Raw genomic sequence first — 57,671 nt, forward strand, 5'->3', positions numbered from 1 at the left:
GCGGTCGAGAAGATCGCCGGCGGTTCGCCGCACCAGATGGACAAAGCCAACATCCCCGGCTGCACCTATTCGCGTCCGCAGGTTGCGTCGGTCGGCATGACCGAGGCGAAGGCGAAGGAAGCGGGTTACGAGCTGAAGGTCGGCAAGTTCCCCTTCATCGGCAACGGCAAGGCGATCGCGCTGGGCGAGGCCGAGGGCTTCGTGAAGACGGTGTTCGACGCGAAGACCGGCGAACTGCTCGGCGCACACATGGTCGGCGCGGAAGTGACCGAGTTGATCCAGGGCTATGTCGTCGCGCGCCAGCTCGAGACGACCGAGGCCGAGCTGATGGAAACGGTGTTCGCGCATCCGACGCTGTCCGAGATGATGCACGAGAGCGTGCTCGCTGCGTACGGTCGCGCGATCCACTACTGAAAGTGATCGATCCTCCCCCGCAAGGGGGAGGTGGCAGGCGTTAGCCTGACGGAGGGGGAGGTAAGAGACACAGCTGTTCCGTGCCCTCCCCCTCCGCCGCCTTCGGCGCCACCTCCCCCTGGCGGGGAGGATTAGGGTTTGGCCAACTTCTCCCGTCGGCCGTCCTCCTGATGATTTTGGAGCCCGCGGGTAGCAAACCTTGTTTCCCCGCGAAGGCGGGGATCCAGACTGGACTCCCGCCTTCGCGGGAGAACATGGCAGTAGTCGAGCCCACGGCGGACCACTGTTTCAGTTCCCCAGCCGACCGATCAGGTCGGGCAAACCGTCTTGTTTCGGTCCTATCTCGCTTGACCTATGCTCGTGTCCCATCGAAGGGCGGGTCGGTCGCGAAGTCTAGCGTTTGGGATTTCGCGGACCGAAGCAATCGGTACAGGATCCGAGAATGTCGATCGAACCCGTACCATTCGCGACCGCCCGCACCGCCATTATCGCCATAGCCGCAGCCGCGCTGTGCATCGCATCGCTAGCGCTATTCTGGCCGGGCACGGCGATGTACGATACCGTCGCGCAATACCGGCAGGTCCTGTCGGGCGTGTACGACGACTGGCATCCGCCGGCGATGGCGCGCGTCTGGGCGCTGCTCGCGGCGTTCGGCCCCGGTGCGACGCCGATGCTGGTCCTGCAACTCGGCACTTATTGGCTGGGCCTTGGCATGATCGCAGCTGCGTTAGGCCGGGCCGGGCGTTCCCGCAGCGCTGTGGCAATCCTCGCGATCGGCCTCCTCCCGCCCTTCCTCGGCTGGCAGGGCGTCGTTCTCAAGGACGCGCAACTCGCGGGTGCGCTGCTCGCGGCGGTCGGGATCATTGGCTGGTGGCGTCTCGCGCGTCGCCCACTGCCCGGTGCAATGTGGATCGTGGTGACGCTGCTGCTCGTCTATGCCGTGCTCGTTCGCGCCAACGCCGTCTTCATCGTAGTTCCCCTGCTCGTCACTCTCGCCCCACGCCGGACTCACCCTGTGGCAAAGCTTGCAACCGGCCTCATTGCGGTGATGCTCGTGCTCGGCGTCGCGCCTGTCGTGAACCACCGCCTGCTCCGCGCGCAACCCAGCGGCGTCGAGGCGACCCAGGCGATCTACGACCTCGCTGGCATAGCCGCGCGTGTCCCGACCAGCGACACCACCGGCCTCACGCAGTCAGAGGCTGCGACCGTTATCGCCCGCGGTTGCGCGAAACCGTTCTTTTGGGATCCGCTCGGCGACGAGGCGCATTGCGGGACGACGATGGCGCGGCTGCGCGCGTTGCCGACCGCGACGCTGTACGTCACGCTGGCGTCGGCGGCGCTGCATCATCCGATCGCCTATGCCGGACACCGCCTCGCGCACCTGAACTCGACCGACCGCTGGTTGGTCCCGTTCCACTGGCCGAGCGCAGCACCGCCTGCCGCGTCCGAGCCGAACACGCTCGGGCTCGCCAATCCCGGCGCCGGCGCGCGCGCGTGGGAGGCGCTGACCGCGGCCGTCGTCGAGACGCCGCTCGGCTGGCCGATCGCCTGGATCGTCGTCGCGATCGCCGCGCTTGCCGCCAGCCTGTCGCGTCCGCACGATCCGGTCCGCGATCTCGGTACCGCGCTACTCGTGTCCGCGCTGTGGCTCGAGGCGAGCTTCGCGGTCCTGAGCATCGCGTCGGACCTGCGCTATCACCTGTGGCCGATGATCTCGACCGCGGTGGCGGTCGTGCTGCTCGCCGATCGCGCGCCGCCGCGACGAATACTCGCGGTCGGCGCAGGCGCCCTCATTCTGGTCGTCGGCTGCGGGATCGCCGCACGCGTCCTGCTGCCCCAACCGCCGCAGACTTATGCGGGCATGCTCGGCTGAGTTACCGGCGGCGGCGCAGCTTTTTCCGCGGATATGGCACCGTGTCGTAATATTCGGTCGTGGTGGTGGTCGTCGTCACCGGCACGGACTGCACGACCACCGTCGTCGAACCGGCCGGGTACGCTTGGCCGCTGGTTGTCGTCACCGTGGTGAGACCATCCGGCGATGTCCAGCTGCCCCCTGGTGCCACAACATGGCTACGGGGTTGCGGGTACCCAGCGTCATAGGAGGGCGGCGGCGGCGGCGAGTAGTCGGTCACGTAGGACGGAGCTGCATAGCCGGCGCCATATCCTCGAACCGGCGGCGGGGGTGCCGGACGACCGCGACCCTCGGCCTTGTCGATCGCATAGCCGGCAGCGGCTCCTAGACCCGTCCCGATCAACGTCCCGCCAAGCCGATTGCCACGACCGCCGATGACGTTGCCGGCGACGCCGCCTGCGACCGCGCCAATCGCGGCGCCACCCAGACCGGTGTCGCGGCGGGGTGCTGGGCGATCTGCGTTGGGCTGGACGTAGCCGCGGTCGCTCGGACTCGCATAGTCATTGTCGTTGCGCGCATAGGCGCGTGAGTCAGCTGCGACAAAGCCGCCACCGCCGGTCCGATCCCAGTCGATGTCGCTTGTCGTATCGTAGACCGATCCGCGCGCGTCGATCAGCACTGCATCGTCGTAGTAACGCGCCCAGTTATAGCCCTGCGGCGGCTGCGTGAGGCCGTAGTTCGACCAGTCGCCGACGTGGAAGCGCGGTGCATTCCAATAGGCTGGCACGGCCCAGCCGCGATGCGGGCGGCGATAGCCCGCCCAACCGCCGGGGGCGTTGGCACCCGCCCACCAGCGCCCGCCGATCTTGCTGCCCCAGCGCGAGGACCGCGGCGCAGCGACCGGCCGTGTCGGCGCCTGCACGACGGGCATCTGCGCGGCGATCGGACCGGGGCGGCCGGGACGGGCCATCGGCGCCTGCATCGCAGTGTCAGGGGCGGTCCTGGGCGCGGGATAACTTGCGCCGGGACGTTGCGCGTCCGCGACACCGCTTGCCAACACCAGCCCCGCGCTCGCGATCAAAAGCCTCCGCATGTCCGTCTCCCTGGTTTGCCACCCGATCCAGCGCAAACGCCGGATATCTTAACGCGTTGCTTACCAAGTGTGCGGGGGAGTCGCCAGAAGGCGTGCTGTCCCGAAACGGGGCGCGTCGGACCGGTCTTAGATCAGCCGCTCGGCGAGCAATGCCGCCAGCGCCTCGCACCCTGCCGCGTCCTCGGCATCGAACCGCGCGGGTTCGGGGCTGTCGAGGTCGAGCACTGCGATCAGTGTGCCGTCTTTCGTCACCGGCACCACCAGTTCGGAGCGGCTCGCGGCATCGCAGGCGATGTGGCCGGGGAAGGCATGGACGTCCTCGACCAGTTGCGTCGTCAGCGTCGCGGCGGCGGCCCCGCAGACGCCCTTGCCGACCGGGATGCGGATGCACGCGACCTTGCCCTGAAACGGGCCGAGCACGAGCTCACCTTCCACCAGCCGATAGAACCCCGCCCAGTTGAGATCCGGGAGATACTCCCACACGAGCGCGGCGGCGTTGGCCATGTTGGCGATCGGGTCGGTCTCGTCCGTCGTCAGCGCGTCGAGTGCGGCGAGGAGGTCGCGGTAGAGATCGGCCTTGGTGCCGGCGGCGATATCGAACTGGTACATGGTGTCTTCCTTGATTGAGAGGCAGCTAACGCTCCCCCAAATCCGTCACTCAGCAAAAGCTGGGGTGACGCAGCGGCAATGTGGCGATCCTCCCCCGCCAGGGGGAGGTGGCGCCGCAGGCGACGGAGGGGGAGGACACGGAACATCCGACATCGCGTGCCTCCCCCTCCGTCTGGCTAGCGCCGGCCACCCCCCCCTGGCGGGGGAGGATTGCGAGGTTAACGAGACGCCCATAGGCATGGCGCGCTCAATCGTCACGGACCTTGCCCCGCCCCGCCTTGACCCCGCTCCGCACTTTCTTCGTATCGACCCGCCTTGCCTTCGCCGCCTTGGACGGCTTGGTCGCACGGCGTGCTTTCGGGACGATCGTCGCTTCCTTGATCAGCGCGACGAGGCGTTCGCGGACTTCCTGGCGGTTGAGCAATTGCGACCGCGATCCCTCGCTGCGCAGAACGAGGACGCCGTCGCGCGTGAGGCGCGATCCGGCCAGCACGGCGATGCGATTCTTCACCGCCAGCGGCAGGCCGGGCGAGAGGCCGACGTCGAAGCGCAGGATCACCGCGCTGTCGGTGGTGTTGACGTGCTGACCGCCGGGACCGCCCGAGCGCGTCGTGCTCTCGATCAGTTCGCTGTCATCGATCGAGATCGATCGGGTGATCGGGATCGCGACCATTAGCCCGTGCCCTCAGCCCGCTCAGTCGTCGGCGGAGTCGGGCGTCGTTGCCGCATCGGCAGCCGGAGCGACGTTGGTAACCGGAGCCGCCTCGTCGGCAAAACCTGCCTTGGCGAACCGCTCGGGGAGCGGCGCTTCGGCGAGCACGTCGGGCTTGCCCGGGCGCGGGACGATCAGCCGCTGAGCGTGGAGCATCATGCCGAGCCCGTCCGCCTTGCCGTACACGCCGTCGCCGACCACCGGCGCACCGAGGCCGCTCGCAGCATGCACGCGAATCTGGTGCGTGCGGCCGGTCTCGGGCAGGAACTCGACCAGCGAGCGGCCGTCCTTGATTTCCAGCACGCGCCAGTTGGTGCGTGACTTCTTGCCGTTCGGGTCCTCGACCATCCGCCAGCCGGTCTCGGCGGTGCTCACCTTGCCGAGCGCCATCTCGATCAGGCCGGACGTCCCCTCGACCACGCCGTCGAGCAGCGCGACGTAGCGCTTCGAGACGAGGCCCTGCTCGAATGCCTGCTGCAACCGGGCATGCGCCTTCGGGTTGCGCGACAGGAGCAGGCAACCGCTCGTGTCGCGGTCGAGCCGGTGCACCGCCTTCGGCCAGCGCTGGAAGCCGAACTTCAGGCTTTCGAGATGATTTTCGAGGCTCAGCGAGCCATCGCGGGGCGGATCGACCGGCAGCCCTGCGGGCTTGTCGATCACCAGGGCCTCGCCGTCGAGGAAGAGTACGCGTTCACCATGCATGCCGCCGCCCTTGCCATCATTAGCGCCTGCGTGCCAGAGCCCGCGTCGATGTTGCACCGCACACTGGCTCTCACGCTCTTGTTCGCCCCCACGATCGCGGAAGCACAATTGTGCGAGGGACAGAGCGCCGCGATCGCGCCGGACGGTCGTGCGTTCGGGCATTTGCCGTACGGCGATGCGCCCGAAACCGAGCTGGTCACGCTGCCGTCGGCGTATTCGGTGGGCAATCCTTGCATGGTGCGCGCCGACATATTGCCTGACCTGTTGCGGCTGTTCGCGGCGGCTCAGGGCGATCCTTCGGTGATGGGCCAACTGCGCGCGCTCTCGTGCCAACGGTCGATCGCGCGCCAACGCAGCGTCTTCTGTCGCGGCGAGACGAGCAGCCCGGCGGACCGCGCGATCTCGGTCGCCCCGCCGGGGTATAGCGAGCACTCCACCGGCTATGCGCTGGATTTCGCTGTGCGACCGGCGAACGGGTGTCCCGATGCGGAGGCATGCATGGCGGCTACGCCTGCTGCGCGCTGGCTGCGGCTGAACGCCCCGCGGTTCGGGTTCGAGCAGAGCTTTCCCGGTGGGAACAAGCAGCATGTGAAGTGGGAGCCGTGGCACTGGCGCTGGGTCGGCGCGAGCGAGAGTGCGCCTGGGGCGGCGAAGGCCCGGTTCGTGTTTGCGCGGGCTCGGCGGGAGTATCCGGCGGATCCGGGGGTGTTGCCGTTGGTGGTGAAGGTTACGGTTCAGCCGCCGGTGCCGGTGGCGCCGGTGATGGTCGTGCCTTCGAAGAAGAAGCGGCGGTAGGCGATGTCAACGTTTCGCTAGCGACGCACATTGCCCGCGACGGCACCACCCCGGCGAAGGCCGGGGCCCAATTGGGGGACGTCGATGACGTAGCGCGGTGCTTCATTACTACCACCTTACCAATTGGGCCCCGGCCTTCGCCGGGGTGGTAGTTTAGGGGAATGTGGGCAACCATCCCATTAGCCGCCCTTACCGCAACTCAGTGCAGCACCAGCCCACCCGGGCGCACGACGCCATCACGCAGCGCATGATCGTACAGCAGTTCCGTCTCCAGCTTCACCTGATGCGACAATCGATCGAGCATCGATTCCGCCTGTCCGCCGAACGTAGCCCAGTCGTTGGGCGAGATCGTCGGCAACCAGCGGCCGATGAACGCCTTCCAGTCCGAGCGTAGGATGTCGAGATCCTCCTCCATCATCGCTATCGTGTCGGGCGAGCAATGCGCCTCCATCGCCACGACGGTTCGATCGATGACTTCGTCCTCGACGCCGAGGTGGTCGGCAACTGTAACGGCAAGTTCGATCAGCTTGCGCGAGGCGATCGCGCTTTGCGTCCTGGGCTGTCGCGACAGGGTGACGAGGTCAGCGCACTGCCCGGCGATCTTCTCGTGATCGTCGATCAGCCTGGTCCAGTTCGCGCGATCCTGGTCGGATACTGTCCGCACTGCGATCCTGTCGTTCATGACGCCGCCTACTCCTTGCGAGGGCCACCTGGTGATACTGGAAATACGCGTTACATCGTGTCAGGGATGCAGATAGCGTCGGCCAGCGTCTAGTAGCTATAGTATTTCCGGCAGTGCGACCGTGTCGAAACGACCGTTTGACCCGGGCCCCTTTGACATCACGCCGTGCCACGCCTATATCCGCATCTCACCACAGCATCCGGGAAATGACATGCCGTCGCGCAGCGTGTCGATCGTATTGGATACCGAGGTTTCATACGCTGAGAGCCGCCGCACCTGATGCGCGCGGCCTTTTTGCGTGAACGTGCGTCCCGCTCGGGGGTTCCCAAGCACGAAATTACGACTGATCCGTCAGTTTTTATAGGGCGAAACAAAACCTATGGCTTCCAAGGCGATCGAACACGGCACTGCAAAGCGCCGTATCCGCAAGGTTTTCGGCAACATCCACGAAGTCGTGCAGATGCCGAACCTGATCGAAGTCCAGCGCGAGAGCTACGAGCAGTTCCTCCGCTCCGACAAGTCGATCGGCCACGTCTCGGGTCTCGAGAAGACGCTGCGCAGCGTGTTCCCGATCCAGGATTTCGCCGGCACCGCCTATCTCGATTTCGACGACTACGTTCTTGAGCCGCCGAAGTTCGACGTCGAGGAATGCCGCCAGCGCGGCATCACCTACGCCGCGCCGATGCGCGTCACGCTGCGCCTGACTGCGTTCGAGGTCGATCCGGATACCGAGGCCAAGTCGGTCATCGATATCAAGGAGCAGGACGTGTACATGGGCGACATGCCGCTCATGACCGAGAACGGCACGTTCTTCATCAACGGCACCGAGCGCGTCATCGTCAGCCAGATGCACCGTTCGCCGGGCGTCCTGTTCGATCACGATCGCGGTAAGACGCACGCATCGGGCAAGTACCTGTTCGCGGCGCGCGTGATCCCATATCGCGGTTCGTGGCTCGATTTCGAGTTCGACGCGAAGGACATCGTCAACGTTCGCATCGATCGCAAGCGCAAGCTGCCCGTCACAGCGCTGCTGTACGCGCTCGGCATGACGTCGGAAGAGATCCTCAACTATTTCTACAACCGCGTGACGTTCGTTCGCGGTCAGGGTGGCTGGATCGTTCCGTTCCAGGTCGAGAACTGGCGTGGCCAGAAGCCGATGTTCGACATCGTCGATGCCAAGACCGGCGAAGTCGTGTTCCCGAACGGCCAGAAGATCAGCCCCCGCGCTGCGAACAAGGCGTTCAAGGACGGCCTGACCGACCTGCTGATCCCCACCGAGGAAATCTTCGGCCGCTATTCCGCATACGACCTGATCGACGAGTCGACCGGCCGCATCTACATCGAAGCCGGTGACGAAGTTACGTCCGAGAACCTCGAACTGCTCGACCAGGCAGGCATCGAGCGTCTCGACCTGCTCGACATCGATCACGTCGCGACCGGTCCTTGGATCCGCAACACGCTCAAGGTCGACAAGGCCGAGGAGCGCGAGCAGGCCCTTAGCGACATCTACCGCGTGATGCGCCCCGGCGAGCCGCCGACGCTGGAGACCGCCGAGGCACTGTTCTCGGGTCTGTTCTTCGATCCGGATCGCTACGACCTGTCGGCCGTCGGCCGCGTGAAGCTCAACATGCGTCTCGACCTCGACGTCGAAGACACCGTGACGACGCTGCGCACCGAGGACATTCTCGAGGTCATCAAGACGCTCGTGAACCTCAAGGACGGCAAGGGCGAAATCGACGATATCGACAACCTCGGCAACCGTCGTGTCCGTTCGGTCGGCGAGCTGCTCGAGAACCAGTACCGCGTCGGCCTGCTCCGCATGGAGCGCGCCGTGAAGGAGCGCATGTCGTCGGTCGACGTCTCGACCGTCATGCCGAACGACCTGATCAACGCGAAGCCTGCGGTTGCCGCGGTCCGCGAATTCTTCGGCTCCTCGCAGCTGTCGCAGTTCATGGATCAGACCAACCCGCTGTCGGAAGTCACCCACAAGCGTCGCGTGTCGGCACTTGGACCAGGTGGTCTGACGCGTGAGCGCGCCGGCTTCGAAGTCCGCGACGTTCACCCGACGCACTATGGCCGCATCTGCCCGATCGAGACGCCGGAAGGCCCGAACATCGGCCTGATCAACTCGCTCGCCAGCTTCTCGCGGGTGAACAAGTACGGCTTCATCGAGACCCCGTACCGCAAGGTCGTCGACCACAAGGTCACCGACGACGTCGTCTACCTGTCGGCGATGGAAGAGGCCAAGCACACGATCGCGCAGGCCAACGCCGAGCTCGATTCGTCGAACGGCTTCGTCGAGGAGCTGGTGTCGTCGCGTCAGGCTGGCGAATTCCTGATGGCGCTGCCGGACAACATCACGTTGATGGATGTCAGCCCCAAGCAGCTCGTCTCGGTTGCCGCATCGCTCATTCCGTTCCTGGAAAACGATGACGCCAACCGCGCGCTGATGGGCTCGAACATGCAGCGTCAGGCCGTGCCGCTCGTCCAGGCCGAGGCGCCGTTCGTCGGCACCGGCATGGAAGAGACCGTGGCACGTGACTCTGGCGCCGCGATCTCGGCAAAGCGTGCGGGCATCGTCGACCAGGTCGACGCGGCGCGTATCGTGATCCGGGCGACCGGCGAGATCGATGCCGGCAAGTCGGGCGTCGACATCTACACGCTGATGAAGTTCCAGCGCTCGAACCAGTCGACCTGCATCAACCAGCGTCCGCTGGTGAAGGTAGGCGATGCGGTCCGTGCCGGCGACGTTCTCGCCGACGGTCCGTCGACCGAGTTCGGCGAGCTGGCGCTGGGTCGCAACAGCCTCGTCGCGTTCATGCCTTGGAACGGCTACAACTACGAGGATTCGATCCTGATCTCCGAGCGGATCGTGAAGGACGACGTGTTCACGTCGATCCATATCGACGAGTTCGAGGTGATGGCTCGTGACACGAAGCTTGGGCCTGAGGACATCACGCGCGACATCCCGAACGTCGGCGAGGAAGCGCTTCGCAACCTCGACGAAGCGGGCATCGTCTACATCGGTGCAGAGGTCGAGCCGGGCGATATCCTCGCCGGCAAGATCACGCCGAAGGGTGAATCGCCGATGACGCCGGAGGAGAAGCTTCTCCGCGCGATCTTCGGCGAGAAGGCCAGCGACGTGCGCGATACGTCGCTTCGCCTGCCGCCCGGCGTGTCGGGTACGGTCGTCGACGTTCGCGTCTTCAACCGTCACGGCATCGACAAGGACGAGCGCGCGATGGCGATCGAGCGCGAGGAGATCGAGCGCTTGAAGAAGGATTCGGACGACGAGCGTTCGATCCTGAACCGGGCGACCTGGTCGCGTCTTCGCGAGATGCTGCTCGACCAGACCGCCACCTCGGCGCCGAAGGGCGTCAAGAAGGGCGTCGTGATCGACATGGATTTGCTCGACAGCGTCGACCGCCACGAGTGGTGGAAGTTCGCGGTCGCCGACGACAAGGTCCAGAGCGATCTGGAAGCGGTCAAGATCCAGTATGACGATGCAGCCAAGCTGATCACGGACAAGTTCCATGATCGTCGCGAGAAGCTGGAGCGTGGTGACGAGCTGTCGCCGGGCGTGCTGAAGATGGTCAAGGTGTTCGTGGCGGTGAAGCGCAAGCTGCAGCCGGGCGACAAGATGGCCGGCCGTCACGGCAACAAGGGCGTTATCAGCCGCATCCTGCCGGCGGAGGACATGCCGTTCCTCGCCGACGGTACGCCGGTCGATATCGTGCTCAACCCGCTGGGCGTGCCGTCGCGTATGAACGTCGGTCAGATCTTCGAGACGCATCTGGGCTGGGCCGCACGTGGCCTGGGTCAGTCGATCACTGCGGCTCTCGAGACGTGGCGCGAAGAGAATCCGGACGCCAAGCCGGGTGCGATGCCCGAGGCGGTCCGCGATCGCCTCAAGACGGTGTACGGCGAGCAGTATCACGCCGAGATCGACGCCCGCACGGGTGACGAGATCGTCGAGCTCGCCAAGAACCTGAAGGGCGGCGTGCCGATGGCGACGCCGGTGTTCGATGGTGCCCGCGAAGCCGATGTGTCGGCGATGCTGGCGCTGGCGGGCCTCGACACGTCAGGTCAGTCGGACCTGTTCGACGGCCGCACCGGCGATCAGTTCGATCGCAAGGTGACGGTGGGCTACATCTACATGCTGAAGCTCCACCATCTGGTCGACGACAAGATCCACGCACGGTCGATCGGGCCGTACTCGCTCGTCACGCAGCAGCCGCTGGGTGGTAAGGCGCAGTTCGGTGGGCAGCGCTTCGGCGAGATGGAGGTCTGGGCACTCCAGGCCTACGGCGCGGCGTACACCTTGCAGGAAATGCTGACGGTGAAGTCGGACGACGTGGTCGGACGCACCAAGGTCTACGAGGCGATCGTCAAGGGCGACGACACGTTCGAGGCCGGCATCCCGGAGAGCTTCAACGTGCTCGTCAAGGAAATGCGCTCGCTCGGCCTGAATGTGGACCTGAAGCAGTCGGAGCCCGGCTTCGACAGCGACGGCATCCAGATCGCGGCGGAGTAAGCCTCAACTCCTCCCCTCCCGCTTGCGGGAGGGGTCGGGGGAGGGCCTGTCCCCGCAGGCACCACCCCGAGAGGCTACGACATCCCCTCCCCTAGCCCCTCCCGCCATGCGGGAGGGGAATGGAGAATAAAATGAACGAGATGACCCCCTTCGCCAATCCGGTCGCCAAGACCGAGACGTTCGACCAGATCCAGATCGGCATCGCGTCCCCGGACAAGATTCGTTCGTGGTCGTTCGGCGAGATCAAGAAGCCCGAAACCATCAACTACCGCACGTTCAAGCCCGAGCGTGACGGCTTGTTCTGCGCGCGCATCTTCGGTCCGATCAAGGATTACGAGTGCCTGTGCGGCAAGTACAAGCGCATGAAGTACAAGGGCATCGTCTGCGAGAAGTGCGGCGTCGAGGTTACCGTCTCGAAGGTTCGCCGCGAGCGGATGGGCCATATCGAGCTCGCCGCCCCGGTCGCGCACATCTGGTTCCTGAAGTCGCTGCCGTCGCGCATCGGCCTGCTGCTCGACATGCAGCTGAAGCAGCTCGAGCGCGTGCTGTACTTCGAGGCGTACATCGTGATCGAGCCGGGCCTGACCCCGCTCGAGAAGTATCAGCTGATGACCGAGGACGAGCTCCTCGACGCGCAGGACCAGTATGGCGAGGACGCGTTCTCGGCCGGTATCGGTGCCGAAGCGGTCCGCATCATGCTCGAATCGCTCGATCTCGTCGGCGAGCGTACCGCGCTGCTCGAAGAGCTTGCGGTCACCAAGTCCGAGCTGAAGCCCAAGAAGATCATCAAGCGCCTGAAGGTCGTCGAGAGCTTCATCGATTCGGGTAACCGCCCCGAGTGGATGATCCTCGAGGTCGTTCCGGTCATCCCGCCCGAGCTGCGCCCGCTGGTGCCGCTGGACGGTGGTCGCTTCGCGACGTCGGATCTGAACGATCTGTATCGCCGCGTGATCAACCGCAACAACCGCCTGAAGCGCCTGATGGAGCTTCGTGCGCCGGACATCATCGTCCGCAACGAGAAGCGCATGCTCCAGGAGGCGGTCGACGCATTGTTCGACAACGGTCGCCGCGGTCGGACGATCACGGGTGCGAACAAGCGTCCGCTGAAGTCGCTGTCCGACATGCTCAAGGGCAAGCAGGGCCGCTTCCGCCAGAATCTGCTCGGCAAGCGCGTCGATTATTCGGGTCGTTCGGTCATCGTGACCGGGCCTGAGCTGAAGCTGCACCAGTGTGGCCTGCCGAAGAAGATGGCGCTCGAGCTGTTCAAGCCGTTCATCTACGCCCGTCTCGATGCGAAGGGTCTGTCGATGACTCTGAAGCAGGCGAAGAAGTGGGTCGAGAAGGAGCGCAAGGAAGTCTGGGATATCCTGGACGAGGTGATCCGCGAGCACCCGGTCATGCTGAACCGTGCGCCGACGCTTCACCGTCTCGGCATCCAGGCGTTCGAGCCGGTTCTGATCGAGGGCAAGGCGATCCAGCTTCACCCGCTGGTCTGCTCCGCGTTCAACGCCGATTTCGACGGCGATCAGATGGCCGTGCACGTCCCGCTGTCGCTCGAAGCGCAGTTGGAAGCGCGCGTGTTGATGATGTCGACGAACAACATCCTGTCGCCCGCCAACGGCAAGCCGATCATCGTTCCGTCGCAGGACATGGTCCTCGGTCTCTATTATCTGTCGATGATGAAGGAGAACGAGCCGGGCCAGGGGATGCTGCTCGGTGACATGGCCGAAGTGCACCAGGCGTTGAACGCTCAGGCGGTCACGCTGCACACCAAGGTCATCAGCCGCGTTCCGCAGACCGACGAGAAGGGCAAGCAGTACCTCAAGCGGTACGAGACGACCCCGGGCCGCATGCTGCTGGGCGAGTGCCTGCCGCACAGCCACAAGGTGCCGTTCGACACCGTCAACCGCCTCCTCACCAAGAAGGACGTGGGCGACGTGATCGACGAGGTCTATCGTCACACCGGCCAGAAGGAGACCGTGCTGTTCGCCGACGCGATCATGTCACTCGGCTTCCGTCACGCGTTCCGCGCCGGCATCTCGTTCGGCAAGGACGACATGATCATTCCGGACGCCAAGGTTGGTCTGGTCGACGACACCAAGGCACTCGTGAAGGACTTCGAGCAGCAGTATCAGGACGGCTTGATCACGCAGCAGGAGAAGTACAACAAGGTTATCGACGCCTGGAGCCGTTGCGGTGACCAGGTCGCGAACGCCATGATGGACGAGATCCGTGCGGTGAAGGTCGACGAGGAGACCGGCCGTGAAAAGCCGATCAACTCGATCTACATGATGGCCCATTCGGGTGCTCGTGGTTCGCAGGCGCAGATCAAGCAGCTTGCGGGTATGCGTGGCCTCATGGCGAAACCTTCCGGTGAAATCATCGAGACGCCGATCATCTCGAACTTCAAGGAGGGCCTGACCGTCCTTGAGTACTTCAACTCGACCCACGGCGCTCGCAAGGGCCTCGCGGATACGGCGTTGAAGACGGCGAACTCGGGCTACCTGACGCGTCGTCTGGTCGACGTGTCGCAGGACTGCGTCATCATCGAACCGGATTGCGGCACGACCCGCGCGCTGGAGATGAAGGCCATTCTCCAGGGTGGTTCGACCATCGCAAGCCTCGGCGAGCGCATCCTCGGTCGTACGACCGCGGAAGACATCGTCGATCCGAAGACCGGCAAGGTCGTCATCCCGTCGGGCACGCTGCTCGACGAGCCGATGATCACGACGATCGAGGGCCTGGGTACGCAGTCGTGCAAGATCCGCAGCCCGCTGGTCTGCGAATCGAAGATCGGCGTCTGCGGCAAGTGCTACGGGCGCGATCTCGCCCGCGGTACGCCGGTCAACATCGGTGAAGCTGTCGGCGTCATCGCCGCGCAGTCGATCGGTGAGCCGGGCACGCAGCTGACGATGCGTACGTTCCACATCGGTGGTGCGGCGCAGCTCAACGAAACGTCGAACCTTGAGGCGCATGCCGACGGTACGGTGCAGTTCCGCGATCTGCGTATCATCGTCGACCAGCGTGGCCGTCGCGTGGTGCTCAGCCGCTCGGGCGAAATCGCGATCGTCGACATGGACGGCCGCGAGCTCTCGGTCGATCGCATCCCGTACGGTGCGTACGTGCTGTTCGACGATGGTCACATCGTGTCGCGCGGCGATCGGATGGCCGAGTGGGATCCGTTCACCATGCCGGTGATCACGGAGAACCCGGGCACGATCAAGTATGTCGACCTGATCGAGGGCAAGACGCTCACCGAGCAGACCGACGAAGCCACGGGCATCGCCCAGCGCGTCGTGATCGAATATCGTGCGGCGACCAAGTCGAAGGAGGATCTGCGTCCGCGCATGACCCTGCTCGACGAGACGTCGGGCGAGACCGGCCGCTACATGCTGGCGATCGGCGCGACGCTGTCGGTCGAGGATGGCGCACAGGTGTTCGGCGGCGACGTCGTGGCCCGCGTCAGCCGCGAAAGCGCCAAGACGCGCGACATCACCGGTGGTCTGCCGCGTGTTGCCGAGCTGTTCGAGGCACGTATCCCCAAGGACTCGGCGATCATCGCCAAGATCTCGGGCCGCGTCGTGTTCGGCAAGGACTACAAGGCGAAGCGCAAGATCGGCATCCAGCCCGAGGATGGCGGCGACGTCGTCGAGTATCTGGTGCCGAAGTCGAAGGTCATCGACGTTCAGGAAGGCGATTACGTCAAGCGCGGCGATAACCTGATCGGCGGCTCGCCCGATCCGCACGACATCCTCGAGACGATGGGCATCGAACCCCTCGCCGAGTATCTCGTGTCGGAAATCCAGGAGGTCTATCGTCTCCAGGGCGTGAAGATCAACGACAAGCACATCGAGACGATCGTTCGTCAGATGCTGCAGAAGGTCGAGATCACCGACGGCGGCGACACCACGCTGCTGAAGGGCGAGCAGGTCGATCGCGAGGAAATGGACGCGACCAACGAGAAGCTCGAGAAGAAGCAGACCCGCGCACAGGGCAAGCCTATCCTGCTCGGCATCACCAAGGCGTCGCTGCAGACCCGCAGCTTCATCTCGGCGGCATCATTCCAGGAGACCACCCGCGTCCTCACCGAGGCAGCGGTCCAGGGTAAGCAGGACATGCTGATGGGCCTGAAGGAGAACGTGATCGTCGGCCGGCTCATCCCGGCAGGCACCGGTGCAGGCCTCAACCGCCTGCGTGTCGTGGCCAACAGCCGCGATGCCGCGATGCGCGTCCAGCAGCGCAAGATGGCGGAGGTGTCGATCGTGGCACCGATGTCGGCTGCAGACGAGCACGCTGCCGAACTGGCACGTTCGCCGCGCGATGCAGGCGGCGCAGGCGAGGATCCGCTCGCAGCGGTCGTCACCTCGGGCACCGGCACCGATGCGGATGCCGGCGAGTATCTGAACGAAGCCGAGTAATCGGTTTCTTCAGACGCCTCGGCGCTGACTAAGGAAAAGGCCGCCGTCCGGGATACCGGGCGGCGGCCTTTTGGTTTTAGGGCGCAAATGCAGAGAAGGGCTGATCGACCTTCGGAGTTTTGCAGAGCTTAATCTAAACCCGGTCGGCTCAGGCGAGATCGATGGGTACAGCTGTCAGGCAAGCTGTTTCCCCGCGAAGGCGGGGATCCAGACTGGGCTCCCGCCTTCGCGGGAGAACAAGAGTGTGCCGCCGTCAAATTGCAAGTCGCCCTACTCAAGAGGGATATTGACGCGATCCGGCGTCCCCCGTTCTACAAGACACGTCTTTCGATTTGCGCTCCGTGGACGCCGCAACTTGTCCGGCATGACGGGGAAAATGCCGATCTGGCGGTCCGCGCTGACAGTAGATCGGCCCCCCTAGCGCGCGTGGCTTCATGCCGTGCACCACGGCATCGACAATTTCTCCGCAACAAAGCAGTCGCATTCCCGCTGTACGGCTGCGGCGGGTGCTGTCGAAATTAGCGGCCGGGAAGGACAACACAGAGCCGATGCGAAAGATCGTCCTCGCCACGATCGGCTCGCTCGGCGACCTGCATCCCTTCATCGCGATTGGCCTTGCGCTGAAGGCTAGAGGGTTCGCGGTCGTGATGGCGGTACCTGCCGATCACGTCGCCAAGGTCGAAGCCGCAGGCCTCACCGGCGTCGCTATCGTCGGTGGGTTCGACGCGCTGACCGAGACGTTGGGCATGCCGCCCGACCAGGTCGCAAAGCGGATCATGTCGGATCAGACCTATCTGATAAACCGAATCCTGATGCCGTGGCTGGCCGACAGCACGACGGCGCTCGACGACGCGATTGAGGGGGCAGTCGCGCTGGTCGCCTCACTGTTCGTGTTCGCCGCGCCGATCGTCGCGGAAGCGCGGGGCGTGCCGCTGGTCAACGTTCTGCTCCAGCCGATGGCGACGTTCTCCGCCTATGCGCGCCCCCGCACGCCCGACTTCGCGATGATGGCCCACGCACCTACCGGGCCGATCGGTCGTGCCTGGAACCGGTCGGTGTACCGGATCATGCGCGGCGTCCTGCGACATCGGTATGGACGCCCCGTCGATGCGGTTCGCAAGACAACCGGCCTGCCGCCGTCACGCCAGGCGTTGCTGCTCGAGACGCCCGCGAGCGCCGACCTGACCTTGTGCTGCTATTCGCCGGCCATCGCGCCGCGCCAGCCTGACCTCCCCGACAATGCGCGCGTCACTGGCTTTGCGATCTTCGACAGCGATACCGGCGCCCCCGAAACACTCGATCCCGCGCTCGAGACGTTCCTTCCGCCGGTCCACCGCCGCTGGTCTTCACACTGGGATCCTTTGCGACGTTTGCGCCTGGCGACTTCTACAACGCTGCAGCCTCGACCGCGCGAACGCTCGGGCTGCGCGCGGTACTGCTGACCGGTAGCGACGATCTGGCAGCAGCGAGCGAACACGTCCATGTCTGCCGCTATGCGCCGCACTCGCTGCTGTTCCCGCTAGCCTGCGCGATCGTCCATCACGGCGGCGCGGGCTCGACCGGGCAAGCGCTACGCGCCGGCAAACCGCAACTCGTCGTCCCGCACATGGGCGATACGACAACGGGCACCGCATTCAATCGATCGGCGTCGGCAAGACGCTGTCGTCGAAACACTTCACGACCGCGCGTGCTGGTGCCGCGATCACCGCCATCCTGACCGACCAAATGCGCGAGAAGGCCGCGCAGGTCGGCGCGCAGGTTGCGCTGGAGAACGGCGCAGAGGCTGCTGCGGACGCGATCGCAGCGCTCGTCGTTGAGCGCGGCTGACTTGGTCGACAGTTTTCAGGGATCATGGTGACAAAAAGATCATCGACGCCGGGCGTTGCCGTCGCGCCTTGGCGGGGCTAGGCGGACTGCCGATGCGGTCGGCGTACCATCCTTCGTCGATCGAGACGCGCGGTTCGACCCGTCGGCGGAGCGGCGCGTTCGTACTGACCGTCATCGCGCATGTCCTTATTCTCCTGCTGCTGTTGCGACTGGCGCCCTCGGTTACCTCGAAGCCCGAGGAGCGGCGCGAGCCGGTCACGTTCCAGATTGCCCCGGATCAGACTGCCCCCACGCCCGAAAAGCGCACGCCGTCGCCGACCAGGCAAAAGCGTGCGAGCGGCGGTTCGCCGCAGCGTGCCGCACCCAGGGTCCCCGCGGCACAGGCGCCTCCTGCCCCGCCGAAGTCGCCACCACCGCTGCCGATCAAGATGCTCGGCGGGATGGAAATGTTCGATGCGGCCGATATCTCGAAAATGCCGTCGCATCCCGACGATCAGCTTGCCGGCGGTGACGGTGGCAGCGGGGCGGGCAAGGGCAAGGACAGCGGGTCCGCCTATGGCCCCGGCGAAGGCCCGGGTGGCGAGCGGCTGTACAAGGTCGAATGGTATCGCCGACCGACCGACGCCGAACTCAACGGTTACCTGAAGAGCGCCCCGCCGCCGAACAGCTGGGCGAAGATCGCGTGCCGGATGATCGCGAATTACCAGGTCGAAAACTGCCGTGCGCTGAGCGAGTCGCCGGTCGGCTCGGGGCTGGCGCGGGCGATGCGGCAGGCCGCGTGGCAGTTCCGGGTTCGGCCGCCGCGGGTGGGTGGGAAGCAGATCCTCGGCGGCTGGGTCGAGATCGATATCGAGTTCAATTCCGGGAGAGCGCCGGACTAGGTAAGCTTCTGATCCTCCCCGCCAGGGGGAGGTGGCACCAAAGGTGACGGAGGGGGAGGACACGGAACAGCGGTCGGCGCTTACCGCCCCCTCCGTCTGGCAAGCGCCAGCCACCTCCCCCTGGCGGGGGAGGATCGGAGCCTCAGTCAGATCTCACTCGTGATGGAGTGCTTGGCCTCGGGGGACAACGTCCGTGCAAGCGTCTCGAACTGCCCACCCTCGACGCGGATCTCGTTGAACGCCGGGGGACTGCCGCGCGTGCGTTTCGACAGCGTGCCGGCACCGATCATGCGGATGATCCGGCCTGCGCGCTCGACGGGGACGTCGAACGGGTCGTGGACGTGACCCGACAACACCGCGTGCGCGCCCGCCTCGGCCAGCGCGGTCAGGGCCTCGTCGCCGTTACGCGTCTTGGCGGTTCCGGTGGTGCCGCCCTCGATCAGCGGATGATGCGCGCCGATGAAGATCAGATTGCCCTTCGGCACGTCCGCGATCATTGCCAGCGCGCGCTTGAGCGAACCGGGGCTCACACGCCCCTTCGACCAGTTCCACCTCCACTGCGCTCGCGCCGTCGTCTTCAGCGGGACGACGGTGACGCCGGGAAGCTCCAACGGCTTCTCAATCATCTGCTCGACGGCCGCGTAGCGCTGGTACGGCGCGAGCAGCCGGCGGAACGGGTCCCAATAATAGGGGATGTCATGATTGCCGACTTCCAGCGTCACCGGCACGCCGAGCGAACGCAGCCAGTCGCCGCCCTGCTGGAACTCGTCCTTGGTGGCGCGCATCGTCAGGTCGCCGGTCATGATGACCGCGTCCGGCTTCTCCTCGGCGACACGCTCGGAAAACCAGGCGATTGCCGCCGGGTCCTCCGCGCCGAAATGTACGTCGCTGACGTGGAACAGTTTCAGCGTGCGGGCCTCAGGCAATTTCGGACAGCTTCGTCGGCTCGTGCATCGGGCAGCCGTTGAACTTGCCACGGAAGTTCGCCGACTGCTTGTACGTTTCGTTGCGGGCGCGATTGACGCCGCCGAGCGGCTGGTGGGCAGTGATGCCGTGCCAGATGCTGTACGACAGCGCATCGTCGGTATGATCGGTGACGCCCTGCTCCCAAGAAAGCTGCGGCGGAATTTCAAGCGTCGCTACGGTCACGAACGGACTCTCTTTCTCGTCCCACACCGCCGAGGCATCCTCGATCGGCATTTTTTCGAGATCGGTGTTTAGCTGCACGCGGAATTCCCAGGTGCCGCCATGCTCGATCATCTCGTCGCGTACGACCTCGCGCAACGCATCCGGGCGCGCGGTGATATCGACGGTATCGTCGGTGAGCCGGGTAAGGCCCGGCGAGACCGGGAACAGTGCGACCTTCGCGATATAGTCGCCGTGACGAAAGGGCGTTTGCGAATAATAGGTCTCGCCGAGCGGGTGGACGGGCTTGGCACCACCGAGCGTCTGCAACGTGGCGGACTGGCCACCGACTGCTTCCAGCGCGGATTCGACGACGCGGAACGTAGCGGACATCGCCTTCTTCACGCCCTCGAACCGGTCGGTCGTCTTGGCCAGCAACTTGAGGTTCTTCGAGAACGCCTTGGCGTCGGGCGCCGAGAAGGCCGGGCCGTTGACCATGATGAAGTCCTGCGTCGTGTCGCCTTCCGAGCCCGGCAGGCGTGCGCCTTCAACGTCCAGGATCTTGAGCGCTAGGCCACGTGGCAGGCTGATGCTGTCGTCGAGGATGTCGCCGGCGTTGGTAGAGATGCGGATCACCGCTTCATGCGTACCCGGCCGGGCGAAAATGCCCTGGGCGAGTTCGGCGGGGAGGTTGTCGGCTACCGTGAACGTCCCGCGCGCGATGCCGTGAGCCTTGGCATGGACCGAGCGTACCGCATGACCATAATCCTGCGACGTCGTCTCCAGAATTTCCTGGAAGGACCCCTCCAGCGTCTTCAGCGTCTCCTGCTCGTCGGGCGCGATCGTTTCGACCGAGGGATCGAAACGGACGGGTTGTTTGCTGGGCATGGGGGATATCTCCTCTGGGTACCTAGCCGTAACCGCTTGAGCGGAAAGACGTTCCGCTCCCGTTGCAAACCCAGTGCGTTGCAAACCGAACGCGTGCGGCCGAAGGAGAACGGCGAAGGAGCCATCATGCACATCCCACACGTCACCGCGCCGACAGTCGCCATCGCCGGCACGACCGACCGCTTCCCCGTCCGCCGGATCTTCTGCGTCGGCCAGAACTATGCCGACCACGCCCGCGAGATGGGCTCCGATCCCGACCGGCAGGAGCCGTTCTTCTTTTCCAAGCCCGCCGACGCGGTTGTCGCAAACGCCACCACGCTCCCCTTCCCGCTCAAGACAGAAGACCTGCATCACGAAGTCGAACTCGTGATCGCGCTCGGCGCGGGCGGCAAGGATATCGCGGTCGAGTATGCCGCTGCGACGATCTTCGGCGCAGGCGTTGGCATCGACCTGACGCGCCGCGATCTCCAGGCGGCGGCAAAGAAGGCCGGGCGCCCGTGGGACATGGCGAAAGGCTTCGATCGCTCCGCCCCCGTCGGCGCGCTCACGTTAGGTGTGCCCGCGACCAAGGGCAGCATCGCGCTCGCGATCGACGGCGAGACACGCCAGTCCGGCGACCTGTCGATGATGATCTGGAGCGTGCCCGAAATCATCGCGACGTTGTCGACCTTCGTCGAACTGGCGCCGGGCGACCTGATCTTCACCGGCACCCCCGCCGGCGTCGGCCCGATCCGGCGCGGACAGATCGTGCACGCGACGATCGACGGGTTCGAAACACTGGAGGTGACATTCGCCGCATGATCGCCCATCATCCAGCACATAAACAAAACTAAACAGGGGGTTGCATGCCGGACACGAGAGACCTGGGCACGGAAGGCTTTCTCAGCCGGGCCCGGACAGTCGCCGCACCGGGTTTCAACCGCTGGCTGGTGCCCCCCTGCGCGCTCGCGATCCACCTGTGCATCGGCATGGCGTACGGGTTCAGCGTGTTCTGGTTGCCGCTGTCGCGCGCGATCGGGATCACGGATCCGGTCGCCTGCCCGAACCTCTCGCTGCTCGGCGCGCTGACCACCACGACCTGCGACTGGCGGGTCAGCGACCTCGTCTGGACGTACACGCTGTTCTTCGTCGTGCTGGGTGCCGCCGCCGCGATCTGGGGCGGCTGGCTCGAGCGCGCCGGCCCGCGGAAAGCCGGCGTCGTCGCCGCATTCTGCTGGTGCGGCGGCATGGGTATCGCCGCGATCGGCATTTCCACGCACCAGCTCTGGCTGATCTGGCTGGGGTCGGGCGTGATCGGCGGGATCGGGCTCGGGCTCGGCTATATCTCGCCCGTCTCGACGCTGATCAAATGGTTTCCCGATCGGCGCGGGATGGCGACCGGCATGGCGATCATGGGCTTTGGCGGCGGCGCGATGATCGGCGGACCGCTCGCCGACCTGTTGATGAAGCATTTCGCTAGCCCGACTGGCGTCGGCGTCTGGCAGACGTTCCTGGTCCTCGCCTGCGTTTATTTCGTGTTCATGATGGCCGGCGCGATCGGCTACCGCGTGCCTGCCGAGGGTTGGGCGCCCGCAGGCTGGACTGCGCCGACCAGCGCAAAGGCATCGATCAGTCGCTTCAACGTCGCCTTGTCGGACGCTCACCGCACGCCGCAATTCTGGCTGGTGTGGCTGGTGCTGTTCTTCAACGTCTCCGCCTCGATCGGGATCATCGGCATCGCCTCGCCGATGTTGCAGGAGCTGTTCGGCGGACGCCTGATCGACGCGCCGAGCGTGTTGTTCACCGCGTTCGACGACGACCAGAAGAAGGCGGCGGCCGCGGTCGGCGCAGGGTTCGTCGGCGCGATCAGCCTGTTCAACATCGGCGGGCGCTTCTTCTGGGCCTGGCTGTCCGATCGGATCGGGCGCAAACCCCTGTTCGCGACGATCCTCGCGGCAGGCGCGGTGCTCTACGGTTTCGCGGCACCGGCACTCGCTGGCACCACACTGGGCCTGTTCATCCTGGTCTTCTGCATTCTCGCCTCGATGTACGGCGGCGGGTTCGCGACTGCGCCGGCGTATCTCGCCGATCTGTTCGGGACCAAGTATGTCGGCGCGATCCACGGCCGGTTGCTGACCGCCTGGTCGACCGCGGGCGTGGTCGGACCGCTGCTCGTAGCCAACATGCGTGACCGAGCGATCGCGGCGGGTGTGCCTCGCAGCGATATCTATCCGCCGATCTTCCTCGTGCTGGCGGCGATGCTCGTCGCCGGGTTTGTCGCGAACCTGTTCGTCCGGCCGGTCGCGGCCAAGTTCCACATGGCGGCGGACGACCGTCCCATCGCTGTCGACACGGTGGCCGGCGGTACGGCAGTGGCGACAACCGGCACCTCGCCGATCGTCGTCTTCGCGTGGCTTGCAGTCGGGCTGCCGATCCTCTGGGGGATCTACATGACGCTGTCGAAGGCGTTGATCCTGCTCAAATAGAACGCAACCTATCCGCGCAGACATGGGTTGCCCCTGCTCAATCTTCACAGGAGCAACCCATGGCCGACCGCCTCACCATGCAGGATCCCCGCACGCAGTATCCGCAGCCCCCCTTCCCGCAGCAGCCGCAGGAAGCGCCGGGCATCGCGTCGAAGATGGACCCGAAGCCCGATCACGGGGAGACCAGCTACAAGGGCTCGGGCAAGCTGGACGGGCGCAAGGCGCTCATCACCGGCGGCGACAGCGGCATCGGCCGCGCCGCCGCGATCGCCTATGCGCGTGAAGGGGCCGATGTCGCGATCGTCTACCTCCCTGCCGAAGAGGCCGATGCGAAGGAAGTCGTCGCGCTGATCGAGGCCGAGGGGCGCAAGGCCCTAGCGCTGCCGGGCGATGTGAAGAACGAGTCGTTCTGTCGCGCCGCAGTCCAGCAGACGGTCGATGCGTTCGGCGGCCTCGACGTGCTGGTCGTCAACGCCGGACGTCAGCAGACCCGGCCGACCGTCGCCGATATCTCGACCGACGATTTCGATCAGACGATGAAGACCAACGTCTATGCGCTGCACTGGTTCGTGCAGGCCGCCGTCCCGCATCTGCCGGTCGGCGCGGCGGTGGTCACGACCGCTTCCGTGCAGGGCTATGATCCGTCGGACAATCTGCTCGACTATGCGACCACCAAGGCAGCGATCGTCGCGTATACCAAGGGTCTCGCCAAGCAGCTGATCGAGAAGGGCATACGCGCCAATGTCGTCGCGCCGGGCCCGTTCTGGACGGTGCTTCAGCCCAGCGGCGGCCAGCCACAAGCATCGGTCGAGACGTTCGGGTCGAAGAGCCAGTTCGGCCGTCCGGGCCAGCCCGTCGAGATCGCGCCGGTATATGTCCTACTCGCCTCGCAGGAGGGCAGCTACATCACGGGCGAAGTCTACGGCGTCACCGGCGGCGCCGGCGTAGCCTGACCCCCTAATCCTCCCCCGCAAGGGGAGGTGGCACCGCAGGTGACGGAGGGGGAGGAACGCGCAACAGCGGTTACCCTTTCCCCCCCCTCCGTCTGGCAAGCGCTAGCCACCTCCCCTGGCGGGGGAGGATCAGTTGACGGAGCCCGCGCTAACGTCGCTATTGCACATCGTTATCAAATCTGTACCTGTGTGGCGGTGCGCGCCCGACAGATCATACCCCTCATCGAAACCGCTCCCCGCGCATGACACGCGGCACGATCAAGACATGGTATCTCGTCCACAAATGGACGAGCCTGATCTGCACCGCGTTCCTGCTGATGCTCTGCGTGACCGGCCTGCCGCTGATCTTCGACGAGGAAATCGACGGCTGGCTCGACCCGCCCGCGCCGATGGCGACGCTGCCAGCCAACACACCGTCGCTGTCGCTCGACGCCATTCTCGGCCGCGCTGCGAAGGCCGCCCCCGGCGAAATTCCTCTCTACATCAGCTTCGACGACGAGCGCCCGATCGTCTACGTGACGACCGGCCCGACGCCCGACGCAGCCCCCGCAGCGATGCACTTCCTCGCGTTCGACGCGCGCACCGGTGCTAAGATGCCCCCTTATGTCCCTGGCGTGATGGCGTTCATCCTGAAGCTCCACACCGATATGTTCCTCGGCTTCTGGGCGGAAATCTTCCTGGGCGTAATGGGCCTGCTATTCTTCGCCGCGATCGTATCGGGCGTCGTGCTCTACGCCCCGTTCATGGCCAAGCTCGACTTCGGCACGTTGCGTCGCGGGCGCAGCAAGCGGCTCGGCTGGCTCGATCGCCACAACCTTCTCGGGATCGTCACGCTCGCCTGGGCGAGCGTCGTCGGCGTGACGGGGACGATCAACACTTTCGTCGTGCCGATCACTGCTATCTGGAAGTCGAACGGCCTCGCCGAGATCAGCGCCAGCGAGACGCGCACGCCGCTCGGGCCCCAGCGCGCCTCGGTTCAGGCCGCGCTCGACGAGGTGCAGCGCGAGGCGCCCGAGATGAAGCCGCAGTTCATCGCCTTCCCCGGCGTCGTCTTCAGCAGCCACCATCACTACGCTGTCTTCCTCAAGGGCGCGACGCCGCTGACGTCGAAGATGTTGCTGCCCGGCTTCGTCGATGCCGCGACCGGACGGCTAGACGCGGTCGTGCCGATGCCGTGGTACATGCAGGCGATGCTGCTCGCACAGCCGCTGCATTTCGGGAACTACGGCGGCCTCGCGATGAAGATCATTTGGGCGCTCTTCGACATATTGACGATCATCGTGCTCGGCAGCGGGCTGTATCTTTGGCTGCGTCGTCGCGGCGGTCCGAGCGACCAGCGCGTCCGCGAAGTCGTGATGGCGGGAGAAATCGCATGACTCACAAGACCAACGGCCAGATCTTTGCGCTGCCGATCCTGCTCGGCGTGTCGACCGTCGCGGGGCTCGGCGCAGGTCTGATCGGCGACGGCGTCTGGGATGTCGGCGCAGGCCTGCTGCTCGCGCTGCCCCTGGTCGTGACCGGCCGCTACTGGGTCCGCTCGCCCGAACCGGTGCTGCGCCGTCAACAGCTCCAGCCCGCACCAATACGACGATAACGCGGAACCGGCATGATACCGGCCCCGCGCTAGTGTCAGATCGCCGTGGTGCGGCGAACGGCGTCAGGTCGCCGCATTAGCCTGTCGGGCTGGCGCGCTTGGGAGCGCACCGACGGGAGCAGCACCCGGCGCGGGAGCGAGAGCACCCGGAGCGATCGGCGGCGGCGGTGCCACGCCCGCTGGCGGCGGAGGAGCCATACCGGCTGGCGGCGGCGGGGGAGCCCCCGGACCGCCCGGACCGCCCGGGCCACCGGGGCCGTCACGACCAGGGCCACCGGGACCATGCGGGCCACGCGGCGGGCCGCCGACCGGGCCCAGTGCCGTTACCTTGCCGCCGGGCGCGACCAGGAACGAGGCGTGGACGAAGCCATCCTCGAACCGACCCTGGATCGTCACCGGCTGGCCGGCCGCGACCAGATTGCTGCCATCGCCTTCACGACCGAGATCGACAAGCGCGCGGCCGGTGCGGTCGGCCATCACGAACTTGTTGCCGTATGTCTCCGCGACCGTGCCGCGGATCGTGACGATGCCGTCCGACTGAAGCGAACGGATCGCGGTTGGCGTGGCGGGCGCCATCGTCACGCTCGGGCGGGTCGCGGCGACGGTGACGGCGCCGGCTGCCCCGCCGACGACGAGCAGGCCGGCCGCGGCGAGTGCCAGGCGGTTGCGGCGGAGATTGAAGCGCTTGTTCGGCGCGCCGTGGGAATGTTCGGTCATTGCGTCGTTCCTCTCATTGGTTGACGAATCACTGTCTAGGCGCGCGCCGCCGACGCACGCTGAACCAAGCCGTTCAGATTCCGTTGGGGTCTCGAACATAGGGACATGCGCATGCGGGTATTATTGGTCGAGGACGATGCGGCGATCGCCGAAGGGCTGGCGCGGGCATTGCGCGCGGAGCATTTCGCGGTCGACGTCGCGAGCAACGGCGAGGATGGCGGGCATCTCGGCGCCACCGAATTGTATGACGCAGCGGTTCTGGATCTCGGCCTGCCCAAGCGCGACGGCCTGTCGCTCTTGCGCGACTGGCGCGCCGCGGGACGCGACCTGCCCGTACTGATCCTAACAGCGCGCGACGGCTGGTCGGAAAAGGTCGAGGGCTTCAAGGCCGGCGCCGACGATTATGTCGTGAAGCCGTTCCGCGTCGAGGAGGTCGTGATGCGATTACGCGCGCTGGTCCGTCGCGCGGCCGGTCACGCCGCATCGCGCGTCACGTGCGGACCGCTGACGTTCGACGCGCAACTCGGCACGTTCGAGCGTGACGGCCTGCCATTGAAGCTGACCGCGTTCGAATGGCGCGTGCTGTCGGCACTGATGCTCCGCCGTGAAGTGGTGATCGAACGCGCCGACCTGACCGAGCGCGTCTACGAGGGCGATGCGGATGTCGACTCGAACTCGATCGAGGTGATCATCGGCCGGTTGCGGCGGAAGATCGGCGCCCAGATGATCGAGACGGTCCGCGGCCGCGGGTATCGGCTGACGGCGGATGGATCGTGATGGCGAAGACGCAAACCCATCATCAGCACCACAGCACCACCCCGGCGAAGGCCGGGGCCCAATTGGGGAAGAACAGTAATGGCGCGTCGTCCATCATAATCGAAACCTCTCCAATTGGGCCCCGGCCTTCGCCGGGGTGGTATGTGACGGGCCGTTCGCTCGACACCAGCGCGCGAAGCCGGCGATGACCCGCCTCCGCCTCATCCCCCGCTCCCTCTTCGGCCGCATGCTCGCGATCGCCGCGCTGTCGACCGGAATCGCGCTCCTGTTCGCCGGCGTCACGATCGGCCACGTCCTCGAACGCTTCGTCACCCGCGGACTCGACGAGCGCCTCGACGCGCAGGTCGCGGTGCTCGCGCGCGGGGTCCGCCCCGATGCCACGCTTGACCGCACGCGCGCGATCGACCTGCCCGAGTTCGGCGAACCCGGGTCCGACTGGTCATGGCAGGTCGAAGGTCCCGCCGGTCGCTTCGATAGCGGCACTACCCCGCCCCCAACCGTTTCAAAGCCAGCCCCAACCATTCCACCGCCACCGCCCGGTCGACCTCGCAATGACGAGCGCCCACTTCCACCCGGCCCCGGCGGGCACGAAGACCGTCAAATCCACCCTGGCGAAGCACGCGACCGGAGCGGCGAGCGGCTCCACTTGCGAACCATGGAGGTCGCCACGCCGCGCGGCACGGTGACGATCACAGCGATCGGCCCGCGCCGGATCGTCGAGGAACCGTTGCGCGAGGCGATGATCCCGCTGCTCGGCTCGCTCGCCTTGCTTGGCGTCGGTCTTGCGCTGGCGACGCTGGTGCAGTTGCGCTTCGGCCTGCGCCCCCTGCGCGATCTCCGCACCTCGCTCGCCGCCGTTCGCGCCGGCACCGAGCGCCACGTCCCCGACGACCAGCCCGGGGAATTGCAACCGCTCGTCGCGGAACTCAATGCACTGATCGACCAGAACGCGGCCGGGCTGGCGCACGCCCGTCAACACGTCGCCAACCTTGCGCACGGGCTGAAGACCCCCCTCGCCGCGCTTTCGCTCAAGCTCGCCGAAGCGAACGCCGACGCAGACGTCCGCGACATGGTCGACCAGATCGATCGGCGAGTCCGCCATCACCTCGGTCGCGCTCGCGCGGATGTGACCGGCGGCGCGCGCACCCGGACGCCGATCGCACCCGCCGTTGCCGATCTCGTCGGGGTGTTGCGTCGCATCCACGCCGATCGCCCGATGACGGTCGACATCACGATTCCCGACAACCTTGCCGTCGCAATCGATCCGCAGGATCTCGACGAGATGGTCGGCAACCTCCTCGACAACGCCTGGCGTCACGCGCGCGCTGCGGTTTCGATCACTGCGAACCCAATCGACGGCACCGTCACGCTTGAGATTGCCGACGACGGTCAAGGTCTCGACGACACGGCAATGGCGCAAGCGGTCCTGCCCGGCCGTCGTCTCGACGAACGCGGCGACGGTCACGGCTTCGGACTGTCGATCACGCGCGAACTCGCCGAACTGAACGGGGGCACGGTGACGCTCGACCGTTCCCCCGTCCTCGGCGGCCTGCTAGTCCGTCTGACACTGCCCCAGCGCGGCTGATTTCACAGCGTGCGGACGACGACCGGCGACGCCGCCGCCTTGGCCAGCGTGTTGCGGAGCGGCAGCGTGAACGGCGCCGCCTCGATCTCGAACACATCGCCCTCCTGCGTTGTCACGCCTTCGCTGAACGACAACGTCGCCGTCCCGAAGAAATGGACGTGGACGTCGCCGGGCCGGCGAAATAGGTCGTATTTGAAGTGATGCGCCTCGAGATTAGCAATCGTGTGCGACATGTTCGCCTCCCCCGAGAGAAACGGCTTTTCCCAAAGCAACGCATCGTCGCGGTGGATGCGGCTCATGCCCTCGACATGGTCGGGAATTGGGCCGGTCAGCAATTCCGGACCCAGCGCCGCCTGACGCAGCTTAGAATGCGCGAGCCAGAGGTAATTATGCCGCTCGGTCACGTGATCGCTGAACTCGTTGGCGAGACAGAGGCCAAGGCGGAACGGCGTACCGTCCGGGCCGATCAGGTAGATGCCGGCGAGCTCGGGCTCCTCGCCGCCGTCTTGCGCGAACGCCGGGCTGGTAAGTGCGCCGCCGGGCCCGACGAGACCCGATCCGTCGCCCTTGAAGAACCATTCGGGCTGCTGACCCGTCTCGCCCGCCGCGGGCTTGCCGCCTGCAACGCCGTCGAGAAACATGCGCATCGAATCCGTCAGCGTTTCGGCCGCGGCCGCAGCGCGGTGCATCTTGTCGCGCCCTTCCGCAGAGCCGAGATGCGTCAGTCCGGTGCCGGTCATGATGAGATGTGCGGGATCGCCATGATCGATCGGCGACAGCAGGCGGCCGGCGGCAAGTTCGGCGGCGATGTCGACTGCCGCGCCGGTCCCGCAAGCCCGAACCGCCGTCGCAAGATCGGTGCCCGCCGCGATCGCGCGCGCTGCAAGTTCGCGGACGCTGTCCACGCCCGGGACGAGGCTTGCGCCCTTGTCGGTAGCGGCGATCACCGACCGCGTGCCGTCCGCTGCGCGATGCTGCAATAGGCGCAAACTGGTCACTTCTACTTCTCCTGCTGACGGGCGGAGGGCATACCCTATTACTCGGACTGATTACAGCCGCTAGCGATGCCGATCGTGCTACTTTCAACCTTGCTCAACTACGCAAGAGATCCCAATTGATCGGTTAATTGTCAGACCACGACGATCTGAAAGTTTTGGCAGATTAGCGCGCCGTTTGCTCCGGCAACGCATTGGTCGTCCGCGATCCCCACACCGCGTAGAACAACACGTAGAGTTCGCACGCCGCGGTCAGCAGGAACGAGTTCTGGAGACCGTAGGTATCTGCAAGCCAGCCCTGGACGATGACCAGCGCGCCGCCAGCGATCGCCATGATCAGCAGGCCCGACCCTTCCTCGGTCAACGGCCCAAGCCCCTTGATCCCGAGCGTAAAGATCGTCGGGAACATGATCGAGTGGAACAGACCGACGGAGATCAGCGCCCACATCGCGACGTGCCCTGTGGTGAAGGTCGCGATAAGCATCACGACGCAGGCACCGATGCTCGCAAACGCCAGCACGCGCTCGGCAGGGATCGTGCGCATCACGACGCTGCCGATCAGTCGGCCGACCATCATCCCGCCCCACAGGATGAACAGGTAATGCGATGCCTGTTCGTGCGTCAGGTTGCCGATGTTCGGCTGGCTGACGAAGTTGATGAACAGGTTGGCGACACCGATTTCGGCTATCAGATAAATGAAGATCGCCGGGATGCCGAAGACGAGGTTGCGATGCGACCAGAGCGACTGGCCCTTGCGATCCGCCTTCGCCGAACGCTGCGTCGAAGACCCCATCGCCGGCAGCGGGAAGCGCGCGATCACGATCGCCAGCACGACCAGCACGGCCGCGACGATTAGATAGGGCAGCACCACCGACTGCGCGTCGGCAATCCGCTCGGCCTGCGTCAGCACCGCGGTTGAACCGGCGGCGGCCGTGCCGGAGGTCGAACGACCCAGGATCAGATACCCGCCGAACAGCGGCGCGAGTGTCGCACCCGCCGAATTGAACGCCTGCACTAGGTTCAGCCGCGACGACGCGGTCTCAGGCGGACCGACGACGGCGACGTAGGGATTCGCCGCAACCTGCAGCAGCGTGATGCCACTAGCGATCACGAACAGCGCGACCAGCGTGACGCCGTAGGAGGGCAGCCGCGCGGCGGGCACCATCATCAATGCGCCGACCGCCATCAGGCCGAGCCCGAACACCATCGCGCGCTGATAGCCGACCCGCTCGATCAGCTTGGCCGACGGAATCGAGGCGAAGAAATAAGCGATGAACCAGACGCTCTCGATCAGCGTCGTCTGCGTATAGCTGAGGTCGAACACGCTGCGCAGGTGCGGCAGCAGCGTGTTGTTGATGACCGTGATGAAGCCCCACATGAAGAACAGGCTGGCGAGCAACGTGAGCGCGGATCGATAGCTCGGAGCGCCTCCCGCGTCATGCACCACTCCAGCGTCAACGGGCTTTTGCGTCTGTATCGGCATCGCCATAGTCGTTTCATCCTCCGTGCCCTGTCGGTGACTGCAACAGTCTTTTCCCGCAAGGCTTGCCCAGAAATATATTGTCCGACTATATAGCCATACAAGGCGCGTCAACGGCGTCGGACGAATAAGGAGGGGAACCGGAATGCGCGCAATCACAAAGTCGGGGATCATCGTGGCAACCTTGCTGGCAGCGCTTTCGGCGCACGCAGCCGACGCGGCAGAGGCGAAGCGCGCGCCTGCCGGTACGCTCAAGGACGGTACCGCGATCGAGGCCGTGACGCTCAGCAACGCACATGGCGTATCCGCACGCATCCTGTCGTACGGCGCCACGCTGCAATCGCTGATGGGCCCGGACCGCAACGGCAAGATCGCCGACGTGATGCTCGGCTATGACGATCTCGCCTCCTATGTCGATCATCCCAATTTTTTCGGCGTGACGGTCGGCCGTTTCGCCAATCGCATCGCCGGTGGCCGCTTCACGCTCGATGGCAAGGCGTACCAGTTGCCGCTCAACGACAAGGTCAATTCGCTGCACGGCGGCGGCAAGGGCTTCGACAAGGTCGCCTGGAAGATCGTCTCGGCGACGAACGGCCCGACCGCAACGCTCGTGCTGGGCTACCGCAGCTCGGACGGCGATTCCGGCTATCCCGGCAATCTGGACGTCACCGTCACCTATACGCTCGACGAAGCCGGCAATCTCGGCATCGCGTATGACGCGAAGACCGACAAGCCGACGATCGTGAACATGACCAATCACGCCATCTTCGATCTCGGCGGTGAAGGCTCGGCGATGGGCGCGTATGGCCACCGGCTGACGATCCCGGCCAAGGCGATCACGCCGGTCGACGACAAACTAATCCCGACCGGCGCGCTGCAACCCGTCGCCGGCACGGTGTTCGATTTCCGGAACGGCCGCATCGTCGGCGAGGGCATCCGCGACGGTCGCGACCAGCAGATCCGCTACGGCCATGGCTACGATCATAATTTCGCGCTCGACAAGGGGCTGACCGCCAAGCCCGAACTGGCCGCGCGGCTGGAGGATCCTGTTTCGGGCCGCGTGCTCGAAGTGCTGACGACCGAGCCCGGCGTGCAGTTCTATACGGGCAATTTCCTCGACGGCACGTTCATCGGCAAGAAGGGCCATCTGTACCGGATGGGCGACGGCATCGCGCTGGAGCCGCAGAAATTCCCCGATGCGCCCAACAAGCCGAACTTCGTCTCCGCACGCGTCGATCCGGGCAAGCCGTATCATCACGCGATGATCTACCGCCTTTCCGTCGCCCGCTGATATCCGATCTCCAGAAAGCTCCTCATGACCGACATGCCAAAGCTCCGCTCGCGCGCGTGGTTCGACAACCCCGAGAACATCGACATGACCGCGCTCTATCTGGAGCGCTATCTGAACTTCGGGCTGAGCCTCGAAGAACTGCGCTCGGGCAAGCCGATCATCGGCATCGCGCAGACCGGCAGCGACCTGTCGCCATGTAACCGCCACCACCTCGTTCTTGCCGAACGTCTGCGCGAGGGCATCCGTGAGGCGGGCGGCATCGCATTGGAATTCCCGGTCCACCCGATCCAGGAAACCGGCAAGCGCCCGACCGCCGGGCTCGACCGCAACCTCGCCTATCTGGCGCTGGTCGAGGTCCTCTACGGCTATCCGCTCGACGGCGTCGTGCTGACGATCGGCTGCGACAAGACCACGCCCGCCTGCCTGATGGCGGCGGCGACCGTCAATATCCCGGCGATCGCGTTATCGGTCGGGCCGATGCTCAACGGTTGGCACAAGGGCGAGCGGACCGGCTCGGGCACGATCGTCTGGAAGGCGCGCGAACTGCTCGCGACCGGCGCGATCGACGACGAGGGCTTTATCAAGCTCGTCGCGTCGTCGGCGCCGTCCACCGGTTATTGCAACACGATGGGCACCGCGACGACGATGAACTCGCTCGCCGAAGCACTCGGCATGCAGCTGCCCGGTTCGGCCGCGATCCCCGCGCCGTACCGTGACCGCCAGGAAGTCGCGTATCGCACCGGCAAGCGGATCGTCGACATGGTTTCGGAAGATCTGAAGCCATCGGACATTCTGACCAAGGAGGCGTTCCACAACGCGATCGTCGTCAATTCGGCGATCGGCGGCTCGACCAACGCACCGATCCATCTCGCCGCGATCGCGCGTCACATCGGCGTCGACCTGCCGATCGACGACTGGCAGACGCACGGCCACAAGGTGCCGCTGATGGTCAATCTCCAGCCCGCTGGCGAGTATCTCGGCGAAGATTATTATCATGCCGGCGGCGTCCCCGCGGTGGTCGCCGAGCTAATGAAGCAGGGCCTGATCCACGAGGACGCGATGACCGCGAACGGCAAGTCGATCGGCGACAATTGCCGGACCGCGACGATCGAGGACGAGCGCGTCATCCGCCCGTTCGCGACGCCGTTGCTTGAGGATGCTGGCTTCATCGTGTTGCGCGGCAACCTGTTCGATTCGGCGATCATGAAGACCAGCGTGATCTCGCCGGAGTTCCGCGAGCGCTATCTGTCGAGCCCGGACGATCTGGAGGCATTCGAGGGCCCCGCGGTCGTGTTCGACGGTCCCGAGGATTATCATCACCGGATCGACGATCCTTCGCTCGGGATCACCACCGACACGTTGCTGTTCATGCGTGGCGCGGGGCCGATCGGGTATCCGGGTGCGGCCGAGGTCGTGAACATGCGGCCGCCGGCGTATCTGATCCGTGAGGGCGTCCACGCCCTCCCCTGCATCGGTGATGGGCGGCAGTCGGGGACCTCCGGATCGCCCTCGATCCTCAACGCCTCGCCGGAAGCGGCGGCGATGGGTGGGCTTGCGTTGATCCGGACCGGCGACCGGGTTCGCATCGACCTCGCCAAGGGCAGCGCCAACGTGCTGATCTCGGACGAGGAACTGGCCGAGCGCCGCCGTGCGCTGACCGAGGCGGGCGGCTACGCCTATCCGCGTTCGCAGACGCCTTGGCAGGAAATCCAGCGCGCCACCGTCGGCCAGATGGAAACCGGTGCGATCCTCGAAGGTGCCGAGAAGTACCAGCGGATCGCGCAGACGATGGGCCTACCGCGCGACAATCACTGAGGGGGACTTGCGCGCCGCTCGATCAGGGCGGTGCGCAGGCATTGGCAGACGATCTCGTCGCGCTGGTTGATCAGCCGGTGCGTGAAGGTGACGATGCCCGCGTTGGGGCGCGACTTGCTCGACTTCAGCTCGGTAACTTCGGTCTGGCAGCGCATCGTGTCGCCGATGAACACGGGCTTCGGATGCACCAGCTTGTCGTAGCCGAGGTTCGCGACGAGCGTGCCGAGCGTCGTCTCGCCGACCGACAGCCCGACCATCAGCGCGAAGGTGAAGGTGCCGTTGACGAGGATCTGGCCGAACTCGCTCGCCTTCGCCGCCTCGATGTCGAGGTGGAGCGGCTGCGGGTTGTGCGTCATCGTCGAGAACAGGAGGTTGTCCGTCTCGGTCACCGTGCGGCGGATCTCGTGTTCGATCCGGTCGCCGATGCTCCAGTCGTCAAAATAGCGGCCGGCCATCAAGAATCCTTTTCGATGCGGACGAGCATGGTGCCCTCGGTCACCTGCCCGCCCTCGATTGCGTTGAGGTCCGCGACGATGCCGTCGAACGGTGCGGTCAGGGAGTGCTCCATCTTCATCGCCTCAAGCGTGACGAGCTTCTGGCCCTTGGCGACGGTATCGCCTGCTGCGACGTCGACGGCGATGATGCGGCCCGGCATTGGCGACAGGATCGCGCCGTCCGCTGCTCCGCCCGCAGCGACACCAGATGCGCGCCAAGGCTTGAGCTGCCAGGTCTGGCCGGCTTCGGAGATCAGGACGTCTTCGAATACCGACGCCGCTCCGGCGTGTCCGTCGAGTTCGACCTCGACCGGTTCACCGTCGAGCAGGAACGTCGCGCTACGGCGAGGCGCTGCGTTGAGGCGGAAGCCGGCGATCGGATCGGCGGATACGAGCGCGCCGCCCGCGTCGGCCAACGCCTCTTCGGTCGGGTGCGTCGGCGGCATGAGCGCGTCGCCTTCGCGCGCGATCAGACCGGTGTCGAGCGTGCCCGCCACGAAGTCGGGATGGTCGAGCGCCTCGACGAGGAACCCCGCGTTGGAGCGGACCGGCCAGACGACCGCACCGTCGAGCGCATACGCCAAGGCTTCGCGCGCAGTCTCTCTGTCTTCGCCCCAGGCGATGACCTTGGCGATCATCGGGTCGTAGAACGGCGAGATTTTAGCGCCCTGCTCTACCCCGGTATCGACGCGCGCGGTGGTACCGAGATCGAATCGTTCGAGCGTTCCGATCGACGGCAGGAACCCCTTGGCCGGGTCCTCGGCATACAGCCGCGCCTCCATCGCCCAGCCGTCGATCGCCAGTTCGTCCTGACGCTTCGGCAAGCGCTCGCCGGATGCGACGCGGAGTTGCCATTCGACGAGGTCCTGGCCGGTGATCTCTTCGGTGACCGGGTGCTCGACCTGCAACCGTGTGTTCATTTCCATGAACCAGATGCGGTCGGCGCGGAGGCCTTCGCTGGCATCGGCGATGAACTCGATCGTGCCGGCGCCGACGTAATCGACTGCCTTGGCGGCATTGACCGCAGCGGCGCAGATCGCTTCGCGGGTGGCGGCGTCCATGCCCGGTGCGGGGGCTTCCTCGATCACCTTCTGGTGGCGGCGCTGGAGCGAGCAGTCGCGCTCGAACAGATGGACGACGTTGCCCTGTCTGTCGCCGAAGACCTGCACCTCGATATGGCGCGGCGAGAGAATGTATTTCTCGATCAGCACGTCGGTGTTGCCGAACGACGAGGCCGCCTCGCGCTGGCACGAGACGAGCGCATCAGCGAACTCGGCGGCCGTATCGACGCGGCGCATACCCTTGCCGCCGCCGCCGGCGACCGCCTTGATGAGGACGGGGTAGCCGATCGCATCGGCCTCCGCCTTCAGACGTTCGGGGGACTGGTCCTCACCGAGATAGCCGGGCGTGACGGGTACGCCGGCGGCGATCATGCGCTGTTTGGCGGCGTCCTTGAGGCCCATTGCGCGGATGCTGTCGGGGTTGGGGCCGACCCAGATCAGTCCGGCGTCGAGCACGGCCTGGGCGAAATCGGCGTTCTCCGACAGGAAGCCGTAGCCGGGGTGGATAGCCTCGGCCCCGGTGTCGAGCGCGGCGGCGATGATGCGGTTGCCGACGAGGTAGCTTTCGCGCGCCGGGGAAGCGCCGATGTGCACGGCTTCGTCGGCCTGGCGGACGTGGAGCGCGTTCGCGTCGGCGTCCGAATAGACCGCGATCGTGCGGATGCCGAGCGCCCTTGCGGTGCGGATGATGCGGCAGGCGATCTCGCCGCGATTGGCGATCAGGAGGGACTCGATCATCGATTCGCTCCGCGGAAGTGCACAAAGTGCAGACGCTCCAGCGATGTGCACATCGGGCTCGAAAGCCCCTCGACGGCAGGAAGATCGGCGGAAAGGATCGACTGTTTCATCATGGTCATCCCGGCATAAGCCGATGCGGGCGGTGTAGGACAGGCCATGTCAGTTCACGCAGCCGGTGGTGCGCTTCGACCAAGTCAGGTTGGCGATCTTCCAGCGGCCGGCTTCGCGGACCATGTCGAAATGGTCGGTGCCGCAATGCGAGACCTTGCCGTCGATCGTGAAGACGTAGGGCGACCAGACCATCGCGATGTCGCCGTCGATGTCGACCGCGGGATCGGTCAGGCGCTCGGCGTAGCGCTCGGGGCCGGGCTTGATCGATGCGGCGAACTCGGGCCAGCTGGTGCGGCGGACCGAGCGCGTGCCGTCGGCCTTTTCCTCGGCGACGGTGGCGCTGCCTTCGGGGCGGACCTGGGCGAGGATCGCCTGCCCGTCGCGGGCGGCGAGCGCGGCGAAGAGCGCATCGATCGGGACCATGACGCCGGCTTCCTCGGTCGCGGCGGCTGGCGGCAGACCGGTGCCCTTGACGATCGGCTGGACCGGGGTGATCTGACCAGCGGCGAGGAGAAGTGACAGCAGGATCATCGGGTTACATCCTGAACACGCCGAACGCGGGGCGTTCGGGGATGGGAGCATTGAGCGTCGCGGCGAAGGCCAGGCCAAGCACGTCTCGCGTTTGGGCGGGATCGATGATGCCGTCGTCCCAGAGGCGCGCGGTGGCGTACCAGGGGTTGCCCTCGTCCTCGTATTTCTGCCGGACCGGTGCCTTGAAGGCTTCGGCCTGTTCGGGCGTCCAGTTGTCGGCGTCGCGGTGGACGGTGGCGAGGACCGACGCCGCCTGCTCGCCGCCCATCACGCTGATCCGGCTGTTGGGCCAGGTGAACAGGAAGCGCGGCGAATAGGCGCGGCCGCACATGCCGTAATTGCCCGCGCCGAAGCTGCCGCCGATCAGCACGGTGATCTTCGGGACGGTCGCGGTGGCCACGGCGGTGACGAGCTTTGCGCCATGTTTCGCAATGCCTTCCGCCTCGTATTTGCCGCCGACCATGAAGCCCGAGATGTTCTGGAGGAACAGCAGCGGGATTCTGCGCTGGCAGGCGAGCTCGATGAAATGCGCGCCCTTCTGTGCGCTCTCGCTGAAGAGCACGCCGTTGTTGGCGAGGATCGCGACGGGGATGCCCCAGATATGGGCGAACCCGCAGACGAGGCTGGTGCCGTAGAGTGCCTTGAACTCATGGAACTCGCTGCCGTCGACAAGGCGCGCGATGACTTCGTGGACGTCGTAGGGCGCGCGGACGTCGCTGGGGACGATGCCGTACAGCTCTTCGGGGGCGAACTTCGGCGGCTTGGGCTGCTGGAGGTTCACCGCGGTCTGCGCCTGCGGTTGCAGGGTGGAGACGATGTCGCGGACGATGGTCAGCGCGTGCTCATCGTTCTCGGCGACGTGATCGACCACGCCCGAGCGGCGGCCATGCGTGTCGGCGCCGCCCAGTTCCTCGGCCGAGATGACTTCGCCGGTCGCGGCCTTCACGAGGGGTGGACCGGCGAGGAAGATCGTCCCCTGCCCGCGAACGATGATCGTCTCGTCGGACATTGCGGGGACGTACGCGCCGCCGGCGGTGCAACTGCCCATGACGCAGGCGATCTGCGGGATGCCGAGCGCGGACATGTTGGCCTGGTTGAAGAATATCCGGCCGAAGTGATCGCGGTCTGGGAAGACCTCGGCCTGGTGCGGCAGGTTGGCGCCGCCGCTGTCGACGAGGTAGATGCAGGGGAGCCGATTTTCCTGCGCGATTTCCTGCGCGCGGAGGTGTTTCTTGACGGTGAGCGGGTAGTAGGTGCCGCCCTTCACGGTCGCGTCGTTGCAGACGATCATGCACTGGCGACCGGACACGCGGCCGATGCCGATGATCAGGCCGGCGCCGGGGACTTCGTCATCGTAGAGGCCGTTGGCGACGAGCTGGCCGATTTCGAGGAACGGCGAGCCGGGGTCGAGCAGGCGTTCGACGCGGTCGCGTGGGAGGAGCTTGCCGCGCGACGTGTGGCGCTCGCGGGACTTGGCGTTGCCGCCTAGCGCGGTGCGGGCGACGTCCTTGCGGAGGGTTTCGGCGAGCGCGCGGTTGTGGGTCGCGTTCGCGTGGAAGGATTCGCTGTCGGGGGACAGTGCGGAGGTGAGCACGGGCGCGGTCACTTGATTCCCCTCCCGCTTGCGGGAGGGGTTAGGGGAGGGAATGCGGCCAGGAAGGACACTCGCGGCCTGCCCTCCCCCGACCCCTCCCGCAAGCGGGAGGGGAGCAGTAGGCGCTTCACTGTGCCACCTTGGGGGCGGCCCCGATGAGTTCTCTGCCGATCAGCATCCGCCGAATCTCGTTCGTCCCAGCGCCGATGTCGAGCAACTTCGCATCCCGCATGAACCGCTCGACCGGCCAGTCCTTGGTATACCCTGCCCCACCCAGCGCCTGGATCGATTCGAGCGACACCTTCACCGCGCTCTCGCTCGCCAGCAGGATCGCGCCGGCCGCGTCGAACCGCGTCGTCTTGCCCGCATCGCACGACTTCGCCACCGCATAGACGTACGCGCGCGCCGAACTCAGCGCGACGTACATGTCGGCGACCTTGGCCTGGATCAGCTGGAACTGGCCGATCGCCGTCCCGAACTGCTTCCGCTCGCGCACATACGGGATCACGACGTCGAGGCACGCCTGCATGATGCCGAGCTGGATCCCGGCGAGCACCGCGCGCTCATAGTCGAGGCCCGACATCAGCACGCCGACGCCGCCATTCTCGGGACCCATGACGTTTTCGAACGGGACCTCGCAATCGGTGAAGACGAGTTCCGCCGTGGGCGAGCCGCGCATACCCATCTTGTCGATCTTCTGGCCGATCGCGAAGCCCGGCATGTCCTTCTCGATCAGGAACGCGGTAATCCCGCGCGAACCCTCGCCGGTCTTCGCATAGACGACCAACGTGTCGGCATAGGCCGCGTTGGTGATCCAGAACTTCGTGCCGTTGAGCACGTAGCCGGTGTCGGTCTTCACCGCTTTCAGCTTCATCGAGACGACGTCGGAGCCGGCGCCCGCCTCGGACATGGCGAGGCTGCCGACATGCTCGCCCGACACGAGCTTGGGGAGGTACTTCGCCTTCTGCTCGGGATTGCCCCAGCGGCGGATCTGGTTGACGCACAGGTTCGAGTGCGCGCCGTAGCTGAGCCCGATCGACGCGGACGCGCGGGAGACTTCCTCGACCGCGACGACGTGTTCGAGATAGCCGAGGCCGAGGCCGCCAAACTCTTCCTCGACGGTGATGCCGTGCAGCCCGAGTTCGCCCATCGCCGGCCAGAGTTCGCGCGGGAACCAGTCGTCGGCGTCGATCTTCGCGGCGAGCGGCGCGATCTTGTCGGTGGCGAACCGCTGCGTGGACTCGCGGATCATGTCCGCGGATTCGCCGAGCGCGAAATCGAAATCGGGTATCATGCAGCCTCTCCAGACCTTGTGTTGCGACGATGATACTCGGTCGCGACCCTCGAGAGAAATTGATACTACCGAACACATGCGATAGACACCGTCTATGGCTGCACTCGCTATGATCGGACGCGCATGATCGAGCGCTATGTGTTGCGCTATTTCCTGGCGGTCGTGGACCAAGGCAATTTCACGCGTGCCGCCGCGCAGTGCCGGATCTCGCAGCCGACGCTGTCGGTCGGGATCGCCAAGCTGGAGGCGTCGCTCGGCCAGACCTTGTTCCTGCGGACCAACCGGCGGATCGAACTCACCCCGTCGGGCACGCGGTTCGCGGTGCATGCACGCCGGATCGAAGCGGAGTTCGCCGCCGCCGAACGGGATTTGCAGGACACGGCTCCGACCAAGCTCGTCCGCCTCGGGATCGCGACGACGTTGCCGCCGTCCTGGATCGCCGCGGCATTAAGCAGGGCGCGACGCACGTCCACCACCGAACGCCTCGAAGTCGTCGAGGGACGGAGCAGCGAACTGGTCGCGTTGCTCGATCGCGGGCGGATCGACGTGATGCTCGGCGCGATCGGGGACGATGCGCGCGGTCGCGTGCTGTTCGAGGAGGGTTTCGCGGTCGCGGTAGCGAACGACCACCGACTGGCCGGACGCGCCACGCTCGCGGTTGCCGACGTCGCCGAGGAAACGATGATCGTCCGCCGCCACTGCGAAGCGCTGGCCGAGACGAGCCGCTTCTTCACCGCGCGCGGCGTGCGACCGTTCATGGCCGCCCGCACCGTCAGCGACGACCGCGCGCTGACCTATGTTCGTGCGGGGCTCGGGATGACGGTCATGCCGCTGAGCTTTGCGAGCGAAGGCATCGCGATGATTCGGTTGACGGGCTTCGATCCGACGCGGCGCGTAGGCGTGCTGGTGGCGAACGATTCCGCCTCCCGGATCGAGGGAAGCGCCGCGGTCGCGGCGATCGAGGAGACGTTCAGGGATCTGCACGCGGCGGGAGCCGATGCCGACGATCTCATCTGACGCTATGTAAAAAGCTGTCCCAGCGAACCGGTCATCAACGGAAATGGTGGAGCCGAGGGGGATCGAAGTAATCGGCTGTAACCGTTGGAAAATAATGGTTTAATTTTGGGAAGCTGTTGCGGTTGGTACACTCGGATGTAACAGTTTTAACCGTACTCACAACTCAATTCGTGATCTGCGCATCTGAGCTTCCGGCATACTTTGCCAGATTTTTGTCATGAACTTACGTGCTGCCTCTAGTTCTTCGTCGGTATCGATGTCCCTATCGACCAAAACTTTCTCGACAAAGGCAGGCCCATGCCCCGCTTCTATGCTTTGGCAGAAGCCTTCAAGTTCACCTACGGGAACAAGCCATATACCCACCCGCGAACAAGCTTCAGCGATTGCATCATAGTGCCGTGTCGCCCCGCCTGGGCGAAGGCCTGAGCGCCCTGCCCTCTTAACGTCATCCCACGGCGACAGCGTCTTGAATACGCCCTTAATGGCTTTCTCGGTAGCTTTAGGAAAAGCGCCTACTCCCGTTACATTTTCTAGCTGCACTTCGATCATAGCCTTCACCTGAGAAGCATTAAGAGGGGGGCGGACCTCCTCAATTGCAACTTTCAACGAGCGGAAGGCCGAGGATACATCGTCCCACACTCCACCCGCAGCAAGAAATAGCCCCTTAAACGTCCCCTCATCATTCAGAACGTCAATATCGACAATAACTGACACAGGCACATCTAGGTCCCGCAGAGTATCCACCATCTTAGCGAGACGATGCTTACCCGAACCGTGTACAAAAAGCACATCTGGCTCGTTATCACCGGATACTGATTTACTATTGAGTAATGAGCTATAGAACATGCAGTCACTATCCGACTCTGCAATAACAACATGCTTGTGAAATATGCCGGAAAGCAAGCCCGAGTAGCGCGTCAATGTATCTTTTGAAATTGCCTCCGTCTTAGACTTGCTAAGCTCTCTTACTTTATTTACTTTTCCGGATCTTTGGATTCGTACTATCCGCACCTTGGTGGTAGTCGACGTTAGTATTCCATATAAAATTTCCGGGCTATGGGTCGCTACAAATAACTGCGAGTTCGACTTTCGATTGTTTGCAATATACTCACCGAGTAATCTGGCTTGCGGCGGATGTAAGAATGCTTCCGGCTCATCCAAAAATTGAATAGAGTGATGGTCAGACGCTAGCACGTTCAACATAACAGTGACAAAGCTTCGCATCCCATCGCCTTGATGTTCAAGGGGTACGGCGTTAGCAACTAGTTGATCGACAAACGATTTCGACAACTCATCCTCGCCGGCGCTCAACATCGGTCGCTTGCCGACATAAAGCGGAAAAGCAGAGCCGCCTGCGCGTAGGACGATAAGCTCTTCTCCAAAGGCTCGCATGAATAGATCGCACATTTCCGCGGCAAGTTTCGGATCCAATAATAGCAGATGTATAGGATGTGTTGGTGGTGCCTGATGTACTGCAAGGGGTCCAGCCGCGTTAGATCCGGTTATCCTGGTTTCCGTAGGAATGCTGCTGCGGAAGAATGGTGCAACAAACTCTTGGCTTCCATCTGTCATGAAATAGTGGATGTAATCGGCGTTTATCGAGTAATTTATACCCGAAAAATGATAACCGACGCCGCTTGTTTGTTTAACAGAGTTTAGTTCCAAAAAAGCTCTGAGATCATTGTCATCGCCGAAGCGAGACCGAGTTACACTTTTGATAACTTTAGAGTTGTTCAATTTCCCTACAGCAGAGCTAATCTCTCGCAATGCTGCGCTTTTACCAGCGTTGTTCGGACCTACGAAAACCACTATTTCGTCGTCATGGAGATCGATAGATGTCCCGTCAGAGAACACTATGTTGCTGAATGTCAAAGTTGGTTTCAGGGGCTGCGCAGAGCCTGCCGTTGCTATTTCGCCAGTCATCTGTGCAATTCTCACTTTGCCTAAGCGGCCATGATAGCTCGGTAACTGCTGGTTGCAATCGGGGACCACAGGCCGGGTCAAAGTAGCCTATGACCTGAAACCGCTATGATTACGCGAGGGATGGCCTCCGACGAAGTCAGACGCGGTTTACCCCCATGGGGCCCTCCGGGGCCTCACACGATTATGACACGCCTAGCGCGACCTGCATTATCGCGCGTGGTTCTCCATCCCTGCATGACGTGTCACTATTGCCAAGCCCTGCCGCCACCGCTGCCCAGCCCGTGCCTCAGGGTCAACCTGGCGTAGCTTCTCAACTTGTAGCTTGTGAGTCATGCCGGTTTGCCATCGGTTGATTGCCTCACAAGGTAGTTGACAGGATTGAGAGGATGCCTCATTAAGCCCGCATAGCTTGTGATGCAGGAGTGTCCCTATGAGCCGCGTTGCCTACTTCCGTGTATCTACTGATGCCCAGAGCATTGAAGCCCAGCGGCAAGCCCTTGGTGGCGGCTTTGACAGGGAGTTCATTGATGAGGGGGTAAGCGGTGCTACGATGGCCGCTGATCGCCCCGGCTTCGGGAAGCTGCTGGAATACATCCGGGAGGGTGACACGCTGTATGTGTTTGCCCTTGATCGCCTGGGGCGTGACGCGCTGGACGTACAGGCTACCGTGCGCCGCCTACTGGAACGCGGGGTAACGCTAGACATCAAGGGGCTAGGCCCAATCGGTCGGGGCGTCGGGGAGTTGATCGTAGCTGTACTTGCCCAGATGGCTGACATGGAGCGCCACCGGATCAAGGAGCGGTGCGATAGCGGTAGGGTGGCAGCCCGAGCCTCACTAGCAGCTAACGGGGTCACCCATCGGGGAAAGGCTGGGCTTGGCAGGCCATGGGCTACTGTTGGCCAGGGGGTCACCCCTGCGGACGTAGCAGCATGGCGGAAGGCCAACGGCGCAAGCATCAGTCAGACCATGGCGCATTTCAATATCTCGAAGGCCACGGTTTCCCGGTATTGCTCGGCGGAAGCATGACGGGGACGCCCGCTGCCCCGCCTCAGTGCACTGCCAGAGTCGATTAGGGCTCAGCGACTTACCTGCCCAGCGAGATTGCCGGGAGGGGGCTGTACGGGGCTTGATCGGGAGTAACCACCGTACTCCGCGTCTCGGGCGTGAGCAGGCCACGCGAAGGGTAGGCCACGGTGGAACCTGCTGACACCCTGCGGAGCCCTCCCGATGGCCCTTCCTCTGTCACCAGGGTTTTAGCCCTACCGGTAACCTGCTGATATGCCATGGTTGATACATTGTATCAGCTACCAGGTACGCAATGGGAGGGAGGGAACGGGATGCCTGGAGCCCTCAGTGAATTGATACCATCAGGCACAACGGAACACCCCCGCATCTATTGGCGCCGGTGATACCCCTACGGCTATCTCACCTAATCCGCTCTTGCTCCCATTGCGATCCCAACAGGGTCCGGTGGCGGGAGTAGTAGATACTACGCTGCCTCCGCAGTCGTTAAAGCGAGCAACATCAGGGATCATAGCTCTAGTCAAAACCCTGGGTGCCCCTGCTAGCTATCGGGATGACGCCAAGCCTAGAGGTAAGGGCTAGCCACTGACACCCTAGAGGTCGTCCCTTTCAGTTGATCCAGTTTGAATACCATGGCGACAGAACGGCGCTGTCTGTCGAGGCATACTCACTGGATCATCTCAAGGGGACTTACCTACAAGCATACATGCGGTCACCAATGGTTGAGTAAACCTGTCTGGACCACCGGCCCCAGCCATTGGTGCCCCCACGTATGAAAGAGAGGTACACATGGGGCACCCTAAGGTTCCTACACGTAGCACCATGCAAATATAGCAAGTATGCATAGGCTAGTAGACCCTTTTAGGTTACTTATAGATGCCTCACTCCTAGAGAACTAGCATTAGGATAAACTAGACATTACTTGGAATAACTTGGAACTATATTCCGCTTTGTTCGATATTAGTTTGCAAGTGTTGATTTTCGAGCGCAACAAGCCCTGGCGATTACCGCAGGGAGACTAACGATGACTATTCGGCAGCATATCCGGCCATGGGTATCCGTGCGCTCAGCATTCGAGCTTACCGTTCTAGCGGCACTCCCGGTGATCCCATTGGCAGCCAAGTATACCGACGTGGTAAACCTTGCCGAGCGTACCGGGCGTACTCCACAGGAAGCTCTTGAGGATGCCATTAGCGGAGATACTATCGCTTGGACCGTTGATGGCATCTGGGTTTGCCTTGGTGCAGCCGGTGACGACTACGGGGCTTCCCCTAGGCCCAGCGCGTTCCCTCTGTTGCTGGCCGCGTAACATGACTGAGGATGCCACAGGGCAACCAGGGTCTTACACCGTGAAGGCCCTCGCAAAGCATTGGGGTTGTCATCCCAAGCAAGTCTACACGTTGATAAGCTCGGGTGCCCTACAGTCGTGGAAGCTAGGCGGCAGAGATATACGCATCAGGTATTCCGCCGTTGATGAGTATGAGCGCAAGCAACAGAACACAGGGGGTGCAACATGAAGCCCTTGGACGTGAATGGTGTTGCTGCCCACTGGGGATGCAGCACCACGTTTGTCTATGCAGAGATAGCCGCCGGGAAACTCCAATCATGGAAACTTGGGCGTAACTATCGCATCACCGTTGCAGCCATGGAGGCCTACGAATGTCAGAACCTTACCGCATCGGAAAGCTTACCCGAGTTAGAGCCGACGGGACCAAGTATTGGTCCTATGTCATCCAGTGGGCAGGAGCAGACGGTAGACGCGTCCGCATATCGCTCGGCACGACTGATAAGGCAGCGGCACCGGCCCTAGCACGGGAGTTCTGGGGCATCCACGTCGGGACCAAGAACGGCACGACCATGGGCACCTTGGTCGAGGCCTATCTGGATACCCTGCCGAAGCCCTATGATGGGTGGAAACGGAACGGGGAGAATGACCCCGTGGTGCAATCCCGGATCAAGGGGGCCCAGCGCAAGCGGGAGGGATGGCGACAGGCGAAGCCCTTCTGGGGCAACCTGCTGCCATCCCAGGTAGATGCCGGGACAAGCGCGGAATATACCGTGTGGAGGGCCAAGGCGGCGAACACCATGCGCCATGAGCTAGGCCCGATCTATGCTGCCATGGCATGGGCAGTTGCTGAGAAACTTTTGCCCAGTGCCCCGCCTGTACGCCTTCCGGCAATCCCGGAAAGTACGGTAGGGCATCTAACAAAGGCGGAGTTTAGGCAGTTCCTCACGGGCTGCACGTCGGCGCATGTCAGCCTATTTGCGGCCCTCGCTGTCACCACAGGTTCCCGAGCCACGGCACTCCTACAGCTTCCTTGGTCAGCCGTGGATTTCGATAGGGGTATCATCCGACTTAGGCCCGAAGGGGTTGCCGCTGGAGCATTGAAGGGTCGGGCAACTGTCCCAATCAACGATCGGCTATTGCCCATCCTGCTAGAGGCCAACGCTGGGGCCATGTCGGATTACGTGATCGAGTATCACGGGGAGCCCGTATCGAGCATACTAGTAGGGTTCCGCTCCGCTGCCATCCGTAGTGGCATCAAGGTACATCCTCACATGCTCCGCCATAGTGCCGCTGTATGGATGGCTGAGGATAGGGTTCCGATGGTCGAGATAGCTTCATATCTTGGCCATAAGGATGCCGGGATCACAGCGCGGGTCTACGCTCGTTTCGCCCCGGACTACCTAAGGGAAGCCGCGAAGTCCCTAAACTGGTGAGCCCTCGCGTTCGCCCGTGTTCTCGCCGCACATATCTATCACATTGCATGGGACAATAAGTCCCCCTGCTTGACCCCGCCCTAGTAACCCTAGGGATACCTCAGGCACCCACCCTCTAATCATAGGACCCCATGTGGGAACCCATACTGTTGATACCGACATGCTACACAGTGCCCAAGCTGCATTGTACTTCACGGGGGCGGATAGGCGCATAATGAGTGGCCTTCGGGCTACCCTCGAAATGCTTGCCCTACCCCTCCCGGCCTACGCCCTTCGAGCCCCCACGGGGCCTAATGCTGCCAAGGCCGCACGGGCTGCATACGATGCAGACCATGTATCACCTCCACGCGGCTAACCCGCCCTAATCCCTACCGACAACCCTCTTAGGATAATACGATCACCCACGCCGACCAGACTACCTATACCGCAGATACCGCCACCGCTGCCCTCGCTGACACCATGCATGGAATTGAGCAGGCCAAGGCCGACATAGCCTTGCTAGACCGCCTCAATGGTGCAGCCGACAGGCTTGCCGCTCTGACTACCTTGCAGGCTGACATCATCGCCCAGCAGGGGCTAATTTATGAGCAAGCCGCTAAGGCCCGTCAGGATGCAGCCTTCGCGAAGTTCTCTACCGTCGACATCACAGACAAGACTCAAGACGAGCATGTCATAAGGTCATCTTTCGAGGTCAGCTACACGACTTCCTCTTGGGACGGCCGGCAGTCTGTTCCTAAGCGGGTTACCATCACGGGCCTGTTAAGCATGCCCGATGATTTGCTTGGGTACCTGATCGAGCGCCACCCCAGCAAAATCCCCGCCAAGATCGCACAGCTAGCCGCTGATCCCTATGAGGCCTTCGAGCGATACTTTATCGGCATGAAGCGCGGGCACCTGATCGGCAACGCCTATGACACCAACCGGGCAGCCCAGGCATGAGCCAGCTTTCGCGCTTACGCGCCATGGCCGCCGAGGGTGACCGGGGCCTCCCTGTGTTCCGCCCTACCGCGATCCCGTATGAGCATCCCAATAGCAGCCAGTATGTTGAGACTGTAGGCAAGCCTCAGGACCTAGAAGCATTGCGCATGCGGGCGGAGCCTTATGGGGATGCCGCTGTACGTCATGCATGTTGGCAGGCAGTAATGACGTGGGTTTTGTTCAACGGGACCACCGACTTACTCTCACAGGGGTACATTGCGACAAGTAGTTCTGTCCGCTTATGCTTGAAGGAGGATGAGGCCCACGGGCTACCGGACTTCAATGGATTGCGAAAACCACCGGCCCTCCCGTTGATGCCGCAGGACGTTCAGGACAGCATTCGCACTATCGCCGCTCAGACCATCGTTGACTGGCATGAGGCAGGAAGCCCCGGCATAGTTCGCGCAATCGAGCATGCACATGGGCACGTACTCGCATGCAAAATGCAATATCCAAATAAGGACATCGACAGTGTACGCATGTGATCTACCCATGATTACAGTCGGTGGGGGCAGCAGGCTTCGCAGTGCTATGGCTTCTTCGATCAATAGCTTGCAGATAAACTCCGAACTATATGGCGGCAAGCATCCCCTTGCGCCCGAATTACTGGCCTTCCTTGCAGTATGCCAATCGGCTGTAGCTGCGTTGGTGCCCGCTGAGGATGCCTCGAATGATTGAGAGTAGCCTTCCCCCTTTGGGCATTGGTGGCAAAGGCCATCACCTTCGCCGCATCACCGCACAAGCCATCAGCACCCTTGAGGTAAACGCTCCGGCTTACGGTGGTCGGCATCCCGCCGCTGTTACCTTCCTGGCATACCTCAATGCCGCTGTAACCGCAGTGACAGCACTGTTGCCCATCGCGGGTACAATGACGTTCACCCCTACGGCCAAGACCTACAGCATCGCAGCAGGGGCAGCCCAGGCCGGCCCGTCGCTGGCACGCGGCAAGGGCAATGACGGTTCCCTGGCGTACACCTCGGCAAGCCCGAGCATCGCAACGGTCAACGCTGCTACCGGCGCGGTTACCCCGCTCACTGCTGGTACCTCGGTAATCACCGCTAGCGTTGCCGCCTATGGTGGCTTCCTCGCATCTACCAAAACCTACATCGCAACGGTCACCGCATGATCGAACTCCCTGATAGCCCTAAGGCCCCAACAATTTGACCATGACACCCAAGCAACGCGCCCAAGTTAATGCAGCGTTGGTTATTATCCATGACAGCGGCAACAGTGCCCCGGCTGTCACGAAGGCAGCACAAGCCCTGATCGCCAAGGGGCATCCCGCCACTGTTGCCTATAGCACCGTGCTGACTGAGTTTGCGGCAGCCTTCCCGACACTTGGGGCTACTATGAGTAAGGTTACCCGGTTGATCCAGGCGAGTGCCCCCGAGAGCGTTGCCCAGTACGACAAGGCCCTAAGCGAATACATCAGCACGGGTAGCAGTGTGGCCCTCAATGCGCTGGCCCCCATGGTAGCACGGGACAGTATGGCGCTTGCTATCAAGCATGGCGAAATGACGGAGGCGGATGCCGCTAGTGGGGATTACTCCGCTGCCCTTGGTGCAGAGCCCTCCGCTGCATCCCGCCAGACCTTTGCCGAGAACACCCCGACTGCCGCCGTTGCGGACGTTGCGCCCGAAGTGGGGGCATCCCAGATTTCCCCCGTCGCCGCGGGCGGTCACTCAGGCCCCGCCGCGCAAGCCGCCAAGGCACGCTCGGGCTATACGGGGTGGACGCCGGATGCAGCACCCGCATTCCACGGCATGACGCCTGCTGCAGTACGCGTGGCAGCCCGAGAGCGGGCCTCGGGGAAAACCCAGGGCTTCACTGAGACGCCAGAGGGTGCCCCAGCATGACGCGCCAAACATTCACCTTTCAAGGTATCGCCCCCGTGCAGGATCAATCCTCCGCAAGGGGTAGCAGCCGGGGTGCCCAGGTGATCGGCGGAGCCTCGCAGGGCTCAGTCGTCACTCCCGGCCTCGAAACCAACGCGGGGCCCGTAGGGGCTCAGCTTGGGCAGTTCTTTGCGAACCTCATGGAACCCTTCGTGCAGCGCAAGCAGGAGCAGCGGTTCGCAGAGGGTATGGCCGCAGCCCAGAGCGGTATCGCCCTAGGTGAACTGAGCCACCCTAATAACCCAGTGAACAAGATATTCGGACCCTCGGGATACGAGCAGGGTGCCCAGATGTACGCCGCTAGTACCGCAGTCAGCACATGGCAGCGGAACCAAGTGGAAGACATGGACAACCTTCAAACCCTGGAGCCGCAGGACCTAGCCAAGCACATTGCGGATACATCCTCCGCCATGAAGACCGGGGACCCCTTTGCAGACCAGATGATCCAAAAGGGTCTGTTTAATGCTACAGGGCCCTTGCTCAATACCATTGCGAAACGCCGGGATGCTTGGCAGCAAACCAGAGCGGTTAACGCGGGTACAGATGCAATCCTTTCACAGGGCGCATCCATGCAAGCTCTTGTGACCCAGCAGCTTGCACTAAGCGGGGGCACGCCTGAGGAAGATGCGGCGAACACTGCCACCCTCGGGTCCCTAGATGGCCTATTCGGCATCATGGGGAAGCCCATCGGAATGCACGATGACAGCTACCAGACGATGCTTGTGGGTGCCGTGCGAGGGTTAGCCCAAGCTGGGCACGGGTTTGCCGTTAGCGCCATGAAGGCCAAGGGTTTCTGGGGCCTCATGGATGCGGACCAGCGGGACAAAATGGATGAGCTAGTTCTGAAGTTCGGCAGCCGGGCCAACATGGAAATGGCAGGCCGTGCGGACTTCGCCGAACGTCTCCGGGTACATGATACCAAGGTGCAGCACGGGGATTACAACTCTGGGGAGGGCCCTGCGGACCTGGACCGCATCAACGATGACATCAAACGGGCTACCGGCTTTGACGTTGATGTGTTCGACGCGAAGGACCTCCGGGCGGAGGGGCATACCATCACCTCCGCTGCCATCGCTGCCGACAACAAGCGGCAGGATCGCGCCTATGAGCAGTTCCTACGCAAACAGGATTGGGACCATGATGCCCAGGTTAAGCAGGATGACGAGGCATCTAAGGTATCCCTTGCCACCATCGCGTGGACAGCCGGGAACCCCGTACAGGCCATTGCAGGGGGCGCGGATCATGCCTTGATCGAAGCCCAGGCCACCAACGATTGGCTGAGCGGGAACAACAAGAACATCATCCGCACCTTCAATCTGGGATACGTCTCGGATGCCGTGAAGAAGTCCGCTGCGTCTCAGGTCGAGGCGTCGGTGGGCGAGCAGTACAATCGGAACTTCGAGCGGACCTACCAGCAGTGGGGCAAGCTCTATGCCGAGAAACCCGCAGCAGCCCTAGCGTTCTACGGGCCCTACCATGTGGTCATGCAGAAGTATGACAGCCTAGTGAAGGGCCATACGGACCCCATCACGGCATTTGCCAAGACCTTCGGGGATGCCGCTCAGTACGGCTCCACGGACGTCGGCCCAGAGCGTGGCAAGGAAGCCGCCAAGGCTATCGCAGGGGTTATCTCCTCGCAAGCCACATGGAACCCATGGGGCCTCACCAACATGGGAGACAGTGGCAACAACATCGTGAAGCAGGTGTCTTACCGCTATGTTGCCACCGCTGGTAACAACAGTTCACAGGGCACCAAGGCCCTCATGGATGAAGCCATTGAGGCAGCCACGGCATCCGGTGAGTTCGAGCGGTACGGGCAGCTCGCTGTTCGCAACAAGGCCGGGACCAAGCCGGTAGGCCAGATGCTCGGGCTGGGTGCCCGCGATAGCTCAGCAGTGTTCACCAACGTCTACAACAAGCACATGAGCCTAGTGGGGGCAGCCCCTAACACGGACCCCGACAGCCTCATCCGGTATGACGACAATGGGCACCCCGCGTTCATCGCTGTGGTGCAGAATGCCAAGGGTGTGCGGGTACGCTCGATCATCCAGTACGCAGAGCTAGCCACTGAGGCTCACACCTACGTCTCCAACAGAACAGCCCAAGGGGCAGCCGACCGGAAGCCTACTCGCTTCGTGGGGGCACCCGCTATGCGGTAGAGCCCGCAATTATCTCAGCCCTGCCCCCAGTAATTTGGGGGCAGGGCATTTACGTTATCAGCTTAGAGGTTGCTGCACTGGCTGCAAAGGCGAAGGCCACCCGTGCCGCCAACCTTGTTGCGAGTTTCGATATTGTTCCCGACAGTGCACCTGTTGTCGTTATGATGCACATCGGTCACGAGCTTGGAATGGAACGCTGATACCTTAGCCTCGTCGTCTTCTCCTGTTAGGAGCCCAACGGTAGTCCTTAATGTAATTTAACCATTGCCGAACTACATCGAATGTCGATCTAGATTTTCCAAGCCCCTGACAACGGCTAGCTAATCAATTCATATTGTACGTAATGCATCAGCCCTGTTTGCTAGCAGCGGGAAGCCCTAACCCCGGCACCTTATACAGCCCCATGCCTTCCACCACTTGGTGCAGGGGGTACCCGCTACCGTAATCATCGGCCACGTCCGAGCTACCATGCCCCATAATTTGCCGCTGGACCCCTTCAATGATCCCCGCATGACGGGCGTATTGCTTAAAGGTATGCCGGAAGGAGTGGAACACCATACGCTTGTCGGTAACCCCGCATGTACCCCGTAGGTAGGGCCCGAACCATTCGCCCCACTTAGCCGTGAGCCTCCCGTAGATATTTGCATTGAGCTTCGGAAATAGCCGCTCCTGCTTAGCCTTGGTTGCCGCCGCGACGAACGCTAGGAACCCTAAACGCTCAAGCTCAGGGTGTACGGGTACATCCCTTTCGCTGGCTGCATTCTTGAGCCTCAAGCTATCATCGGCATCCTCCTGGATACGAATGAACCACGATGACAGATCAATGCCGTCCCCATCGGGGTAGCTTATCTGTTGCACATCGGCTGGCCTAAGCTGCCCTAGCTCCTCCATTCGGGCCCCCGTGTATAATGCCAACAGGGGCAGCCAATAAGCCGCCTCCCCCTTCCCCGCCGCAGGCCGTGCCCCATCGGCATACACGGGGCTGGCAAAGATCGCATTGAGGCTAGCTAGATCGAACTCCTTGCGCTTGTTCTTAGCGGCATCGGTGTCCTTGATCGTGATCCCGGAGGCCACATTGCTTTCCGCATGGTCGTTATCGGCTGCCCATTGCAGCAGCGTCCGCAGGCGAGAGAGCTTCATTTTTATATTCGCAGGGGTTTGCCCTTCGTCCACTAGGGCAACCTTGAAGGCCAGCACGTCCTTACGGGTTATGTCCCGCACGGGCTTCCGGCTTGTTCGCTCATAGAACCACCGAGCTACCGCTGCATGGGTATCCTTGCCCTTGGTAACCACCTTACGCTCAGCGGCCCATAGTTCGATTATGTCCGTATCAAGCATGGTCCCCGATTCGGACTTAGCCGGGGATGCCTCGGGGACGGCTCGCAGAGGTGCCACGAGCTCAGCACGGGCAGCGGCTAGCTCAGCCTCCAACCGCTGGACCTCAACCCGAGCGGCCCCCAGGTGCTCCCCCAGGACCTTCCTATCGAACTCCTTGTCATCAACCAGATAGCGGATGGCGCGGAGGTCCGGTGTCAGCTCCTTGGTTGATCCCGCGATTCGCTCAGCGAGGAATGCCACGGCATCCGCAGCGCCATCCCGGCGGGCCTGCTTTTCCGCAATGTCGCTGGACTCGATTGCAGCCCCCTCCCGGCCCCGATCCCATGCGGCGGCATCATAGGCCGTGGATTGCGGGGATTGAGTCCGTGGCCCCCCAGCGCGGTGCTTCGCAGGCAATCGCCGGGATGCCTCGTCCAGCAGGGCTTGGGATGTGATGGTTTCAGCAGGGATCAGCCGCTTGGCTTCCTCGCGGTCCTTGATGCGTAGGGACACCATGAACTCCGCTTTACCGCCCAGGAGGGGGCGTAGCTCAGCCGGGATCGTCCTACGAAAATAGTAGGTGGCACCGCGCTTGCTCAGAAATGTGCACATGGTCATCGGTCCCTGTTACGTCTGTAACAGCCGCCCGGTAAAACCTATGATTTCCAGATTTATCCCAGTGTTATCAACACTGTAACGGAAATGGTGGAGCCGAGGGGGATCGAACCCCTGACCTTTCGCATGCCATGCGAACGCTCTCCCAGCTGAGCTACGGCCCCATTCCCGTTGGGAGGCGGGTCACTAACCGGACCCGCCCGGGTTGGCAAGCGGCGTAAATGCCGCCTGCCAAATTTATTCTGATTAACGCTCGTGTTCGTCCTGCGGCGTCTCGACGCCGAGGTCGTCGTCGCCGCCGAGATCGACTTCGTCGTCGGCCGATGGCTCTTCGTCCTCGCCGGTGATCGAGGCGATATCCTCTTCCTCATCACCCTCGAGGTCCGCGTCGGGCTTCTTGGTGTCGGGCTTGGCGACTTCGAACGGCAGCGGCTGCTTCGACTTCAGGATGGGCTCGGGCTCCCACGCGTACCCGCATTCGATGCAGGTCACGGGGTCGGCTTTTTCGAGGTCGTAGAAACGCGTCGCGCATTTCGGGCACGAACGCTTCGTGCCCCATTCCGGCTTGATCATGCCGATAGAACCTTTCGGATGAATGGATTGCGGGGGGATACCCTCGCAAAGTGGGCGCGCCTTGCCATAGCGCAAGGCCACTGTCAAAAGCCCGGCCCCATGGCACACCCCCTCCCCACTTCGATGGACGTCGTTGCGCGCGGTCCTCTGACCGGTTCGATTGCGGTCCCCGGCGACAAGTCGATCAGTCACCGCGCCTTGATGTTCGCGAGCCTTGCGGTCGGCACCAGCCGGATCGAGGGTCTGCTGGAGGGCGAGGACGTACTCGCCACTGCCGCTGCGATGCGCGCGATGGGCGCGACAATCGAGCGCGGCGAGGATGGCATCTGGACGGTCGACGGCGTGGGCGTCGGCGGATTGCTCCAGCCCGAGACCGCGTTGGAGATGGGCAATTCGGGGACGTCGACGCGGCTGCTGATGGGGCTGGTGTCGAGCCATCCGATCACCTGCACCTTTACCGGCGACGCTTCGCTGTCGGGTAGGCCGATGGGGCGCGTGATCGAGCCGCTGTCGCAGATGGGGGCGGACATTACGTCGTCGCCGGGCGGGCGGCTGCCGCTGATGGTGCGCGGGATGTGTCCGGCGGTCCCGATCGAATACACGCTGCCAGTCGCATCGGCGCAGGTGAAGTCGGCGATCCTGCTGGCGGGGCTCAACACGCCGGGGATCACGCGGGTGATCGAGCCGGTCGCGACGCGCGATCATAGCGAGCGGATGCTGACCGGGTTTGGCGCGAAGCTGACCGTCGAGGAGACGAACCAGGGTCGCATCATCTCGATCACCGGCGAAGCCAAGTTGAAGCCGCAGGACATCGTCGTGCCGGGCGATCCTTCGTCTTCGGCGTTCTGGCTGGTCGCTGCGTCGATCGTGCCGGGGTCGGATATCGTCGTGCGCAATGTCGGGCTGAACCCGACACGGATCGGGATCGTCACGGCTTTGCGGATGATGGGCGCGGATATTACCGAACTCGACCCGCGCACCGTCGGCGGCGAGCCCGTCGCGGATCTGCGCGTGCGACATGCCCCGCTGACTGCGATCGAAGTGCCGGCGGATCTCGCGCCGAGCATGATCGACGAATATCCGGTGCTGTTCGTCGCCGCCGCCTTCGCGACCGGCACGACGATCGCACGCGGCGCGCATGAGCTGCGCGTCAAGGAATCGGACCGGATCACGACGATGCGGATCGCGCTCGAAGCGTGCGGCGTCGTTTGCGAGGAGTATGAGGACGGCATGGCGATCACCGGGTCTGGCGGCGCGGCGATTCGCGGTGGCGCTCGGATCGCCTCGAAACTCGACCACCGCATCGCAATGAGCATGGTGGTGGCTGGACTTGGGAGCCGCGAGCCCGTCACGATCGATGATGTATCGCCGGTGGCGACGAGCTATCCCGTGTTCTTCCGGTCGCTCGACGCGCTTACCGGCCGGGGGAATTAAGATGATCATCGCAGTCGACGGTCCGGCGGCATCGGGCAAGGGCACCATCGCGCGCGCCCTGGCCAAGCATTACAAGCTGCCGTATCTCGATACCGGGTTGCTCTACCGCGCGGTCGCGTTGAGCGTGGCGCGGATGGGGCTCGATCCGGAAACCGAGGCCGACGCGGTCGCGGCGTGCGATTTCAGCGATGCGCTGTTGAGCGATCCGGCGTTGCGCGACGACGATATCGGCGCGCTGGCGTCGGTGGTTTCGGCGCATCCGCTGGTCCGCGCGGCATTGCTTCATCGCCAGAAGCGGTTTGCGGCGCAGGAGGGTGGCGCGATCCTCGACGGGCGCGACATCGGCACGGTGATCGCGCCGGATGCCGATGCCAAGCTGTTCGTGAAGGCCACGCCGAATATTCGGGCGCAGCGGCGGCATGCGGAGTTGCAGGCTCGGGGCGGGACTGCGAGCAAGGATCGGGTGCTGGCGGATATTCGGGCTCGGGATGCTCGGGATAGTGGGCGGTCGACTGCGCCGTTGGTGATGGCGGCGGATGCTGCGTTGCTGGATACGAGTTTTCTGTCGATCGAGGCTTCGGTGCAGAGGGCGGTTGCGCTGGTTGAAGCGCAGCGGGCGAAGAGGGTTTCGGTTTAGGGCTTAGAGCTATCCAGTTGGCCCCACCCCGGCGAAGGCCGGGGCCCAATTGGAACGTCGGCGGTAACGAAGCGCAGTCCTCAGTTAGCATCGTCCCCCAATTGGGCCCCGGCCTCCGCCGGGGTGGTTGCTCTGTTGGTGAGCTAACGCGCCAAAAATTGTTTCCCCGCGAAGGCGGGAACCCAGACTGGGCTCCCGCCTTCGCGGGAGAACAAGGAAGGGGTTGCCGCCCGTTATAAGCTCCGCAGCCTGCAGCGCAGCCACCCGCGCGCGCCTAAAGCGCAGTAACCAGCGCCACCGCGCCGAACACCACCCCCGGGAAATTCGCCACGACGATCGGCCAGTCCCGCTTGTCCTTCAGAAACCCGTACCCGACCCACAGCGCGCAGTTCACCATCGTCGCGAACGGCTGGACCACCGATCCCTTCTGCCCCGCAAGGTTCAGCATGATCTGGTCGATGTAAGACAAATACATCACGATCGCCGTCACGGTGGCGACCCAGCCCAGCACGAGAATGCCGCGTTCGTTCAAATCTTCGCTCCTGTTGTGAGCGGCCCCTAACGAAGCAGCGGCGAACTTGCTCCGAGACGGGGTTTCGGCTATACGGAACCGTCCGGCGAGCGATGCTCGTGGAGGAAGGCGCGGAGACCCTCGAGTCTCACGCGCCGTTTTCGCATTCAGCGTCTACGTCCTCCGCGCCTCGTGCCGTCCGGATGCCGCGTTCGACGTTCGGTCGTCGCGGCAACGAAGGCCAAGACCAGCGGACCCAACCGCTTGGCCGGAAACAGACTAGGATTACTGAATTCTATGGCAACCCAGGTAATGCCGACCCGCGACGATTTCGCGGCGATGCTGAACGAAACGCTCGGCGACGCCGACAGCTTCGAGGGCCGCGTGGTGCATGGCACCGTGACCGGCATCGAGAACGACATGGCCGTCATCGACGTCGGTCTGAAGTCGGAAGGCCGCGTGCCGCTTCGCGAATTCGCAGCGCCGGGCCAGAAGGCTGACCTCAAGGTCGGCGACGAAGTCGAAGTCTATGTCGACCGCGTCGAGAACGTCCACGGCGAAGCGATGCTCAGCCGCGATCGCGCCCGTCGCGAAGCCGCATGGGACAAGCTGGAAACCGAATTCTCCAAGACGACCCGCGTCGAAGGCGTGATCTTCGGCCGCGTGAAGGGTGGCTTCACCGTCGACCTGAACGGCGCCGTCGCATTCCTGCCCGGTTCGCAGGTCGATATCCGCCCCGTGCGCGATGTCACCCCGCTGATGGACATCCCCCAGCCGTTCCAGATCCTGAAGATGGACCGCAAGCGCGGCAACATCGTCGTGTCGCGTCGCGCCGTTCTC

Annotated in this window: 47 protein-coding genes, 1 tRNA gene and 1 pseudogene (2 of these 49 only partly in view); 29 read left to right on the forward strand and 20 right to left on the reverse strand. The window is 63.8% G+C overall.

Annotated elements, in window-relative coordinates:
• Together lpdA and C8J39_RS03310 are read left to right on the forward strand one after the other, a co-directional pair.
• On the forward strand, positions 1 to 414 hold the 3' end of the coding sequence (lpdA, locus tag C8J39_RS03305) for a dihydrolipoyl dehydrogenase (protein WP_120299262.1). 981 nt of this gene lie to the left of the window's left edge; 414 of the gene's 1,395 nt are visible here — the last part of the coding sequence; the start codon falls outside the window, past its left edge; it ends in the stop codon at positions 412 to 414.
• A 442-nt stretch (positions 415 to 856) separates the two neighbouring features.
• The gene (locus tag C8J39_RS03310; protein WP_120299263.1) at positions 857 to 2,287 is read left to right on the forward strand and encodes a hypothetical protein; all 1,431 of its coding nucleotides are present in this window, start codon (positions 857 to 859) and stop codon (positions 2,285 to 2,287) included.
• 1 nt (position 2,288) lies between these two features.
• Here C8J39_RS03310 and C8J39_RS03315 read toward each other — a convergent pair whose 3' ends face one another.
• The 4 genes from C8J39_RS03315 to C8J39_RS03330 all read right to left on the reverse strand — a co-directional run bounded on the left by C8J39_RS03315 (position 2,289) and on the right by C8J39_RS03330 (position 5,382).
• Positions 2,289 to 3,359 (reverse strand): RcnB family protein, encoded by a 1,071-nt coding sequence (locus tag C8J39_RS03315; protein ID WP_120299264.1) that lies wholly within the window; start codon positions 3,357 to 3,359, stop codon positions 2,289 to 2,291.
• Positions 3,360 to 3,485: 126 nt separating this feature from the next.
• A complete protein-coding gene (locus C8J39_RS03320) occupies positions 3,486 to 3,968 on the reverse strand; it encodes a GAF domain-containing protein (RefSeq protein WP_120299265.1) in 483 nt (160 codons plus the stop codon).
• Positions 3,969 to 4,215: 247 nt separating this feature from the next.
• Entirely contained in the window at positions 4,216 to 4,641 is a 426-nt protein-coding gene (gene arfB, locus C8J39_RS03325) for an alternative ribosome rescue aminoacyl-tRNA hydrolase ArfB (protein ID WP_093399511.1), read from the reverse strand.
• 21 nt (positions 4,642 to 4,662) lie between these two features.
• Positions 4,663 to 5,382 (reverse strand): RluA family pseudouridine synthase, encoded by a 720-nt coding sequence (locus tag C8J39_RS03330; protein ID WP_120299266.1) that lies wholly within the window; start codon positions 5,380 to 5,382, stop codon positions 4,663 to 4,665.
• Between the two features lie 48 nt (positions 5,383 to 5,430).
• Between C8J39_RS03330 and C8J39_RS03335 the strand changes: the two genes are divergently transcribed.
• A complete protein-coding gene (locus C8J39_RS03335; protein ID WP_243649707.1) occupies positions 5,431 to 6,177 on the forward strand; it encodes a M15 family metallopeptidase in 747 nt (248 codons plus the stop codon).
• Between the two features lie 199 nt (positions 6,178 to 6,376).
• Here C8J39_RS03335 and C8J39_RS03340 read toward each other — a convergent pair whose 3' ends face one another.
• Positions 6,377 to 6,859, reverse strand: coding sequence for a hemerythrin domain-containing protein (locus tag C8J39_RS03340; RefSeq protein WP_120299268.1), 483 nt, complete (start codon positions 6,857 to 6,859; stop codon positions 6,377 to 6,379).
• Positions 6,860 to 7,238: 379 nt separating this feature from the next.
• Here C8J39_RS03340 and rpoB point away from each other — a divergent pair, with 379 nt between their 5' ends.
• From rpoB to C8J39_RS03360, 5 genes are all read left to right on the forward strand, one after another.
• Positions 7,239 to 11,393 (forward strand): DNA-directed RNA polymerase subunit beta, encoded by a 4,155-nt coding sequence (gene rpoB / locus C8J39_RS03345; protein ID WP_060526672.1) that lies wholly within the window; start codon positions 7,239 to 7,241, stop codon positions 11,391 to 11,393.
• Between the two features lie 131 nt (positions 11,394 to 11,524).
• A complete protein-coding gene (gene rpoC / locus C8J39_RS03350; protein WP_107952646.1) occupies positions 11,525 to 15,811 on the forward strand; it encodes a DNA-directed RNA polymerase subunit beta' in 4,287 nt (1,428 codons plus the stop codon).
• A 548-nt stretch (positions 15,812 to 16,359) separates the two neighbouring features.
• The gene (locus tag C8J39_RS03355) at positions 16,360 to 17,253 is read left to right on the forward strand and encodes a glycosyltransferase (protein WP_165895110.1); all 894 of its coding nucleotides are present in this window, start codon (positions 16,360 to 16,362) and stop codon (positions 17,251 to 17,253) included.
• 68 nt (positions 17,254 to 17,321) lie between these two features.
• The gene (locus tag C8J39_RS19265) at positions 17,322 to 17,528 is read left to right on the forward strand and encodes a glycosyltransferase (protein ID WP_404969313.1); all 207 of its coding nucleotides are present in this window, start codon (positions 17,322 to 17,324) and stop codon (positions 17,526 to 17,528) included.
• A gap of 202 nt (positions 17,529 to 17,730) precedes the next feature.
• Positions 17,731 to 18,519, forward strand: coding sequence for a hypothetical protein (locus C8J39_RS03360; protein WP_120299270.1), 789 nt, complete (start codon positions 17,731 to 17,733; stop codon positions 18,517 to 18,519).
• Between the two features lie 146 nt (positions 18,520 to 18,665).
• On the opposite strand, the gene C8J39_RS03365 is transcribed toward C8J39_RS03360, so the two are convergent.
• Positions 18,666 to 19,445 (reverse strand): metallophosphoesterase, encoded by a 780-nt coding sequence (locus tag C8J39_RS03365; protein WP_243649708.1) that lies wholly within the window; start codon positions 19,443 to 19,445, stop codon positions 18,666 to 18,668.
• Positions 19,438 to 20,532, reverse strand: a complete 1,095-nt coding sequence (locus tag C8J39_RS03370; protein WP_120299271.1) for a catalase family protein — start codon at positions 20,530 to 20,532, stop codon at positions 19,438 to 19,440. The genes C8J39_RS03365 and C8J39_RS03370 overlap by 8 nt, the downstream gene beginning before the upstream one ends.
• Positions 20,533 to 20,658: 126 nt before the next feature.
• Here C8J39_RS03370 and C8J39_RS03375 point away from each other — a divergent pair, with 126 nt between their 5' ends.
• From C8J39_RS03375 to C8J39_RS03395, 5 genes are all read left to right on the forward strand, one after another.
• Entirely contained in the window at positions 20,659 to 21,333 is a 675-nt protein-coding gene (locus C8J39_RS03375; protein ID WP_120299705.1) for a fumarylacetoacetate hydrolase family protein, read from the forward strand.
• Between the two features lie 44 nt (positions 21,334 to 21,377).
• Positions 21,378 to 22,997, forward strand: coding sequence for an OFA family MFS transporter (locus C8J39_RS03380; RefSeq protein WP_120299272.1), 1,620 nt, complete (start codon positions 21,378 to 21,380; stop codon positions 22,995 to 22,997).
• Between the two features lie 59 nt (positions 22,998 to 23,056).
• Positions 23,057 to 23,950: an SDR family oxidoreductase gene (locus C8J39_RS03385; RefSeq protein WP_120299273.1), complete on the forward strand. Its 894-nt coding sequence runs from the start codon at positions 23,057 to 23,059 to the stop codon at positions 23,948 to 23,950.
• Positions 23,951 to 24,192: 242 nt separating this feature from the next.
• Positions 24,193 to 25,326, forward strand: a complete 1,134-nt coding sequence (locus C8J39_RS03390) for a PepSY domain-containing protein (protein WP_120299274.1) — start codon at positions 24,193 to 24,195, stop codon at positions 25,324 to 25,326.
• Positions 25,323 to 25,544: a hypothetical protein gene (locus C8J39_RS03395; RefSeq protein ID WP_120299275.1), complete on the forward strand. Its 222-nt coding sequence runs from the start codon at positions 25,323 to 25,325 to the stop codon at positions 25,542 to 25,544. Before C8J39_RS03390 ends, C8J39_RS03395 begins: the two co-directional genes overlap by 4 nt.
• A 63-nt stretch (positions 25,545 to 25,607) precedes the next feature.
• Here the strand turns inward: C8J39_RS03395 and C8J39_RS18630 are convergent, their stop codons facing one another.
• Positions 25,608 to 26,261: a hypothetical protein gene (locus tag C8J39_RS18630; RefSeq protein WP_183037925.1), complete on the reverse strand. Its 654-nt coding sequence runs from the start codon at positions 26,259 to 26,261 to the stop codon at positions 25,608 to 25,610.
• Between the two features lie 111 nt (positions 26,262 to 26,372).
• Between C8J39_RS18630 and C8J39_RS03405 the strand changes: the two genes are divergently transcribed.
• Entirely contained in the window at positions 26,373 to 27,038 is a 666-nt protein-coding gene (locus tag C8J39_RS03405) for a response regulator transcription factor (protein ID WP_120299706.1), read from the forward strand.
• A 184-nt stretch (positions 27,039 to 27,222) separates the two neighbouring features.
• Positions 27,223 to 28,623, forward strand: a complete 1,401-nt coding sequence (locus C8J39_RS03410; protein ID WP_120299276.1) for a HAMP domain-containing sensor histidine kinase — start codon at positions 27,223 to 27,225, stop codon at positions 28,621 to 28,623.
• A 2-nt stretch (positions 28,624 to 28,625) separates the two neighbouring features.
• Here C8J39_RS03410 and araD1 read toward each other — a convergent pair whose 3' ends face one another.
• Both araD1 and C8J39_RS03420 read right to left on the reverse strand, forming a co-directional pair.
• The gene (gene araD1 / locus C8J39_RS03415; protein WP_120299277.1) at positions 28,626 to 29,621 is read right to left on the reverse strand and encodes an AraD1 family protein; all 996 of its coding nucleotides are present in this window, start codon (positions 29,619 to 29,621) and stop codon (positions 28,626 to 28,628) included.
• A gap of 163 nt (positions 29,622 to 29,784) precedes the next feature.
• Positions 29,785 to 31,107, reverse strand: a complete 1,323-nt coding sequence (locus tag C8J39_RS03420; RefSeq protein ID WP_120299278.1) for a sugar MFS transporter — start codon at positions 31,105 to 31,107, stop codon at positions 29,785 to 29,787.
• Between the two features lie 136 nt (positions 31,108 to 31,243).
• On the opposite strand from C8J39_RS03420, the gene C8J39_RS03425 reads away from it, so the two are divergent.
• Entirely contained in the window at positions 31,244 to 32,389 is a 1,146-nt protein-coding gene (locus C8J39_RS03425) for an aldose epimerase family protein (protein ID WP_120299279.1), read from the forward strand.
• Positions 32,390 to 32,413: 24 nt separating this feature from the next.
• Positions 32,414 to 34,204, forward strand: a complete 1,791-nt coding sequence (locus C8J39_RS03430) for an IlvD/Edd family dehydratase (RefSeq protein WP_120299280.1) — start codon at positions 32,414 to 32,416, stop codon at positions 34,202 to 34,204.
• Here the strand turns inward: C8J39_RS03430 and C8J39_RS03435 are convergent.
• The 5 genes from C8J39_RS03435 to C8J39_RS03455 form a co-directional block, all read right to left on the reverse strand.
• Entirely contained in the window at positions 34,198 to 34,659 is a 462-nt protein-coding gene (locus C8J39_RS03435; RefSeq protein WP_120299281.1) for a MaoC family dehydratase, read from the reverse strand. The two genes, C8J39_RS03430 and C8J39_RS03435, sit on opposite strands and share 7 nt — an antisense overlap.
• Complete coding sequence (locus tag C8J39_RS03440; RefSeq protein ID WP_120299282.1) at positions 34,659 to 36,497, reverse strand: acetyl/propionyl/methylcrotonyl-CoA carboxylase subunit alpha; 1,839 nt, start codon at positions 36,495 to 36,497, stop codon at positions 34,659 to 34,661. Before C8J39_RS03440 ends, C8J39_RS03435 begins: the two co-directional genes overlap by 1 nt.
• Positions 36,498 to 36,656: 159 nt before the next feature.
• Positions 36,657 to 37,139: a nuclear transport factor 2 family protein gene (locus C8J39_RS03445; RefSeq protein WP_120299283.1), complete on the reverse strand. Its 483-nt coding sequence runs from the start codon at positions 37,137 to 37,139 to the stop codon at positions 36,657 to 36,659.
• Between the two features lie 4 nt (positions 37,140 to 37,143).
• Positions 37,144 to 38,745, reverse strand: coding sequence for a carboxyl transferase domain-containing protein (locus C8J39_RS03450; RefSeq protein ID WP_120299284.1), 1,602 nt, complete (start codon positions 38,743 to 38,745; stop codon positions 37,144 to 37,146).
• Between the two features lie 115 nt (positions 38,746 to 38,860).
• Entirely contained in the window at positions 38,861 to 40,027 is a 1,167-nt protein-coding gene (locus C8J39_RS03455; RefSeq protein ID WP_120299285.1) for an isovaleryl-CoA dehydrogenase, read from the reverse strand.
• Positions 40,028 to 40,150: 123 nt separating this feature from the next.
• Here C8J39_RS03455 and C8J39_RS03460 point away from each other — a divergent pair, with 123 nt between their 5' ends.
• Positions 40,151 to 41,044, forward strand: coding sequence for a LysR family transcriptional regulator (locus C8J39_RS03460; protein ID WP_120299286.1), 894 nt, complete (start codon positions 40,151 to 40,153; stop codon positions 41,042 to 41,044).
• 156 nt (positions 41,045 to 41,200) lie between these two features.
• Here C8J39_RS03460 and C8J39_RS03465 read toward each other — a convergent pair whose 3' ends face one another.
• The gene (locus C8J39_RS03465; RefSeq protein ID WP_120299287.1) at positions 41,201 to 42,967 is read right to left on the reverse strand and encodes an ATP-dependent endonuclease; all 1,767 of its coding nucleotides are present in this window, start codon (positions 42,965 to 42,967) and stop codon (positions 41,201 to 41,203) included.
• Positions 42,968 to 43,397: 430 nt separating this feature from the next.
• Between C8J39_RS03465 and C8J39_RS03470 the strand changes: the two genes are divergently transcribed.
• From C8J39_RS03470 to C8J39_RS03505, 8 genes and pseudogenes are all read left to right on the forward strand, one after another.
• The gene (locus tag C8J39_RS03470; RefSeq protein WP_120299288.1) at positions 43,398 to 43,994 is read left to right on the forward strand and encodes a recombinase family protein; all 597 of its coding nucleotides are present in this window, start codon (positions 43,398 to 43,400) and stop codon (positions 43,992 to 43,994) included.
• Between the two features lie 1,307 nt (positions 43,995 to 45,301).
• The gene (locus tag C8J39_RS19270; RefSeq protein ID WP_404969308.1) at positions 45,302 to 45,508 is read left to right on the forward strand and encodes a helix-turn-helix domain-containing protein; all 207 of its coding nucleotides are present in this window, start codon (positions 45,302 to 45,304) and stop codon (positions 45,506 to 45,508) included.
• A pseudogene (locus tag C8J39_RS19275) lies at positions 45,505 to 45,597 on the forward strand (hypothetical protein); the annotation flags it as partial. The gene C8J39_RS19270 and the pseudogene C8J39_RS19275, both read left to right, overlap by 4 nt.
• 53 nt (positions 45,598 to 45,650) lie before the next feature.
• The gene (locus tag C8J39_RS03480) at positions 45,651 to 46,712 is read left to right on the forward strand and encodes a site-specific integrase (protein WP_120299290.1); all 1,062 of its coding nucleotides are present in this window, start codon (positions 45,651 to 45,653) and stop codon (positions 46,710 to 46,712) included.
• Between the two features lie 459 nt (positions 46,713 to 47,171).
• Positions 47,172 to 47,651 (forward strand): hypothetical protein, encoded by a 480-nt coding sequence (locus tag C8J39_RS03485; protein WP_120299291.1) that lies wholly within the window; start codon positions 47,172 to 47,174, stop codon positions 47,649 to 47,651.
• Between the two features lie 907 nt (positions 47,652 to 48,558).
• On the forward strand, positions 48,559 to 48,816 hold the full coding sequence (locus C8J39_RS18640) for an Ig-like domain-containing protein (RefSeq protein ID WP_120299293.1): 258 nt from the start codon (positions 48,559 to 48,561) through the stop codon (positions 48,814 to 48,816).
• A gap of 40 nt (positions 48,817 to 48,856) precedes the next feature.
• The gene (locus C8J39_RS03500) at positions 48,857 to 49,546 is read left to right on the forward strand and encodes a hypothetical protein (RefSeq protein WP_147420650.1); all 690 of its coding nucleotides are present in this window, start codon (positions 48,857 to 48,859) and stop codon (positions 49,544 to 49,546) included.
• A complete protein-coding gene (locus tag C8J39_RS03505) occupies positions 49,543 to 51,744 on the forward strand; it encodes a hypothetical protein (RefSeq protein WP_120299295.1) in 2,202 nt (733 codons plus the stop codon). The genes C8J39_RS03500 and C8J39_RS03505 overlap by 4 nt, the downstream gene beginning before the upstream one ends.
• A gap of 348 nt (positions 51,745 to 52,092) precedes the next feature.
• On the opposite strand, the gene C8J39_RS03515 is transcribed toward C8J39_RS03505, so the two are convergent.
• The 3 genes from C8J39_RS03515 to C8J39_RS03525 form a co-directional block, all read right to left on the reverse strand.
• Positions 52,093 to 53,673, reverse strand: a complete 1,581-nt coding sequence (locus C8J39_RS03515; RefSeq protein ID WP_132833301.1) for a site-specific integrase — start codon at positions 53,671 to 53,673, stop codon at positions 52,093 to 52,095.
• A 91-nt stretch (positions 53,674 to 53,764) separates the two neighbouring features.
• Positions 53,765 to 53,840: transfer RNA gene (locus C8J39_RS03520), tRNA-Ala, on the reverse strand.
• 82 nt (positions 53,841 to 53,922) lie between these two features.
• A complete protein-coding gene (locus C8J39_RS03525) occupies positions 53,923 to 54,249 on the reverse strand; it encodes a TIGR02300 family protein (RefSeq protein WP_031395784.1) in 327 nt (108 codons plus the stop codon).
• Between the two features lie 99 nt (positions 54,250 to 54,348).
• Between C8J39_RS03525 and aroA the strand changes: the two genes are divergently transcribed.
• Positions 54,349 to 55,683, forward strand: coding sequence for a 3-phosphoshikimate 1-carboxyvinyltransferase (gene aroA / locus C8J39_RS03530; RefSeq protein ID WP_120299298.1), 1,335 nt, complete (start codon positions 54,349 to 54,351; stop codon positions 55,681 to 55,683).
• Between the two features lies 1 nt (position 55,684).
• Positions 55,685 to 56,320 carry a (d)CMP kinase gene (cmk, locus tag C8J39_RS03535; protein WP_120299299.1) on the forward strand — a complete coding sequence of 212 codons (636 nt, stop codon included), beginning with the start codon at positions 55,685 to 55,687 and terminating at the stop codon, positions 56,318 to 56,320.
• Between the two features lie 274 nt (positions 56,321 to 56,594).
• On the opposite strand, the gene C8J39_RS03540 is transcribed toward cmk, so the two are convergent.
• The gene (locus C8J39_RS03540) at positions 56,595 to 56,852 is read right to left on the reverse strand and encodes a SemiSWEET family transporter (RefSeq protein WP_056486791.1); all 258 of its coding nucleotides are present in this window, start codon (positions 56,850 to 56,852) and stop codon (positions 56,595 to 56,597) included.
• A 276-nt stretch (positions 56,853 to 57,128) separates the two neighbouring features.
• Here C8J39_RS03540 and rpsA point away from each other — a divergent pair, with 276 nt between their 5' ends.
• Positions 57,129 to 57,671, forward strand: the 5' portion of a protein-coding gene (rpsA, locus tag C8J39_RS03545; protein ID WP_056060414.1) for a 30S ribosomal protein S1. It continues 1,176 nt past the right edge of the window; 543 of the gene's 1,719 nt are visible here — the first part of the coding sequence; the start codon lies at positions 57,129 to 57,131; its stop codon lies off the right edge, out of view.

The sequence above is a fragment of the Sphingomonas sp. PP-CC-1A-547 genome (assembly GCF_003610375.1).
Taxonomy (GTDB): Bacteria; Pseudomonadota; Alphaproteobacteria; order Sphingomonadales; family Sphingomonadaceae; genus Sphingomonas.

Excerpts from the sequence above, each read along its gene's own strand:
- C8J39_RS03310 (WP_120299263.1), top strand. The coding sequence starts at position 857 with ATGTCGATCGAACCCGTACCATTCGCGACCGCCCGCACCGCCATTATC.
- C8J39_RS03315 (WP_120299264.1), bottom strand. The coding sequence starts at position 3,359 with ATGCGGAGGCTTTTGATCGCGAGCGCGGGGCTGGTGTTGGCAAGCGGT.
- C8J39_RS03320 (WP_120299265.1), bottom strand. The coding sequence starts at position 3,968 with ATGTACCAGTTCGATATCGCCGCCGGCACCAAGGCCGATCTCTACCGC.
- arfB (WP_093399511.1), bottom strand. The coding sequence starts at position 4,641 with ATGGTCGCGATCCCGATCACCCGATCGATCTCGATCGATGACAGCGAA.
- C8J39_RS03330 (WP_120299266.1), bottom strand. The coding sequence starts at position 5,382 with ATGCATGGTGAACGCGTACTCTTCCTCGACGGCGAGGCCCTGGTGATC.
- C8J39_RS03335 (WP_243649707.1), top strand. The coding sequence starts at position 5,431 with ATGTTGCACCGCACACTGGCTCTCACGCTCTTGTTCGCCCCCACGATC.
- C8J39_RS03340 (WP_120299268.1), bottom strand. The coding sequence starts at position 6,859 with ATGAACGACAGGATCGCAGTGCGGACAGTATCCGACCAGGATCGCGCG.
- rpoB (WP_060526672.1), top strand. The coding sequence starts at position 7,239 with ATGGCTTCCAAGGCGATCGAACACGGCACTGCAAAGCGCCGTATCCGC.
- rpoC (WP_107952646.1), top strand. The coding sequence starts at position 11,525 with ATGAACGAGATGACCCCCTTCGCCAATCCGGTCGCCAAGACCGAGACG.
- C8J39_RS03355 (WP_165895110.1), top strand. The coding sequence starts at position 16,360 with ATGCGAAAGATCGTCCTCGCCACGATCGGCTCGCTCGGCGACCTGCAT.
- C8J39_RS03360 (WP_120299270.1), top strand. The coding sequence starts at position 17,731 with ATGCGGTCGGCGTACCATCCTTCGTCGATCGAGACGCGCGGTTCGACC.
- C8J39_RS03370 (WP_120299271.1), bottom strand. The coding sequence starts at position 20,532 with ATGCCCAGCAAACAACCCGTCCGTTTCGATCCCTCGGTCGAAACGATC.
- C8J39_RS03375 (WP_120299705.1), top strand. The coding sequence starts at position 20,659 with ATGCACATCCCACACGTCACCGCGCCGACAGTCGCCATCGCCGGCACG.
- C8J39_RS03380 (WP_120299272.1), top strand. The coding sequence starts at position 21,378 with ATGCCGGACACGAGAGACCTGGGCACGGAAGGCTTTCTCAGCCGGGCC.
- C8J39_RS03385 (WP_120299273.1), top strand. The coding sequence starts at position 23,057 with ATGGCCGACCGCCTCACCATGCAGGATCCCCGCACGCAGTATCCGCAG.
- C8J39_RS03390 (WP_120299274.1), top strand. The coding sequence starts at position 24,193 with ATGACACGCGGCACGATCAAGACATGGTATCTCGTCCACAAATGGACG.
- C8J39_RS03395 (WP_120299275.1), top strand. The coding sequence starts at position 25,323 with ATGACTCACAAGACCAACGGCCAGATCTTTGCGCTGCCGATCCTGCTC.
- C8J39_RS18630 (WP_183037925.1), bottom strand. The coding sequence starts at position 26,261 with ATGACCGAACATTCCCACGGCGCGCCGAACAAGCGCTTCAATCTCCGC.
- C8J39_RS03405 (WP_120299706.1), top strand. The coding sequence starts at position 26,373 with ATGCGGGTATTATTGGTCGAGGACGATGCGGCGATCGCCGAAGGGCTG.
- C8J39_RS03410 (WP_120299276.1), top strand. The coding sequence starts at position 27,223 with ATGACCCGCCTCCGCCTCATCCCCCGCTCCCTCTTCGGCCGCATGCTC.
- C8J39_RS03420 (WP_120299278.1), bottom strand. The coding sequence starts at position 31,107 with ATGGCGATGCCGATACAGACGCAAAAGCCCGTTGACGCTGGAGTGGTG.
- C8J39_RS03425 (WP_120299279.1), top strand. The coding sequence starts at position 31,244 with ATGCGCGCAATCACAAAGTCGGGGATCATCGTGGCAACCTTGCTGGCA.
- C8J39_RS03430 (WP_120299280.1), top strand. The coding sequence starts at position 32,414 with ATGACCGACATGCCAAAGCTCCGCTCGCGCGCGTGGTTCGACAACCCC.
- C8J39_RS03435 (WP_120299281.1), bottom strand. The coding sequence starts at position 34,659 with ATGGCCGGCCGCTATTTTGACGACTGGAGCATCGGCGACCGGATCGAA.
- C8J39_RS03440 (WP_120299282.1), bottom strand. The coding sequence starts at position 36,497 with ATGATCGAGTCCCTCCTGATCGCCAATCGCGGCGAGATCGCCTGCCGC.
- C8J39_RS03445 (WP_120299283.1), bottom strand. The coding sequence starts at position 37,139 with ATGATCCTGCTGTCACTTCTCCTCGCCGCTGGTCAGATCACCCCGGTC.
- C8J39_RS03455 (WP_120299285.1), bottom strand. The coding sequence starts at position 40,027 with ATGATACCCGATTTCGATTTCGCGCTCGGCGAATCCGCGGACATGATC.
- C8J39_RS03460 (WP_120299286.1), top strand. The coding sequence starts at position 40,151 with ATGATCGAGCGCTATGTGTTGCGCTATTTCCTGGCGGTCGTGGACCAA.
- C8J39_RS03465 (WP_120299287.1), bottom strand. The coding sequence starts at position 42,967 with ATGACTGGCGAAATAGCAACGGCAGGCTCTGCGCAGCCCCTGAAACCA.
- C8J39_RS03470 (WP_120299288.1), top strand. The coding sequence starts at position 43,398 with ATGAGCCGCGTTGCCTACTTCCGTGTATCTACTGATGCCCAGAGCATT.
- C8J39_RS19270 (WP_404969308.1), top strand. The coding sequence starts at position 45,302 with ATGACTGAGGATGCCACAGGGCAACCAGGGTCTTACACCGTGAAGGCC.
- C8J39_RS03480 (WP_120299290.1), top strand. The coding sequence starts at position 45,651 with ATGTCAGAACCTTACCGCATCGGAAAGCTTACCCGAGTTAGAGCCGAC.
- C8J39_RS03485 (WP_120299291.1), top strand. The coding sequence starts at position 47,172 with ATGCATGGAATTGAGCAGGCCAAGGCCGACATAGCCTTGCTAGACCGC.
- C8J39_RS18640 (WP_120299293.1), top strand. The coding sequence starts at position 48,559 with ATGACGTTCACCCCTACGGCCAAGACCTACAGCATCGCAGCAGGGGCA.
- C8J39_RS03500 (WP_147420650.1), top strand. The coding sequence starts at position 48,857 with ATGACACCCAAGCAACGCGCCCAAGTTAATGCAGCGTTGGTTATTATC.
- C8J39_RS03505 (WP_120299295.1), top strand. The coding sequence starts at position 49,543 with ATGACGCGCCAAACATTCACCTTTCAAGGTATCGCCCCCGTGCAGGAT.
- C8J39_RS03515 (WP_132833301.1), bottom strand. The coding sequence starts at position 53,673 with ATGTGCACATTTCTGAGCAAGCGCGGTGCCACCTACTATTTTCGTAGG.
- C8J39_RS03525 (WP_031395784.1), bottom strand. The coding sequence starts at position 54,249 with ATGATCAAGCCGGAATGGGGCACGAAGCGTTCGTGCCCGAAATGCGCG.
- aroA (WP_120299298.1), top strand. The coding sequence starts at position 54,349 with ATGGCACACCCCCTCCCCACTTCGATGGACGTCGTTGCGCGCGGTCCT.
- cmk (WP_120299299.1), top strand. The coding sequence starts at position 55,685 with ATGATCATCGCAGTCGACGGTCCGGCGGCATCGGGCAAGGGCACCATC.